55 protein-coding genes (1 of these 55 only partly in view) are annotated in these 57671 nt (G+C 51.9%); 22 read left to right on the top strand and 33 right to left on the bottom strand.

The genetic code is table 11. The features are described from left to right. Positions 1-29: 29 nt before the first annotated feature. From HV346_RS16260 to xapA, 3 genes are read right to left on the bottom strand one after another with little or no spacing between them, the layout of a single operon-like run. A complete protein-coding gene (locus HV346_RS16260; RefSeq protein WP_181620305.1) occupies positions 30-188 on the bottom strand; it encodes a DUF1427 family protein in 159 nt (52 codons plus the stop codon). 42 nt (positions 189-230) lie between these two features. Further along, a complete protein-coding gene (locus tag HV346_RS16265) occupies positions 231-1487 on the bottom strand; it encodes a nucleoside permease (RefSeq protein ID WP_181620306.1) in 1257 nt (418 codons plus the stop codon). A gap of 60 nt (positions 1488-1547) precedes the next feature. Then, positions 1548-2372, bottom strand: a complete 825-nt coding sequence (gene xapA / locus HV346_RS16270) for a xanthosine phosphorylase (RefSeq protein ID WP_181620307.1) — start codon at positions 2370-2372, stop codon at positions 1548-1550. Between the two features lie 292 nt (positions 2373-2664). Between xapA and HV346_RS16275 the strand changes: the two genes are divergently transcribed. Both HV346_RS16275 and HV346_RS16280 read left to right on the top strand, forming a co-directional pair. Continuing rightward, positions 2665-3429, top strand: a complete 765-nt coding sequence (locus HV346_RS16275; RefSeq protein ID WP_181620308.1) for an outer membrane protein OmpK — start codon at positions 2665-2667, stop codon at positions 3427-3429. Positions 3430-3513: 84 nt separating this feature from the next. Beyond that, the gene (locus HV346_RS16280) at positions 3514-3855 is read left to right on the top strand and encodes a FlxA-like family protein (protein WP_181620309.1); all 342 of its coding nucleotides are present in this window, start codon (positions 3514-3516) and stop codon (positions 3853-3855) included. Here HV346_RS16280 and HV346_RS16285 read toward each other — a convergent pair. After that, positions 3846-4787: a LysR family transcriptional regulator gene (locus HV346_RS16285; RefSeq protein WP_181620310.1), complete on the bottom strand. Its 942-nt coding sequence runs from the start codon at positions 4785-4787 to the stop codon at positions 3846-3848. The genes HV346_RS16280 and HV346_RS16285 overlap by 10 nt on opposite strands. Before the next feature lie 89 nt (positions 4788-4876). On the opposite strand from HV346_RS16285, the gene HV346_RS16290 reads away from it, so the two are divergent. Beyond that, positions 4877-5872 carry a bile acid:sodium symporter family protein gene (locus HV346_RS16290; protein ID WP_181620311.1) on the top strand — a complete coding sequence of 332 codons (996 nt, stop codon included), beginning with the start codon at positions 4877-4879 and terminating at the stop codon, positions 5870-5872. On the opposite strand, the gene HV346_RS16295 is transcribed toward HV346_RS16290, so the two are convergent. From HV346_RS16295 to zipA, 3 genes are all read right to left on the bottom strand, one after another. Continuing rightward, positions 5869-6084 (bottom strand): DUF3820 family protein, encoded by a 216-nt coding sequence (locus HV346_RS16295; RefSeq protein ID WP_181620312.1) that lies wholly within the window; start codon positions 6082-6084, stop codon positions 5869-5871. The genes HV346_RS16290 and HV346_RS16295 overlap by 4 nt on opposite strands. 1 nt (position 6085) lies before the next feature. Next, on the bottom strand, positions 6086-8101 hold the full coding sequence (gene ligA, locus HV346_RS16300; RefSeq protein WP_181620313.1) for an NAD-dependent DNA ligase LigA: 2016 nt from the start codon (positions 8099-8101) through the stop codon (positions 6086-6088). Between the two features lie 69 nt (positions 8102-8170). Next, on the bottom strand, positions 8171-9142 hold the full coding sequence (zipA, locus tag HV346_RS16305) for a cell division protein ZipA (protein WP_181620314.1): 972 nt from the start codon (positions 9140-9142) through the stop codon (positions 8171-8173). A gap of 230 nt (positions 9143-9372) precedes the next feature. Between zipA and cysZ the strand changes: the two genes are divergently transcribed. The 5 genes from cysZ (at position 9373) to crr (ending at position 14166) form a co-directional block, all read left to right on the top strand. Beyond that, positions 9373-10134, top strand: a complete 762-nt coding sequence (cysZ, locus tag HV346_RS16310; protein ID WP_181620315.1) for a sulfate transporter CysZ — start codon at positions 9373-9375, stop codon at positions 10132-10134. 163 nt (positions 10135-10297) lie between these two features. Further along, entirely contained in the window at positions 10298-11269 is a 972-nt protein-coding gene (gene cysK, locus HV346_RS16315; protein WP_181620316.1) for a cysteine synthase A, read from the top strand. A gap of 317 nt (positions 11270-11586) precedes the next feature. Then, entirely contained in the window at positions 11587-11844 is a 258-nt protein-coding gene (ptsH, locus tag HV346_RS16320; protein WP_000487600.1) for a phosphocarrier protein Hpr, read from the top strand. A gap of 44 nt (positions 11845-11888) precedes the next feature. Next, a complete protein-coding gene (gene ptsI, locus HV346_RS16325; protein ID WP_181620317.1) occupies positions 11889-13616 on the top strand; it encodes a phosphoenolpyruvate-protein phosphotransferase PtsI in 1728 nt (575 codons plus the stop codon). Between the two features lie 40 nt (positions 13617-13656). Next, a complete protein-coding gene (crr, locus tag HV346_RS16330) occupies positions 13657-14166 on the top strand; it encodes a PTS glucose transporter subunit IIA (RefSeq protein ID WP_003861316.1) in 510 nt (169 codons plus the stop codon). 44 nt (positions 14167-14210) lie between these two features. Here crr and pdxK read toward each other — a convergent pair whose 3' ends face one another. The 10 genes from pdxK to HV346_RS16380 form a co-directional block, all read right to left on the bottom strand. Further along, positions 14211-15047, bottom strand: a complete 837-nt coding sequence (gene pdxK, locus HV346_RS16335; RefSeq protein WP_181620318.1) for a pyridoxine/pyridoxal/pyridoxamine kinase — start codon at positions 15045-15047, stop codon at positions 14211-14213. A 5-nt stretch (positions 15048-15052) separates the two neighbouring features. Further along, the gene (gene cysM, locus HV346_RS16340; protein WP_181620319.1) at positions 15053-15964 is read right to left on the bottom strand and encodes a cysteine synthase CysM; all 912 of its coding nucleotides are present in this window, start codon (positions 15962-15964) and stop codon (positions 15053-15055) included. Between the two features lie 115 nt (positions 15965-16079). Continuing rightward, positions 16080-17174 (bottom strand): sulfate/thiosulfate ABC transporter ATP-binding protein CysA, encoded by a 1095-nt coding sequence (gene cysA / locus HV346_RS16345; RefSeq protein ID WP_181620320.1) that lies wholly within the window; start codon positions 17172-17174, stop codon positions 16080-16082. Further along, positions 17164-18039 carry a sulfate/thiosulfate ABC transporter permease CysW gene (gene cysW, locus HV346_RS16350; RefSeq protein WP_181620321.1) on the bottom strand — a complete coding sequence of 292 codons (876 nt, stop codon included), beginning with the start codon at positions 18037-18039 and terminating at the stop codon, positions 17164-17166. The genes cysA and cysW overlap by 11 nt, the downstream gene beginning before the upstream one ends. Continuing rightward, complete coding sequence (gene cysT / locus HV346_RS16355; RefSeq protein WP_181620322.1) at positions 18039-18872, bottom strand: sulfate/thiosulfate ABC transporter permease CysT; 834 nt, start codon at positions 18870-18872, stop codon at positions 18039-18041. The genes cysW and cysT overlap by 1 nt, the downstream gene beginning before the upstream one ends. Continuing rightward, positions 18872-19888, bottom strand: a complete 1017-nt coding sequence (locus tag HV346_RS16360) for a sulfate ABC transporter substrate-binding protein (protein ID WP_181620323.1) — start codon at positions 19886-19888, stop codon at positions 18872-18874. The genes cysT and HV346_RS16360 overlap by 1 nt, the downstream gene beginning before the upstream one ends. Before the next feature lie 172 nt (positions 19889-20060). Continuing rightward, a complete protein-coding gene (locus tag HV346_RS16365; protein ID WP_181620324.1) occupies positions 20061-20960 on the bottom strand; it encodes a Dyp-type peroxidase in 900 nt (299 codons plus the stop codon). Positions 20961-21051: 91 nt separating this feature from the next. Further along, positions 21052-21627: an RpoE-regulated lipoprotein gene (locus HV346_RS16370; protein ID WP_181620325.1), complete on the bottom strand. Its 576-nt coding sequence runs from the start codon at positions 21625-21627 to the stop codon at positions 21052-21054. Positions 21628-21689: 62 nt separating this feature from the next. After that, entirely contained in the window at positions 21690-22139 is a 450-nt protein-coding gene (locus tag HV346_RS16375; protein ID WP_181620326.1) for a DUF2919 domain-containing protein, read from the bottom strand. After that, the gene (locus HV346_RS16380) at positions 22126-22551 is read right to left on the bottom strand and encodes a GNAT family acetyltransferase (protein WP_181620327.1); all 426 of its coding nucleotides are present in this window, start codon (positions 22549-22551) and stop codon (positions 22126-22128) included. The genes HV346_RS16375 and HV346_RS16380 overlap by 14 nt, the downstream gene beginning before the upstream one ends. A gap of 212 nt (positions 22552-22763) precedes the next feature. Between HV346_RS16380 and amiA the strand changes: the two genes are divergently transcribed. Then, on the top strand, positions 22764-23639 hold the full coding sequence (gene amiA / locus HV346_RS16385; RefSeq protein ID WP_181620328.1) for an N-acetylmuramoyl-L-alanine amidase AmiA: 876 nt from the start codon (positions 22764-22766) through the stop codon (positions 23637-23639). Then, positions 23640-24539, top strand: a complete 900-nt coding sequence (gene hemF, locus HV346_RS16390) for an oxygen-dependent coproporphyrinogen oxidase (RefSeq protein ID WP_181620329.1) — start codon at positions 23640-23642, stop codon at positions 24537-24539. Positions 24540-24606: 67 nt separating this feature from the next. Here hemF and maeB read toward each other — a convergent pair whose 3' ends face one another. Then, positions 24607-26886, bottom strand: a complete 2280-nt coding sequence (maeB, locus tag HV346_RS16395) for an NADP-dependent oxaloacetate-decarboxylating malate dehydrogenase (RefSeq protein WP_181620330.1) — start codon at positions 26884-26886, stop codon at positions 24607-24609. A gap of 293 nt (positions 26887-27179) precedes the next feature. Here maeB and tal point away from each other — a divergent pair, with 293 nt between their 5' ends. Both tal and tkt read left to right on the top strand, forming a co-directional pair. Continuing rightward, positions 27180-28130: a transaldolase gene (gene tal / locus HV346_RS16400; protein WP_181620331.1), complete on the top strand. Its 951-nt coding sequence runs from the start codon at positions 27180-27182 to the stop codon at positions 28128-28130. 19 nt (positions 28131-28149) lie between these two features. Continuing rightward, positions 28150-30138: a transketolase gene (gene tkt / locus HV346_RS16405; RefSeq protein ID WP_181620332.1), complete on the top strand. Its 1989-nt coding sequence runs from the start codon at positions 28150-28152 to the stop codon at positions 30136-30138. Here the strand turns inward: tkt and HV346_RS16410 are convergent. The 3 genes from HV346_RS16410 to aegA form a co-directional block, all read right to left on the bottom strand. Continuing rightward, on the bottom strand, positions 30135-31178 hold the full coding sequence (locus HV346_RS16410) for a DUF1176 domain-containing protein (RefSeq protein WP_181620333.1): 1044 nt from the start codon (positions 31176-31178) through the stop codon (positions 30135-30137). The two genes, tkt and HV346_RS16410, sit on opposite strands and share 4 nt — an antisense overlap. A gap of 111 nt (positions 31179-31289) precedes the next feature. After that, positions 31290-31880, bottom strand: a complete 591-nt coding sequence (gene nudK, locus HV346_RS16415) for a GDP-mannose pyrophosphatase NudK (RefSeq protein WP_181620334.1) — start codon at positions 31878-31880, stop codon at positions 31290-31292. A gap of 67 nt (positions 31881-31947) precedes the next feature. Continuing rightward, entirely contained in the window at positions 31948-33924 is a 1977-nt protein-coding gene (gene aegA / locus HV346_RS16420) for a formate-dependent uric acid utilization protein AegA (RefSeq protein WP_181620335.1), read from the bottom strand. Positions 33925-34144: 220 nt separating this feature from the next. Between aegA and narQ the strand changes: the two genes are divergently transcribed. Both narQ and acrD read left to right on the top strand, forming a co-directional pair. Continuing rightward, positions 34145-35839: a nitrate/nitrite two-component system sensor histidine kinase NarQ gene (gene narQ / locus HV346_RS16425; RefSeq protein ID WP_181620336.1), complete on the top strand. Its 1695-nt coding sequence runs from the start codon at positions 34145-34147 to the stop codon at positions 35837-35839. A gap of 199 nt (positions 35840-36038) precedes the next feature. Then, a complete protein-coding gene (gene acrD, locus HV346_RS16430; RefSeq protein ID WP_181620337.1) occupies positions 36039-39152 on the top strand; it encodes a multidrug efflux RND transporter permease AcrD in 3114 nt (1037 codons plus the stop codon). A gap of 108 nt (positions 39153-39260) precedes the next feature. Here the strand turns inward: acrD and ypfM are convergent, their stop codons facing one another. Next, positions 39261-39320, bottom strand: a complete 60-nt coding sequence (gene ypfM, locus HV346_RS16435; RefSeq protein ID WP_001386977.1) for a protein YpfM — start codon at positions 39318-39320, stop codon at positions 39261-39263. Positions 39321-39706: 386 nt separating this feature from the next. Between ypfM and HV346_RS16440 the strand changes: the two genes are divergently transcribed. The 3 genes from HV346_RS16440 to HV346_RS16450 are packed head-to-tail and all read left to right on the top strand — an operon-like array spanning position 39707 to position 41417. Next, positions 39707-40063, top strand: coding sequence for an ArsC family reductase (locus tag HV346_RS16440; RefSeq protein WP_181620338.1), 357 nt, complete (start codon positions 39707-39709; stop codon positions 40061-40063). Between the two features lie 3 nt (positions 40064-40066). After that, positions 40067-41194 (top strand): succinyl-diaminopimelate desuccinylase, encoded by a 1128-nt coding sequence (dapE, locus tag HV346_RS16445; protein ID WP_181620339.1) that lies wholly within the window; start codon positions 40067-40069, stop codon positions 41192-41194. Positions 41195-41219: 25 nt separating this feature from the next. Continuing rightward, a complete protein-coding gene (locus HV346_RS16450; RefSeq protein WP_181620340.1) occupies positions 41220-41417 on the top strand; it encodes a YpfN family protein in 198 nt (65 codons plus the stop codon). A 56-nt stretch (positions 41418-41473) separates the two neighbouring features. Here the strand turns inward: HV346_RS16450 and ypfH are convergent, their stop codons facing one another. From ypfH to dapA, 6 genes are all read right to left on the bottom strand, one after another. Next, positions 41474-42169 (bottom strand): esterase, encoded by a 696-nt coding sequence (ypfH, locus tag HV346_RS16455; protein ID WP_181620341.1) that lies wholly within the window; start codon positions 42167-42169, stop codon positions 41474-41476. A gap of 73 nt (positions 42170-42242) precedes the next feature. Then, complete coding sequence (locus tag HV346_RS16460) at positions 42243-44243, bottom strand: GNAT family N-acetyltransferase (RefSeq protein ID WP_181620342.1); 2001 nt, start codon at positions 44241-44243, stop codon at positions 42243-42245. Between the two features lie 26 nt (positions 44244-44269). After that, on the bottom strand, positions 44270-45139 hold the full coding sequence (locus HV346_RS16465) for a neutral zinc metallopeptidase (protein ID WP_181620343.1): 870 nt from the start codon (positions 45137-45139) through the stop codon (positions 44270-44272). 121 nt (positions 45140-45260) lie between these two features. After that, a complete protein-coding gene (gene purC / locus HV346_RS16470; RefSeq protein WP_181620344.1) occupies positions 45261-45974 on the bottom strand; it encodes a phosphoribosylaminoimidazolesuccinocarboxamide synthase in 714 nt (237 codons plus the stop codon). A gap of 109 nt (positions 45975-46083) precedes the next feature. Further along, positions 46084-47118: an outer membrane protein assembly factor BamC gene (gene bamC / locus HV346_RS16475; RefSeq protein WP_181620345.1), complete on the bottom strand. Its 1035-nt coding sequence runs from the start codon at positions 47116-47118 to the stop codon at positions 46084-46086. Between the two features lie 16 nt (positions 47119-47134). Next, the gene (dapA, locus tag HV346_RS16480) at positions 47135-48013 is read right to left on the bottom strand and encodes a 4-hydroxy-tetrahydrodipicolinate synthase (RefSeq protein WP_181620346.1); all 879 of its coding nucleotides are present in this window, start codon (positions 48011-48013) and stop codon (positions 47135-47137) included. A 145-nt stretch (positions 48014-48158) separates the two neighbouring features. On the opposite strand from dapA, the gene HV346_RS16485 reads away from it, so the two are divergent. Together HV346_RS16485 and bcp are read left to right on the top strand one after the other, a co-directional pair. Further along, a complete protein-coding gene (locus HV346_RS16485; protein ID WP_181620347.1) occupies positions 48159-48728 on the top strand; it encodes a glycine cleavage system transcriptional repressor in 570 nt (189 codons plus the stop codon). Then, on the top strand, positions 48728-49198 hold the full coding sequence (bcp, locus tag HV346_RS16490) for a thioredoxin-dependent thiol peroxidase (RefSeq protein WP_181620348.1): 471 nt from the start codon (positions 48728-48730) through the stop codon (positions 49196-49198). The genes HV346_RS16485 and bcp overlap by 1 nt, the downstream gene beginning before the upstream one ends. 84 nt (positions 49199-49282) lie before the next feature. Here the strand turns inward: bcp and HV346_RS16495 are convergent, their stop codons facing one another. Beyond that, on the bottom strand, positions 49283-50353 hold the full coding sequence (locus HV346_RS16495; protein WP_181620349.1) for an AI-2E family transporter: 1071 nt from the start codon (positions 50351-50353) through the stop codon (positions 49283-49285). A gap of 222 nt (positions 50354-50575) precedes the next feature. On the opposite strand from HV346_RS16495, the gene bepA reads away from it, so the two are divergent. Together bepA and arsC are read left to right on the top strand one after the other, a co-directional pair. Continuing rightward, on the top strand, positions 50576-52039 hold the full coding sequence (bepA, locus tag HV346_RS16500) for a beta-barrel assembly-enhancing protease (protein ID WP_181620350.1): 1464 nt from the start codon (positions 50576-50578) through the stop codon (positions 52037-52039). 11 nt (positions 52040-52050) lie between these two features. Beyond that, the gene (gene arsC, locus HV346_RS16505) at positions 52051-52410 is read left to right on the top strand and encodes an arsenate reductase (glutaredoxin) (protein ID WP_181620351.1); all 360 of its coding nucleotides are present in this window, start codon (positions 52051-52053) and stop codon (positions 52408-52410) included. Between the two features lie 46 nt (positions 52411-52456). On the opposite strand, the gene HV346_RS16510 is transcribed toward arsC, so the two are convergent. From HV346_RS16510 to HV346_RS16525, 4 genes are all read right to left on the bottom strand, one after another. Further along, a complete protein-coding gene (locus HV346_RS16510) occupies positions 52457-53158 on the bottom strand; it encodes a DnaA inactivator Hda (protein WP_203451556.1) in 702 nt (233 codons plus the stop codon). A gap of 95 nt (positions 53159-53253) precedes the next feature. Then, positions 53254-54543, bottom strand: a complete 1290-nt coding sequence (uraA, locus tag HV346_RS16515) for a uracil permease (RefSeq protein WP_181620352.1) — start codon at positions 54541-54543, stop codon at positions 53254-53256. An 87-nt stretch (positions 54544-54630) separates the two neighbouring features. Beyond that, on the bottom strand, positions 54631-55257 hold the full coding sequence (upp, locus tag HV346_RS16520; protein ID WP_014071296.1) for a uracil phosphoribosyltransferase: 627 nt from the start codon (positions 55255-55257) through the stop codon (positions 54631-54633). 219 nt (positions 55258-55476) lie between these two features. Continuing rightward, positions 55477-56907 carry a 6-phospho-beta-glucosidase gene (locus tag HV346_RS16525; protein ID WP_181620353.1) on the bottom strand — a complete coding sequence of 477 codons (1431 nt, stop codon included), beginning with the start codon at positions 56905-56907 and terminating at the stop codon, positions 55477-55479. A 278-nt stretch (positions 56908-57185) separates the two neighbouring features. On the opposite strand from HV346_RS16525, the gene purM reads away from it, so the two are divergent. Further along, positions 57186-57671 carry the beginning of a phosphoribosylformylglycinamidine cyclo-ligase gene (gene purM, locus HV346_RS16530; RefSeq protein ID WP_181620354.1) on the top strand. The gene runs 552 nt beyond the window's last position, so 486 of the gene's 1038 nt are visible here — the first part of the coding sequence; the start codon lies at positions 57186-57188; its stop codon lies beyond the right edge, outside the window.

The following is a 57671-nucleotide window of genomic DNA, read 5'->3' on the forward strand; positions in this document are numbered from 1 at the left end:
ATTTGCGCTACGGAACGTAGCATACATCATCAGGAAAGGAAAAATTTGACGGTAAGATATCCCACATACATAAACACAATAGATAACACACCCGGCAAAACATTTGGCGCAGGAATAGGTAAGCGACAGAATGTAAATAATGCACCGATGCCAAAGCCAATACCCGATGACAATAATATATCTTTCATATAACCCCCAAAAATGCAGGCCCACAATGAGCCCGCAATAAATTAATGAGCAACAACGCCAGAAGAAACATTTGTCCGCTGGTGTTTATATTTAAAACAAAGTAAAAACACTACCGCGAGCCCCAGAGCATAAGCGGCAAATAATAACCAGATAGTCTGCCAATCCTTAACACCGTCGACAGAGAAATAGTCCACTGCCATTCCGCTAAGAATCGAACCGACATACGCCCCTACGCCATTAACCATCGTCATAAATAATCCCTGCGCACTGGCTCGAATATCTGCACTGACTTCCTGCTCGACGAACACAGAACCAGAGATATTAAAGAAGTCAAATGCGCAGCCATAGACGATCATCGACAATAAAAGCAGGACAAAACCTGATGCAGAAGGATCCCCAAAGGCAAAAAGACCAAAACGTAGCATCCATGCAATCATGCTCATCAACATTACAGTTTTTATGCCAAATCGCTTCAGGAAGAAGGGTATTGTCAGAATAAAGAACACCTCTGACATCTGCGAGACGGACAGTAAAATCGATGGATATTTAACGATAAAGCTTTCTGCATACAGCGGGTTACGTGCAAAATCATGCAGGAATGGACTACCAAATGTATTCGTTATTTGCAACACCGCCCCCAGGAGCATCGCAAACAGAAAGAAAATAGCCATGCGAGGTTGCTTAAACAGAACAAAAGCATCCAGCCCAAGTTTGCTGGTCAGCGTTTGTGCACATTTATTTTTAGCAACCGGAATAGAAGGTAATGTCAGCGCATAGATCGCCAGTACAAGCGAAGAACCCGAGGCAATGTAGAGTTGCATATTACTGAGTTCAACGCCCAACAGACTGATGGCCCACATTGCCACAATAAAGCCAACCGTCCCGTAAACACGGACTGGTGGAAAATTTGTAACCGTGTCCATCTTCGCCTGCTCAAGACAGGAGTATGAGATGGTATTAGACAAGGCAATGGTCGGCATAAATGCCATTGCATTAACCAGCATAACCCAGAACATCAGATCAGGTTCATTGACCTGAGCGGCGTAAAATAATGCTCCTGCACACACGAGATGGCAGATCATGTAAGCACGATCGGCCCTCAGCCATTTATCTGCAATGATACCCACCAGAGACGGCATAATAATCGCAGCCAGACCCTTTGAGCTATAGACCATGCCAACATTCGCCCCGGTAAAATGAAGCGTATTGATCATGTAAGAACCCAGGGTAACCAGCCAACTTCCCCAGATAAAATATTGCATAAAGGACATAATTTTTAATCGGGTCGTGATGCCCATACTTCATCCCTCATCGGATATTGTGGCCCCTACAGAAGCCACCTTATTGTTGTTTTTTAATCAGGCAATTTTGCGTAAGAAACCACAAATCAGGTTGATGAAGTTCTGCCGTGACAGTTCCGCTGCAGCCAGGGTCTGTTCATGCGAGAGTTTCACGTCACCTAAACCTTCAGCCAGGTTAGTGATCGCCGAAACAGCCACCACTTTCAAACCGCAATGACGAGCAGAGATAACTTCCGGCACAACAGACATGCCGACGACATCACCTCCAATAATCTGCATCATGCGGATCTCGGCCGCGGTTTCGAAATTAGGACCCGGGTAGGAAACGAATACACCTTCACTTAACGGGAATCCCTCTTCCGTAGCAACGACCTGTAAAACATCTCGATAATCAACGTCATAAGCATTAGCAAGCGTGAAAAAGCGCTCACCAAACCGTTCATCATTCAGACCGACCATCGGCGTGCCCGGCATCGTATTAATATGATCTTTCAGTGCCACAAGGTTCCCTGGGCCTACCTCCGGGCGCAGAGATCCCGCAGCATTTGTGCAAAACAACAGTTCACAGCCCAGCAGTTTGAAGGTGCGAATAGTATCGGTCATGATGGTCATGCCACGCCCTTCATAAAAATGACCGCGACCTTTCATGCACGCGACAGGAACACCAGCCAGATGACCCAAAACCAACTCACCAGCATGTCCGTGTACCGTGCTAACAGGGAAGCCCGGTAATTTTTCGTAAGAGATGGCAACCGCATCTTCAATCTGGCTGGCTAATGCGCCGAGGCCAGAGCCGAGGATAAAAGCGACTCGTGGAGTAAAATCAGGTTTATGGGCACGAATAATATCGACGCAATATGATGGATTATTAGAGTAAGTCATAAGGGTTCCTTTCAGGTGTAACACGCGATCATTCGATCGTAATGTTACTGATTTATACCGACATAGCCCCCTGCGTGACCAATACACTTTGCTCTTTTAATCCATATCATTTAAGTATCAATCCCATTGTCTTAAATAACTACCATTTGATATTTTTACAATATCAATCCGTTAAAAATAAATATTGGTGAAAATCATTTATCAGTCATTTAATAAAAAAGAACATGAATTTTATTACACCCTAACAAATCAATTACCTCTTATTGTAAAAAAATCAATATGGATATTTATAATGAATAAAACATTAAAAGCCTTAGGTATCGTTTCCCTTGTTACGTTTCCTGGCATGAGCCAGGCAGAGTTTATTAGAGGTTTTGCTGACATTGGGATTCATTATCTTGACTGGTCCAACCGAACAACAGAAAGCACATCAACAAAATCACATAAAGATGATTTCGGTTATCTCGAACTGGAAGGTGGGGCAAACTTTAGCTGGGGCGAAACTTACGGTTTTTTCGACTGGGAAAACTTTTATAACGGCCGTCACGATAAACCAGGAAGTGAGCAGCGATACACCTTTAAAAATACAAATCGTATTTATCTTGGTGATACCGGGCTTAATCTCTACCTTCATGCATACGGTACGTATGGCTCACCCAATCGTTCAAATTTCCATGATGATATGTTTCTTTATGGCATAGGCTATAACTTCACGGGTAACGGATACTGGTTCAAGCCATTCTTTGCAAAACGTTATACTGATCAAACCTATTACACCGGGAATAATGGCTACGTTCTGGGCTGGGTTTCAGGTTACACCTTCTCGCTCGGCAGCGAGAAATTTACGCTAACTAACTGGAACGAATATGAATTTGATCGTGATGCACACTATGGTGCAGGAAATGGTGGCAAAGAAGGTCTTAATGGTGCTGTGGCCTTCTGGTGGAACGCCACCCCACATCTGACCGCGGGGATTCAGTATCGCTATGCCGATGACAAATTAGGAGAAGCATTGTACCAGGATGGTCTGATCTACTCGGTTAAATTTAATTTTTGATGTTTCACCTGCCAGAAATAGCAGTATTACTCAAGCTAATCATTGATATGCCGATACCTCTATTTTATGGCGAGAGGAAACAACATGACGACAATTCAGGCATCAACTCCCTCAATTCAGACCAACAGCAGTGGGAGCAGTAGTTCAAGTGGCAACAGCATTTCATCGCAAATCAGCCGTATCACCTCACAGATCACCAAGCTGACTCAGCAGTTGAAAGATGTTGCAAACGGTAGCGGTAGCGCGGAAGACAAGAAAAAGCAGCAGGATCTGATTCAGGCGCAAATAAAAATGCTCCAGGCGCAACTGGCGCAGTTACAGCGCCAGCAGGCCGAAGAAGCACAAAAGAAACAAGAACAGAACCACACTAAAGCCGAAGGGGTTAACAAACCCACTGATGGCAATCAAATTGATATCTATATCTGATAGTCAGTTGGATTAAAGAGTGGGTCGCGTATGCGGGCCTCAGTTAATTTCTGGGCCTGTATACGCACCACTTCCCAGATCGCCTGAGCCGCACCAGACAGAGAGCGGTTTTTCCGTCTCGCCAGCATCAATTTACGTTCGATAGTGGGCACAAAACGTTTTACTGCTAAGCGACTCCCCTGAGGCAGGGGAAGCGCGAGCGCAGGTAAAACACTTATCCCGATCCCCGCTTCAACCATCGGGAAAAGCGTTGCCGGATGGCCAATCTCCTGAACAATTGTGGCATCCACTTTCTGGCTAACCAATGCAGCATCGATCAGCGGGCGGCTACCGGAGGCATAATCCTGAAGCACCAGGTTCGCACCTTGCAGCGCCTGCCAGGACACTTGCGATAACTTCGCGAGTGGATCGTCGTCCCTGCAAAGCAGCAGGAAAGGTTCCGATAGCACAACCTCTGTTTCGAGATCGCTTACCCTTCCCGGATCAATAACGATCCCAAAATCCACATCCCCCTGACGGATACTTTCCAGAACCCATTGCTGAGGTCTGTCATGCAGCACAAACTCAATATCAGGATAAAGATGACCACCTACCGCAATACATTGCGGGATGAGATGTGCCGATATCGTTTGGCTCGCCGCCACTCGCACAGTTCCCGACAGTTGTTGTCCGAGCCGCCCCACATCCCGCAGCGTACTGTTAAGCTCATCAAGAAGTCTTTCCAGACGTATAGCCAACTGCTGCCCGGCATCGGTGAGCACGACTTCGCGTGTTGTTCTGTCCAGCAATCGCACACCGGTTTGGCTCTCCAGCTCTTTAACGCTGTGGCTGACGGCTGACTGACTTAATCCGATCATCTCCCCTGCCCGGCTAAAACTGCGGGCATGAGCAACGGTGACAAAAACACGAAGCTGACGGAGTGAATAATTCATCTGTTTTATTCATGAATGGATGCAATAAATCTATTTTATTTCTCAAATGGAAAAAAGCACAATAGCGATCTCTGCTTTCAGGAGTCACTATGAAACTCTTTCGCATCCTTGATCCTTTTACGCTTACCCTGGTTATCACCGTTTTATTGGCTTCCTTCTTCCCGGCTCGTGGCAGTTTTGTGCCTTTTTTTGAAGGCCTGACGACCGCGGCAATTGCCCTGTTGTTCTTTATGCACGGAGCCAAGCTCTCCCGCGAAGCCATTATCGCTGGCGGCGGCCACTGGCGGTTGCACCTGTGGGTAATGTGCAGCACCTTCATTTTATTCCCAATACTGGGTGTGCTCTTTGCCTGGTGGGCGCCCGTCAACGTTGATCCTGCTCTCTATACTGGTTTCCTCTATTTATGCATTCTGCCGGCCACCGTTCAGTCTGCAATTGCATTCACATCACTGGCTGGTGGGAATGTGGCTGCTGCGGTCTGTTCGGCATCAGCCTCCAGTCTGTTGGGCATTTTCGTCTCACCGCTGCTGGTAGGCCTGTTGATGAATATGCACGGTGCAGAAGGCAATCTGGAGCAGGTGGGTAAAATTTGTCTACAGTTGCTGCTGCCATTCGTGCTTGGACACCTTTCTCGTCCCTGGACCGGGGCATTCGTGGCAAAACACAAGAAGTGGATCTCAAAAACGGACCAGACATCGATTCTGCTGGTGGTTTACTCCGCGTTTAGTGAAGCTGTGGTGAATGGGATCTGGCATAAGGTCGGCGCAGGCTCACTGCTGTTTATTGTCGTGGTCAGTCTCATCCTGCTGGCAATTGTAATTGCGGTGAACATCTTTGTGGCACGCAGATGCGGCTTTAACAAAGCCGATGAAATCACCATCGTCTTCTGCGGGTCGAAAAAGAGCCTGGCAAACGGCATCCCGATGGCCAACATTCTGTTTCCGACCTCGGTAATTGGGATGATGGTATTGCCGCTGATGATTTTCCATCAGATCCAGCTCATGGTGTGCGCGGTGCTGGCTCGTCGCTATAAACGCCAGACAGAAAAGCAGGCGCAGGAAGAGACCCGCGCCGCCAAAGCTTAAGGTCGTTTCAGGGGCTGAACCAGTTGCGTCAGCCCCTCAGTTTTAATCAGTAACGTTAACGCCATCAGTTCACCAAGATGCCCGGCCGGAAATCCATCCTTACGGGCAAACCACAGCAGATACTCTTCTGGTACGTCAATCAGCCTGCGACCTTTGTATTTACCGAAAGGCATTTCCGTATTGGCGATTTCGATGAGCTGTTCTTTCTCCACGTTACTCTCCTAACAGACGCAGCATTTCTGCTTCGTCTATCACCGCGATGCCCAGTTCCTGCGCTTTGGCAAGTTTGGAGCCCGCGGCCTCGCCAGCAATCACCAGATCGGTTTTCTTCGATACACTGCCCGCAACTTTTGCCCCTAGCGCAACCAGACGCGCTTTAGCGTCATCACGGGAAAGCTGGCTAAGGCTGCCTGTCAGCACAACGGTTTTACCCGCAAACGGGCTGTCGATCTCTTCTGCATTCACCACCACAGGCGCAGGCCAGTGGATCCCCTCTTCCAGCAGCTTACCAATCACCTCACGATTACTCTCTTCCGCAAAGAAGTTGAAGACATGTGTAGCAACAACAATGCCGACATCTGGAACACGCTGTAATTCGTCAAGGCTCGCCTTTTCCAGCGCATCAAGCGTACCGAAATGGGCTGCCAGTCCTGCCGCCGTCGCCTCGCCTACTTCGCGAATTCCCAGTGCATAGAGGAAACGGGCGAATGTGGTTTCCTTCGCTTTATCCAACGCATTGACAACATTCTGCGCTGACTTTGGTCCCATGCGGTCGAGCCCGGTGAGTTTACCTGCCGTGAGTTTGAACAGATCGGCTGGGGTATGGACGTACTCCTTCTCGACCAGTTGATCGATAATTTTGTCCCCCATGCCATCAACATCCATCGCCCGACGCGAGACAAAGTGCTTCAGCGACTCCTTACGCTGCGCACCGCAGATTAATCCCCCCGTACAGCGCGCAACGGCTTCGCCTTCAACGCGCTCAACGTCCGAGCCGCAAACCGGGCAATGGGTTGGAAACTCAATGGCGCGCGTATCGTCCGGGCGTTCTGATTCGACGACATTCACTACCTGTGGAATCACATCACCCGCGCGGCGAATCACCACTTTATCGCCAATCCGCAGGCCCAGACGTTCAATCTCATCGGCATTGTGCAGTGTGGCATTACTCACCAGCACACCCGCAACCTGCACAGGCTCCAGACGAGCAACTGGAGTAATGGCCCCGGTGCGGCCAACCTGGAACTCCACGTCACGCACAAACGTCATTTGCTCCTGCGCCGGGAATTTGAAGGCAACAGCCCAGCGCGGTGCGCGTGCCACAAACCCTAGCTGCTCCTGCAATTCAAGCGAATTCACCTTGATGACGACACCATCAATATCAAAACCCAATATCGGACGGTCTTCTTCAACTTTGTGGTAAAACGCCAGGACGGCTTCCGGAGAGTCGCAAAGCTGTACACGGTTACTTACCGGCAAGCCCCACGCCTTAAACTGCAACAAACGCCCCAGGTGGGTGTCCGGAAGCTCGCCACCGTCCAAAATACCCACGCCGTAGCAAAAGAAAGTAAGCGGTCGCTTCGCTGTAATACGTGGGTCCAGTTGACGTAAAGAGCCTGCCGCCGCGTTACGCGGATTAGCAAACACTTTCCCACCGGTACGTCGCGCCTCTTCGTTGATTTTCTCGAATCCCGCTTGCGGCAGGAACACTTCTCCACGAACTTCCAGACGCGCAGGGATGTTCTCACCTTGCAGCTTCAGCGGAATAGCACGGATAGTCCTGACGTTGGTCGTGATGTCTTCACCTGTCGTGCCATCGCCACGTGTGGCGGCACGCACCAGGACACCATTTTCATAGAGAATACTGACGGCCAGGCCATCAAGTTTTAGCTCACAACACCAGCTCAGCGTCTCACTGCTTTTCAGCCGGTCTTGTACGCGTTTGTTAAACGCCAGAAAGCTCTCTTCATCAAATACGTTGTCCAGCGAGAGCATTGGAACTTCGTGGCGTACCTGGCTGAATGCTCCAAGCGGTTCTGCGCCAACACGCTGAGTAGGTGAATCAGGAGTTATCAAATCTGGATGTCGGGTTTCCAGCTCGCGTAGCTCGCGCATCAGGCGATCGTACTCGGCATCCGGGATCTCCGGTGCATCCATAACATGATACAGATATTCATGATGGCGAAGCGTGGTTCGCAGTTGAGTCAGTTGTTGTTCGATTGAGTCCATATCGCACCATCAATGAGCAAAAACCCCCGACATGCGGGGGTTGAGAGGGAGTCGAAGAAAACGCAACAGTTACGCGTTGGCTTCCTTAACTTCGCGGATGCGGTCCTGATACTCGCGCAGTTTCTGCGGCGTCATCATACGACGCTGATCGTCAAGTACCACGCCACCGACTTCATCAGCGATGTGCTGAGCAGACTGCAGCATCAGCTTAAAGTTCTGCAGTTCGTCACCATAGGACGGCACTTGCATAAAGATAGTGATGCCAGGTGTGACAAAATCACCGGTCATTTCCGGATCAAACGTCCCTGGGTTGACCATATTTGCCAGGCTAAACAACGCAGGACCGCTACCGTCCGGGCTCAAGTGACGATGGAAAATATTCATATCGCCAAACTTAAAGCCTGCCTGTTGAATGCTGTTAAGAAGCACATCACCATTGAGGTGGCTGCCATGGTGTGCGGCCACGTTCATGATAATAACCGCTTCTTTACGCTGCGGCTTTTCAACAACAGGCGCTTCTTCAACGATGACCGGTTCCGGCTCAATATGCGGAGCTGGTGTTGGCTGTTGTACAGGTTGTACCTGCGCAGGTTGCGGCTGTGGTTGTTGCACTGCGGGTTGTTGTGCAGGCTGCTGTTGCACAGGTTGCTGCACGACAGGCTGATGGTGCACGGGTTGCGGCGGCGGTTGGCGTACCGGTTCTTCCACAGGCTGCGACGCCGGATGGCGAGGCTGTGCAGAAGCATACGGCGGTTGATACTGGTGCTGCGGAGGCTGACGAGGTGCTTCATGCTCCCCATGACCTGCGCCGGGCGCAGTATTGACCCGATGAACACGCACTTCACCCACGCCGTCGTCTTCGCTATCGTCGATGTCGTCGTCACCGTCATCATCGTCACGACTAGACTTCATGCGCTTCAGTGGGCGATCGCGAAACATAGAGGAACGCTCTTTACGGCTGGTCCAGAAACCATGTACCAGTAAAGCGATTATGGCGATCGCGCCAACAATGATTAATATCAGACGCAAATCCTGCATCATTATATTCTCTGTTGTTCTAACACCTTGCCACCACGGCAAACATTTACTCCCTAAGAGTATTTGTCGATTACGTCAAGCGCAAGTGCAGGCGGAGCATTCACAGCATAAAGATGAACTAAATCGTGCTTTTTGCTGTTTTTTCGAACATTTCCGAACTGGTGATTGGTCCATAACTGGATAATATAGTCGGGCAATTCCACTGGTTGTGAAAAAAGGAGTACAGCCTGGTTATGGTTTCAACATCAACATCGGCCCCTCGTAGCGGGTTCCATTATTTCTCTCAGGGCTGGAAACTCGTTTCCCTGCCAGGCATCCGACGCTTCGTCATTTTGCCTCTGCTGATCAATATTCTCCTCATGGGTGGCGCTTTCTGGTGGCTTTTCACAAAACTGGAAAGTTGGGTTCCTTCCTTAATGAGCCATGTGCCTGACTGGTTGCAATGGTTGAGCTACGTGTTGTGGCCCATTATGGTGCTCTCTGTTTTACTGGTGTTCGGGTATTTCTTCTCGACGATTGCCAACTGGATCGCCGCCCCGTTTAACGGCCTGCTGGCAGAACAATTAGAAGCGCGCCTGACCGGTGCTACACCGCCTGATACCGGTGTTCTCGGGCTAATGAAAGATATTCCTCGCATCATGAAACGCGAGTGGCAGAAATTCGCATGGTATTTGCCCCGCGCCGTTGTCCTGCTGATTCTTTATTTTGTCCCAGGCATCGGTCAGACGGTCGCCCCCGTTTTGTGGTTCCTGTTCAGCGCCTGGATGCTGGCTATCCAGTATTGCGACTACCCGTTTGACAACCACAAAGTACCGTTTAAAGAGATGCGCACAGCCCTGCGCACGCAGAAAGTAGCCAATATGCAGTTCGGTGCACTGACAAGTCTGTTCACTATGATTCCCGTGCTCAACCTGTTCATCATGCCAGTCGCTGTTTGTGGTGCTACCGCCATGTGGGTGGACTGCTACCGTGCTAAGCACGCGTTATGGAAGTAATGCAAAAATGTGTAAAACAGGGGTGGCTTATGCCGCCCCTTATTCCATACTGATCCCCATTATTTCCTTGCAGCATATAGATATGCGAATTCCTTACTTCCCCATACTTATTCAACAGGTATGCTGGGTCGGTATCCCAATTTCATACAGTTAAGGACAGGCCATGAGTAAGATTTATGAAGACAACTCGCTGACTATCGGTCATACGCCCCTGGTTCGACTGAACCGTATCGGTAATGGACGCATTCTGGCGAAGGTCGAATCACGTAACCCAAGCTTCAGCGTGAAATGCCGCATCGGTGCAAACATGATTTGGGATGCCGAAAAACGTGGCGTTCTGAAGCCTGGTGTTGAACTGGTCGAGCCAACCAGTGGTAACACCGGTATTGCGCTGGCTTATGTTGCTGCTGCACGGGGTTATAAGCTGACACTTACCATGCCTGAAACCATGAGCATCGAGCGTCGTAAGCTGCTGAAAGCGCTGGGTGCAAACCTGGTACTGACCGAAGGCGCAAAAGGGATGAAAGGCGCGATCCAGAAAGCAGAGGAGATTGTTGCCAGCGATCCGGCTAAATACCTGCTGCTTCAACAATTCAGCAACCCTGCCAACCCGGAAATCCACGAAAAAACCACCGGCCCTGAAATCTGGGAAGATACTGACGGTCAGGTTGACGTGTTTATCGCGGGTGTTGGTACTGGCGGCACGCTGACGGGTGTTACCCGCTATATTAAAGGCACAAAAGGTAAAAAAGACCTCATTACGGTCGCCGTTGAGCCAACAGATTCACCAGTTATTGCCCAGGCACTGGCGGGTGAAGAGATCAAACCAGGTCCACACAAAATTCAGGGGATCGGCGCAGGCTTCATCCCTGGTAACCTGGATCTAAAACTGATTGATAAAGTGGTAGCAATCACCAACGAAGAAGCCATCTCGACCGCGCGTCGTCTGATGGATGAAGAGGGTATTCTGGCAGGTATCTCTTCTGGTGCTGCCGTTGCCGCAGCACTCAAACTTCAGGAAGATGAAACCTTTACCAATAAGAATATAGTGGTTATCCTACCTTCCTCGGGTGAGCGTTACTTAAGCACTGCACTGTTTGCCGATCTGTTTACTGAAAAAGAGCTGCAACAGTAGTGCCAGCATGTTAAAAACGCGTAAAAAAGCACCCTTTTGGGTGCTTTTTTGTGGCCTGCTTCAAACTTTTACCCCTCCTGGCATTGATTCACCCCGTTGGGTCTGGTATTTAAACCAGCAATTATTTTGATGCGCGAAATTAATCAGTGAATGAAATACGATTGCTGAATCGATTTTATGATTTGGTTCAAGTCTTGCTTTCACTGCATAATGTTTAATGACGATTGAAACGTCAGCGCTAACAATACAGGCTAAAGTTAAGTCGCCAGGCTAGACTTTAGTTCCACAACACTAAACCTATAAGTTGGGGAAATACAATGTTCCAGCAAGAAGTTACCATTACCGCTCCGAACGGTCTGCACACTCGCCCTGCTGCTCAGTTTGTTAAAGAAGCGAAAGGCTTCACTTCTGAAATCACTGTGACTTCCAACGGCAAAAGCGCTAGCGCAAAAAGCCTGTTCAAACTGCAGACTCTGGGCCTGACTCAGGGCACTGTTGTCACCATCTCTGCAGAAGGTGAAGACGAACAAAAAGCAGTTGAGCATCTGGTTAAACTGATGGCTGAGCTCGAGTAAGTTTACGGGTTCTTTTTAATATCAGTCACAAGTAAGGTAGGGTTATGATTTCAGGCATTTTAGCATCCCCGGGTATCGCTTTCGGCAAAGCACTGCTGCTGAAAGAAGACGAAATCGTCATTGACCGGAAAAAAATTTCTGCCGACAAGGTTGATCAGGAAGTTGAACGTTTTCTGAGCGGTCGTGCCAAGGCATCAGCGCAACTGGAAACAATCAAAACTAAAGCTGGCGAAACTTTCGGTGAAGAAAAAGAAGCCATCTTCGAAGGGCACATCATGCTGCTCGAAGATGAGGAGCTGGAGCAGGAAATCATAGCCCTGATTAAAGATAAAGGCATGACGGCCGATGCGGCTGCACATGAAGTTATCGAAGGTCAGGCAACTGCCCTGGAAGAACTGGATGACGAATACCTGAAGGAACGTGCGGCTGACGTACGTGATATCGGTAAGCGCCTGCTGCGCAACATCCTGGGTCTGGCCATCATTGATTTAAGTGCTATTCAGGATGAAGTTATCCTGGTGGCTGCTGACCTGACCCCGTCAGAAACCGCACAGCTGAACCTGAACAAGGTGCTGGGCTTCATCACTGATGCTGGCGGCCGTACTTCCCATACTTCAATCATGGCGCGTTCTCTTGAACTGCCAGCCATCGTGGGAACCGGTAGCGTCACTGCTCAGGTGAAAAATGACGACTATCTGATTCTGGATGCCGTAAACAACCTGGTTTACGTCAACCCGACCAACGAAGAGATCGAGCAGCTGCGTGCCGTTCAGGAACAAGTTGCCTCCGAGAAAGCCGAACTCGCTAAGCTGAAAGACCTGCCTGCTATTACGCTGGACGGCCATCAGGTAGAAGTTTGTGCGAACATCGGTACTGTGCGTGACGTTGATGGTGCTGAGCGCAACGGCGCGGAAGGTGTAGGTCTGTATCGTACTGAATTCCTGTTCATGGACCGTGACGCGCTGCCAACTGAAGAAGAACAGTTTGCTGCGTACAAAGCTGTTGCTGAAGCCTGTGGCTCTCAGGCGGTGATCGTCCGTACCATGGATATCGGTGGCGACAAAGAGCTGCCGTACATGAACTTCCCGAAAGAAGAGAACCCATTCCTGGGCTGGCGTGCCGTGCGTATCGCGATGGATCGTAAAGAGATCCTGCGTGACCAGGTTCGTGCAATCCTGCGTGCTTCTGCTTTCGGTAAACTGCGCATCATGTTCCCAATGATCATCTCTGTTGAAGAAGTGCGTGCACTGAAGAAAGAGATTGAAATCTACAAACAGGAACTGCGCGACGAAGGTAAAGCCTTTGACGAGACAATCGAAGTTGGCGTGATGGTGGAAACACCTGCTGCAGCAACAATTGCGCGTCATTTAGCCAAGGAAGTTGATTTCTTTAGTATCGGTACCAATGATTTAACGCAGTACACCCTGGCAGTTGACCGTGGTAATGATATGATTTCACATCTCTACCAACCAATGTCACCGTCCGTACTGACGCTTATTAAGCAAGTTATTGATGCTTCTCATGCAGAAGGTAAATGGACTGGCATGTGTGGTGAGCTTGCAGGCGACGAACGTGCTACACTTCTGTTGCTGGGTATGGGTCTGGACGAATTCTCTATGAGCGCCATTTCCATCCCGCGCATTAAGAAGATTATCCGTAACACGAACTTCGAAGATGCGAAGGTGTTAGCAGAGCAGGCTCTTGCTCAACCGACGACGGACGAGTTAATGACGCTGGTTAACAAGTTCATTGAAGAAAAAACAATCTGCTAATCCACGAGATGCGGCCCAAATTACTGCTTAGGAGAAGATCATGGGTTTGTTCGATAAACTGAAATCTCTGGTTTCTGATGATAAGAAAGACTCCGGAACTATTGAGATTGTTGCTCCGCTCTCTGGTGAGATCGTCAACATTGAAGACGTGCCGGATGTAGTGTTTGCAGAGAAAATCGTTGGTGATGGTATTGCTATCAAACCAACTGGCAACAAAATGGTTGCTCCAGTTGATGGCACTATCGGTAAAATCTTTGAAACCAACCATGCGTTCTCTATCGAATCTGATAGCGGTATCGAACTGTTCGTTCACTTCGGTATCGACACTGTTGAACTGAAAGGCGAAGGCTTCAAACGTATCGCGGAAGAAGGTCAGCGCGTTAAAGTTGGCGACCCGGTCATTGAATTCGATCTGCCACTGCTGGAAGAGAAAGCCAAGTCTACCCTGACTCCGGTTGTTATCTCCAACATGGATGAAATCAAAGAACTGATCAAACTGTCTGGCAGCGTGACTGTGGGTGAAACCCCAGTTATCCGCATCAAGAAGTAATTCTTGCCGCACAGAAAAATGGCGCCTTCGGGCGCCATTTTTGTTTATGCCGGTAAGATAAGTTCGTCATAACCTCTGGCTTGCGTATACGTCATCACTTCCGCAACACGATCGCCCGCACGGCAAATAGCATCCGCCACCGTTTTACCTTTAATAATGCCGCTAACCAGCTCCGAACAAAACAGGTCGCCCGTCCCTTTCAGGTCAGTCGCTACACGAGGATGTGCGCTGATCGTCACTCCCTCTGCAGTAACAAGCACCACATGAATGTTTTCAGGGTCGTCCACAACGGGTGCACTGGTAATTGCAACCCATTTTAGCGTATCCGATAGCAATCCTTGCGCCGCCGCAATGGCGCGCTCTGGTGAACGACACGGTTTACCACTTAACACTTCAAGCTCGAACACGTTTGGTGTGATCCCCTGCGCCAGCGGCAGTAAATGTTGTCGGTATGCATCAGGTATCTCAGGCTTAACGTAGATCCCGCTGTCGGTATCGCCAATCACCGGATCAACCAGCACCAGCAAATCAGGATGCTTTTCCTTGATGGATTTAAGCCACTGCGCAAGAAGGGTAATCTGGCTGGCGCTGCCCATATACCCGGTTGTGACAGCTTTTAACTCGCGCAGAATATCACGCTCTTCCAGGGCCTGTAGATAGCCGCTGAACCACTCATCGGGGATCACGCCGCCATAGAACGTATCGTAGTGAGGCGTGTTACTGAACAATACCGTTGGAATGGCCGTTACGTTCAACTGGTGTGTTCTGATGTTGGGTACAGCAATACTGTTACCCACGCTGCCATACACCACCTGGGACTGCACTGCGACGATATCGGTTTGCTGCGCTCGGGAGGTATCCCGAAATAAAATCATCTCCATGACGCTTAAATCCCCGCCCCCTGCGAATAACTCTCTTCACCAAAGACACCGGTAGAAAGATAACGATCGCCACGATCGCAGATAATCGCCACCACGATGGCTCCCGGTGTTGACTGTGCAACCCTGATCGCTCCCGCTACCGCACCACCCGAACTCACGCCGCAGAATATACCTTCGCGTACCGCCAGTTCGCGCATCGTATTCTCCGCTTCACGCTGGTGAATATCCAGTACCTGATCCACAAGTTGCACATTGAAAATGCCCGGCATGTATTCGGCAGGCCAGCGACGAATGCCCGGAATACTGCTGCCCTCTTCCGGTTGCAGGCCCACGATGGTCACGGCTTGCTCCTGCTCACGCAGGAAGCGGGAAACACCGGTAATTGTGCCAGTGGTTCCCATACTGGAAACAAAATGGGTAATTCGCCCTTCTGTTTGTTGCCAGATTTCCGGGCCGGTGGTGGTGTAGTGTGCATAAGGATTATCAGGATTGTTGAACTGATCGAGTAGCTTGCCTTCTCCACGCTCGGCCATCTCAAGAGCCAGGTCGCGCGCGCCTTCCATCCCCTGCTCTTTGGTCACCAGAATAAGCTCTGCACCATAGGCACGCATCGCGGCACGGCGCTCCTGGCTCATGTTGTCCGGCATGAGCAGTTTCATGCGGTAGCCTTTCAACGCAGCAATCATTGCCAGTGCAATGCCGGTGTTGCCACTGGTGGCTTCGATCAGCACATCGCCAGGTTTAATTTCACCGCGTATTTCGGCCTGGACAATCATCGACAACGCCGCGCGATCTTTAACCGAGCCTGCCGGGTTATTGCCTTCAAGTTTGACCCAAATTTCGCTGCCGTTGTCTGGCCCCATGCGCTGAAGCTTAACCAGAGGCGTGTTGCCGATGGTTTGTTCTAATGTGTTCATACTCGCTGCCCAATAAAAAGCCCGGCAACGCATTCGCTTACCGGGCCTACAGAGATCGCTATTGTAAGCCGGGTAAGCGCAGCGCCACCCGGCAAAACTACGTAACCTTAACCTATCAGGCTGACTCCGCCAGAGCAATATCCTCGCGTGTCTCAATGCGCTCATTACCGTGATAAATACGAGCATGCTGTAAGCCCACAAACAGGCGTTCACCGCGATACGGCGGCTCTTCATCACGCATGACGACGGTGAGAGGATCGGTATACCAGCCCAATGGCTGTACCACTAATTGGGTGTAGTGACCTTTAGGGCTAGCCTCCAGAACCTGAACCGGAAGCGGTGAATCAAGGCTGGTGCGACGGCTCACATCCACTTCCCATGGACGCAAGAACAGATCCACAGGCCCCTGATGTGCAGACGTATACCCAAGTGGCCAGCGGTGCGCACCAACGTGGAACTGTCCACCGCGAATGGTCCCCTGCAAACGGTTAACTTCGCCCATAAACTCCAGCACGAAGCGGGTTGCAGGCTCGCGCCACAATTGCTCCGGCTCGTCAACCTGTTCAATGTTCCCCTGGCTCATGACCACCACGCGATCGGCCACTTCCATCGCCTCTTCCTGATCGTGGGTCACAAAGACGCTGGTGAATTTAAGCTCTTCATGGAGCTGACGCAGCCAACGGCGCAGCTCTTTACGCACCTGCGCATCCAGCGCACCGAACGGCTCATCGAGCAACAAAATCTGCGGTTCAACTGCCAGCGCGCGGGCCAGGGCCACACGTTGCTTTTGCCCACCAGAAAGCTGAGCAGGGAAGCGTTCGGCCAGATGGGACAACTGCACCATTTCCAGCAATTTGGTCACTTTCGCTTTGATTGTCGCAGCATCAGGGCGCTCGCGACGTGGCAATACGGTCAGGCCAAAGGCGATGTTATCGAACACCGTCATATGGCGGAACAACGCATAATGCTGGAATACAAAACCAACCTTACGATCGCGAGCGTGCAGACGGCTCACGTCCGTCCCGTGAAAGCGAATATGCCCGCTGGTCTGGTGTTCAAGCCCCGCGATAATACGCAGCAACGTAGTCTTGCCTGAACCCGAAGGGCCCAGCAACGCCACCATTTGTCCGGAAGGGATATCCAGCGAGATATCATTCAGCACCTGGGTGCGACCAAAAGACTTCTTAATATTGGCAATCTCAATGCTCATGATTTCCCTCCTGGTGCAGACGTTTTTCCTGATTCTCTAAACGCCATTGCACCACACTCTTCAAAAACAGGGTCAAAATAGCCATCAGCGTCAGTAACGCAGCGGCGGTAAAGGAACCGACGGTGTTGTAGTCCTGTTCCAGTAATTCAATCTGTAACGGCAGCGATAAGGTTTCGCCGCGAATGGAGCCGGATACCACTGACACAGCGCCAAATTCGCCAATCGCACGGGCATTGGTCAGCACCACGCCGTAGAGCAACGCCCAACGAATGTTCGGCAGCGTCACGCGTCTGAACATCTGCCAGCCGGAAGCCCCCAGCAAAACAGCCGCTTCATCTTCATGACTCCCCTGGCTCAACATCACCGGAACCAGTTCACGCACAACAAACGGACACGTCACGAAAATCGTCACCAGCACCATGCCCGGCCATGCGAACATGATTTGCAGGTTGTGTTCATCCAGCCAACCGCCCAATGGACCATTCGAACCGTAAAACAACAGATAAACCAGACCTGCCACAACCGGGGAAACCGCAAACGGAATATCCAGCAGCGTCAGCAATAACTGGCGACCCGGGAAGTTAAAACGCGTCACCAGCCAGGCCAGCAACGTCCCAAACACCAGGTTCACCGGTACGGTGATCAACGCAATCAGCACGGTCAGCCAGATAGCGTGCAACATATCCGGGTTCGCCAGGTTTTCCAGGGCCGGCATTAGCCCCTTACTGAAGGCCTGAACAAAGATGTAGACCATCGGTACAACGAGAATAAAGGCTGAAACCAGTACGCCTGTGCCAATCAGAAACCATTTTCCCCAGTTAATGCGGGGCGCGTCGTAACGCTTCAATTGAGTAACTTCCGCCATTAGTGACCTACCACTCGTCGACCAAAGCGACTTTGCAGCGTATTGATGGAGAACAACAGCAGCAGCGATGCGGCCAGAATCACCGAAGCAATTGCACTGGCTGCCGGATAATCAAACTCCTGCAAGCGAACAAAAATCATCAGCGAGGTCACTTCCGTCTTCCACGCGATATTCCCCGCGATAAAAATCACCGCGCCAAACTCACCGAGGCTACGGGTGAACGACAGCGCAACCCCTGCCAGCAAGGCCGGAGAAAGCTCAGGCAGCACCACTTTGCGAAAACTCTGCCAGCGCGTCGCCCCCAGCGTTTCCGCCGCTTCTTCGTATTCCGGGCCTAATTCTTCCAGTACCGGCTGCACCGTACGCACCACAAACGGGATGCTGGTAAAGGCCATCGCCACCGCAATACCCAGCCAGGTATAGGTTACTTTGATATCAAACTTCGCCAGCCACTCACCGTAAAAACCGTTCACGGAAAACAGCGAGGCCAGCGTCAGGCCAGCAACCGCCGTTGGCAACGCAAATGGCAAGTCCATCAACGCATCCAGCAGCGTGCGTCCCGGGAAACGGTAACGGGTTAAGATCCAGGCCATCAGCAGGCCGAACACACCGTTGAAAATCGAGGCCACAAACGCCGACAGCAATGTAACTTTATACGCGGCGACAACCTGAGGGTTGGTAACAACGTCCCAGTACTGCGACCAGCTCATCTGAGCGAGCTGCATTACCAGCGCGCTCAGAGGTAACAGCAAAATCAGACAGACGAACAACAGGCTGGTCCCGAGGCTTAAGGTGAAGCCCGGCAGCACACGTCTGGAGGAAACAGCAAACATTACTTACGCCCCGCCGCCAGCAATTTGTCTAACTCACCGCCGCTGACAAAATGCGCTTTCATCACATCAGGCCAGGAGCCGAAATGGTCTTCCACACGGAACAGGTCTGTCTGCGGGAATTTGTCTTTCAGTTTGTTCATCACGTCTGGGTTATTCACGCGGTAGTAATAATCGGTGATGATGGTTTGCGCCTGCGGGCTGTACAGGTAGTTGAGATAAGCCTTCGCCGCTTTCTCTGTCCCGTTTGCCTGGACGTTTTTATCGACCCACGCCACCGGGAATTCCGCCAGAATATTGGTTTTCGGGATGACGACTTCAAAGCCCTGCGCTTCATACTGCTTACGGATGTTATTCACTTCCGATTCGAAGCTGATCAGCACATCACCCAGACCACGCTCCGCAAAGGTCGTGGTTGCTCCGCGACCACCGGTATCGAACACTTCGACATTTTTCAGGAACTGAGTCATGAACTGCTCAGTTTTCGCTTTATCGTTACCGTCAGCTTTGTCCGCCGCTCCCCACGCCGCCAGATAGGTATAACGCGCGTTACCGGAGGTTTTCGGGTTCGGGAAAATCAGCTTCACATCGCTACGAACCAGATCGTTCCAGTCGTGGATGTTTTTCGGATTCCCTTTGCGCACCAGGAAGGCCATCGTGGAGTAAAAGGGTGAACTGTTATTTGGCAATCGGCTCTGCCAGTCAGCCGGGAGCAGCTTGCCTTTGTCATGCAGGATCTGCACATCCGTGACCTGGTTGTACGTCACCACATCCGCTTTCAATCCTTGCAGAATCGCTAACGCCTGCTTGGAAGAACCTGCGTGAGATTGCTTGATGGTCAGCTTGTCGCCACCATTTTCTTGCGCCCACTGCTGTTCAAAAGGCGGGTTCAGGGCGGCGAATAACTCGCGGGAGACATCATAGGAGCTGTTAAGCAGCTCTGTTGCCTGCGCCTGCGCGACCAACAGCATCGACGCAGCCAGCGCCAGATATCCTTTTTTCAGTACAGTTACGGTCATTGCGCACCCTTATAAATGTGATGACTATCTTATGGTCATAATATTTATAACGAGTACGAAAGGAGTAACGGTTTTATATACCGTTTAGTGATTTGGAAGCAGAAAAGAGAATAAGGGTGCGGACTGATGCCCTCACCCCAACCCTCCCCCGCAGGGAGAGGGCGAAAAACCATTACAGCGCCAGCAGACGCTCAACAGACGGCGCGAAGTAGTAGCCACCCGTCACCGGTTTGGTGAAGCGTAACATAGCATCACGTTTACCGTCGGTATCACCAAACATACTCAGTAACTGTTGTTCGATGTTGTACAGGCGCGCGCAGTAGGCACAGAAGTAAAGACCATGCGTACCGCTTGCTGTGCCATACGGCAGGCTTTGGCGAACAATCTTCAGGCCTTTGCCCTCTTCCTTGAGGTCGACGCGGGTCAGGTGAGACGTCACCGGGCGATCATCACCGTCGATCTCTTCGTTGGCGTCTTTGGTACGGCCAATCATCATCTCCTGGTCATGCACGCTCATGCGGTTTAGTTGCTTAAGGTTGTGCTCCCAGCGCTGAACGAAGACATAGCTCCCCCCCGCATCCACACCGTCTTTAATCACGGCAACGTCGCGACGAGTCTCTTCCCCGGCCGGGTTTTCAGTGCCATCCACAAACCCGCTCAGATCGCGCTCTTCTACCCAACGGAAACCGTGGACCTCTTCCTGCACGTCGATGTTGTCACCAAAGGCTTCCATCGCCGCCTGCGCGACAGAGAAGTTCACATCGTGACGCAGAGAGAGAATATGAATCAGCACATCGTACTGGGTCGCAGGGGCCAGACCTTTACCGTAAGGGATAAAGTCTTTCAGCTCTTCGGCTCCCATACCACCACTGAGTTGACGCCAGACGTTGTTGCCAAAAGCGACAACTGCACCAAGATGGGCGTCAGGGAATTTGGCCTGGAAGGAGGCCAGTTTATCGACGAAAACCTTGCTGGCCGCACGCAGGGCATCCACATCCCCTTTAACATTGGCTTCAATCCAAATCGCCGCGCGGCAATGTTCTGGCAAAATGCCACTCTGAACCTGAGACATCGCTCCTCCTGAAAAAAAACGCCACGACACCGTGGCATTGTTGGCGAGCATTATACCCGTTTTTCAGGAAGACAGATTGTCCGGACGCAATTTACTGCTTCCAGATAATTTGACTGATTTTCCAGTTTTTCAGCGTATCGTCTGAAGGCATTAACCCTTCCGGACCACTCCAGGTTCCGGTAAAAAGATAGCTAATATGCTGGCTTCCCTCGGCTTTACATTCCACCGCGACATGCTCATCAGCCGTCGCGCTGGTGCAGTGACCAAACGCCTGTTTGTAGAGATCGCTAAATGGCGTTCCCACCTTTACGCCGCTCGCCGTCGGGATCTCACTGTCCAGCACCTCAACACGATTGACGGTCCCTTTATCTCCGTTAATCACCAGCGCCAGGGTTTCGCCTTTCAGCGCTTCGAAATAATGCACGATAGTGCCATTTTCCGTTTTCATACCGCTACGCAGGCGATAATCACTGCTCAATGCCGACTGAATGGCGTCCTGATTCAGCGCCGTCGCGGCGGTAATGTTACCAACCCCCTGCTCGGTGACCTCCGTTGAAGATCCAAACCAGTTCCACGGATAGGCGGCTGACCAGTTTATTGAGGAGAGCGTTGAACAGCCTGTTAACGCCAGCGGGAGAGCGCATAAAAGTAAACGCAGCGATTTCATTGAAACGTCCTTACGTATTAAATCAACGCATGTTGGAGTGCGACATCGGCAAAAAGTGCCGATTAATCTTTCTCAGGTGTAAAACAGACACGTAAACGGGGATTGGTGAACAGCCATATTAATGCCACGATATCGGCGACAACCAGCCCAATCCCCACGCCTGTAAGCGGCTCACCGAACAGCCATAACAGCGGTTGCCAGCACAGCAGTACCATCTGCGCGGCAATAAGCAGCCAGCGTATTGCCGACCACAGGCGCGGAATAAAATGTCGTCGTCCGCTGCACAAAAACGCCATTACCGCAGGAACACCCGGCAGTAATCCCAGCCAAAAAGCATCGTGGTCAGGATAAAAGAGCGTGAGCAGTGTATCTCCCTGACCGCGAGACGCACCCGCCATCACAAACAACACCCAGGTTCTCGCCTGGAGCAACAACACACACCAGAATAAAAAGGGTAAGCGCAGGCGACCATGACTATCGTAATCGCCTGGGTGAAATTCAGTACTCTTCATCTTCTATCAGACGCTTACCCAGACTCAGCACGTCAGAGTGCTCATAACCCAGACGTTCATACATTCCCAGCACCACGTCGTTATCTTCCCGAACCATGATCTGAATTTTGGGGCAGCCACGGGCGATCAGTTTCTTTTCCAGACGATTAAGCAGTGCATTGGCAATGCCCCGACCACGGTATTCGGGGTGTACGCCCAGATAGTAAGCAGAGCCACGATGACCGTCATAACCGCCCATCACCGTCCCCACAACTTCACCGTTAACTTCGGCAACCAGAAACAGACTGACGTCGTGATGCACTTTACGCTCAATATCCATTTCCGGATCGTTCCACGGGCGAAGTAAATCGCAGCGCTCCCAAAGGGTGATCACCTCTTCGAAATCTGCCTGGCGAAAAACGCGTATCTCCATGGTATTACCGCCTTTTCGGGTTTAAAAACAGTGATTATGGCCTTAACGCAGTGTTAAGCCAATAACCGGGGAAAATCTCGCCAAAATTTGGCATAATGTCACTTTGTCACGTATTGAAATGAAAAGTAAAACAATTCCCAATAAGGACTGTCGTAACGCTAATCACGATACGATATAACACCAGGACTCCAATTTTTTACAATTCAGGCCGCATGAGCACATTCAAACCATTAAAAGCACTCACATCGCGTCGTCAGGTTCTTAAAGCGGGGCTGGCGGCCTTAACGTTAACAGGCATCGCAAAGCAGGCTCAGGCAAAAGAAGAGAGCACGCTCAAAACCAGTAACGGACACAGCAAACCGAAAGCCAAAAAACCAGGGGCGAAACGCGTGGTGATGCTCGACCCCGGTCACGGTGGCATCGACACCGGCGCTATTGGTAAAAACGGTTCGAAAGAAAAACATGTCGTGCTGGCGATTGCAAAAAATGTCCGGTCGATTTTACGCAGCAACGGGATTGACGCCCGCCTGACACGCAGCGGTGACACGTTTATTCCGCTCTACGACCGCGTGGAAATTGCCCATCAGCACGGCGCTGATCTGTTTATGTCGATTCACGCTGACGGTTTCACTAACCCCAGTGCGGCGGGCGCATCCGTTTTTGCGCTCTCTAACCGTGGGGCAAGTAGCGCCATGGCGAAGTACCTCTCCGATCGCGAAAACCGAGCGGATGAAGTTGCAGGTAAAAAAGCGACGGACAAAGACCACTTGCTGCAGCAGGTTCTGTTTGATCTTGTCCAGACGGACACCATCAAAAACAGCCTGACGCTTGGCTCACATATTCTGAAGAAGATTAAGCCCGTACATCGACTGCACAGCAGAGGCACAGAACAGGCGGCGTTCGTGGTGCTGAAATCACCGTCGATCCCCTCCGTGCTGGTTGAAACCTCATTTATTACTAACCCGGAAGAAGAGCGTCTGCTTGGCACAACCGCGTTCCGCCAAAAAATTGCAAATGCCATCGCCTCCGGGATAATCAGTTACTTTAACTGGTTTGATAACCAGAAAGCGCACTCCAGGAAACGCTAGATGAAACCCAATGCACAACTGGTAAAAACATTCCTGCTGCAGTTACAGGATGAGATTTGCCAGAAACTGGCCGCGGCCGATGGCGGCGAATTCCAGGAAGATAACTGGCAGCGCGAAGCCGGCGGCGGCGGTCGCAGCCGTGTGTTACGTAACGGCGGTATCTTTGAGCAGGCCGGGGTTAACTTCTCCCATGTTCATGGTGATGCAATGCCCGCCTCAGCCACAGCGCACCGCCCGGAACTGGCAGGACGGAGTTTTGAGGCCATGGGGGTCTCTCTGGTCGTGCATCCGCATAACCCCTTTGTCCCTACCAGCCATGCCAATGTGCGCTTTTTTATTGCTGAAAAACCGGGTGCTGAACCGGTATGGTGGTTTGGCGGCGGTTTCGATTTAACCCCCTACTACGGGTTTGAAGAGGACGCCGTACACTGGCACACCACCGCGCGTGACCTCTGTTTGCCCTTTGGCGAAGAGGTGTACCCGAAATACAAGAAATGGTGTGACGATTACTTTTACCTCAAGCACCGTGACGAACAGCGCGGTATTGGCGGCCTGTTCTTCGATGATTTGAACACGCCTGATTTTGATACCGCCTTCAGCTTTATGCAGGCGGTGGGTAACGGTTATACCGACGCTTATCTGCCAATAATCGAACGGCGTAAACACACCGATTACGGCGTTCGTGAGCGTGAGTTCCAGCTCTACCGTCGCGGGCGTTATGTAGAGTTCAATCTGGTGTGGGATCGCGGCACGCTGTTCGGTCTACAGACGGGTGGACGAACAGAATCTATTCTGATGTCGATGCCGCCACTGGTGCGCTGGGAGTACGGCTACGATCCAAAAGAAGGCAGCCCGGAGGCTGCCTTGAGTGAGTTTATTAAGGTCCGGAACTGGGTTTAAGCAAACTGTTTTCCCCTCCCCCTAACGCTCTCCCTTTTGGCGTGAGGCCAAGGTGAGGGGAATTCGCTTATAGCGGCTGTGTCTGTGCTTCAACTACCGCCAGTGCCACCATGTTCACAATACGGCGTACGGATGCAATCGGCGTTAATACATGTACCGGCTTCGCCACGCCCATCAGAACCGGCCCCACGGTTACCCCTTCAGAGCTGGAAACGCGCAACAGGTTGTAGCTGATACGTGCCGCTTCTACATTTGGCATAATCAGCACATTCGCAGACCCTTTCAGCGGGCTGTCCGGCATACGTTCATTACGAATGCTTTCTACCAGGGCGGCATCTCCGTGCATCTCACCGTCAATCATCAACTCCGGGGCACGCTCGCGCACCAGCTCCAGGGTCTGACGCATCTTGCAGGCCGCAGGTGATTTAGACGAACCAAAGTTGGAATGCGACAACAGGGCCACTTTTGGCTCAATACCAAAGCGGCGCACCGTTTCCGCCGCCATGACGGTAATCTCTGCGAGTTGCTCAGGAGTTGGATCGTCATTGACGTAAGTATCAGCAATAAAGGTGTTCCCGCTTGGTAACAGCAACGCATTCATCGCCCCGGCAGTATGGACACCCTCACGGTAGCCAAAGATCTCCTGCACCACGCTGAAATGCTCGTGATAATCACCAATGGTTCCGCAGATCAACGCATCGGCTTCACCGCGATGCACCATGATTGCCCCAATCACTGTGGTATTGCTGATCACCGCTCTCTGAGCCTGCTCCTGGGTGATCCCACGGCGTTTCATGATCGCGTAGTATTCGTTCCAGTACTCCTTAAAACGCGGATCGGATTCGTTGTTCACAATCTCGAAATCGACACCCGGTTTGATTTGCAGGCCCAGCTTCTGAATGCGCATCTCAATCACGCTCGGACGCCCGATCAGGATCGGTTTCGCCAGCCCTAACGTGATCAGCTCCTGTGTTGCATGCAGCACACGGGCCTCTTCCCCCTCCGCCAGCACCACGCGTTTTGCGTCTGCGCGAGCCTGAGAGAAAATAGGCTTCATGAACAAATTGGTTTTGTAGACAAACTCGGTGAGTTTATCCACATAAGCATCAAAATCATTAATCGGACGCGTCGCCACACCGGAATCCATCGCCGCTTTCGCGACCGCCGGGGCAATTTTGACAATCAAGCGCGGATCGAACGGCTTAGGAATAATGTAATCCGGGCCAAAACTCAGATCCTGATCGCCATAGGCAGAAGCCACTACTTCGCTTTGTTCAGCATGCGCCAGTTCGGCAATGGCATGAACCGCGGCCAGTTTCATCTCTTCATTGATGGCCGTTGCGCCAACGTCCAGCGCACCACGGAAGATGAACGGGAAACACAGCACGTTGTTCACCTGGTTTGGATAGTCTGAACGGCCTGTACAAATAATTGCGTCTTCACGCACCGCTTTTGCCAGCGGCGGCAGGATTTCCGGCTCAGGGTTTGCCAGCGCCAGAATCATCGGTGCACGCGCCATTTTCTGCACCATTTCCGGAGTCAGCACTTTCGGCCCCGAGCACCCGAGGAAAATATCAGCCCCGTCGATCACATCGTCCAGCGTACGCTTGCCGTCGTCTTCCACCGCATAAGCCGCTTTGGTTGCAGCCATGTTTGGCTCACGATCTTTGTAGATCACGCCTTTGGAGTCGCAAACCACAATATTGCGCTTCTGCATTCCCAGCGCCACCAGCAGGTTCATACAGGCGATGGCCGCTGCACCCGCACCGGACACCACCATGCGCACGTCAGAAAGATTTTTCTCCACTACGCGTAAACCGTTCAGGATCGCCGCAGTACTGATAATTGCTGTGCCGTGCTGGTCATCATGAAACACGGGAATGTTCATACGCTCACGCAATTTCTGCTCGATGTAGAAACATTCCGGCGCTTTGATATCTTCAAGGTTAATGCCGCCAAATGTCGGTTCCAGCGCGGCCACTACGTTGATGAATTTATCGGGATCAAGCTCATCGACTTCGATATCAAATACGTCAATCCCGGCAAATTTCTTGAACAGTACGCCCTTCCCTTCCATTACCGGTTTACCTGCCAGCGCACCGATATTGCCTAAGCCCAGTACGGCTGTACCGTTAGAGATAACGGCTACAAGGTTGCCACGCGCAGTATATTTGTACGCCGCCAGCGGATCTTTCTCGATCTCAAGGCAAGGTGCGGCTACACCTGGCGAGTAGGCCAGGGCGAGATCGCGTTGTGTGGCCAACGGTTTAGTCGGGGAAACCTGGATTTTGCCCGGAACAGGAAATTCATGAAAATCGAGGGCACTCTGCTTCAACTGATCATCCATCTTATCGTTCCTTTCACGTATCGTTCAAAAAGGGTGGCGTACTCACTCTCCTGATGCTCACCCAGGAATGCCGGATAGTATCGCCCCAGCCCACAGTACAAACTTTGAAGGCTGCCAAACTCTCACTATCACAACGCAAAAATTGTTATCAATTTATAACAGCCATGTTACCTGCCGCAGAAAGCAATGCCTCCCCCGTCTGCTATGCTTTTTTGTTAAGTACGTCATGTATTTCGCAGAAGTGTGAACCAACGCACTCACCTAACTCTTTTATTCCAAAGGAGTAATCGTTAATGAACCAATTAGACGGCATCAAACAATTCACCACCGTGGTTGCCGACAGTGGTGATATCGAATCCATCCGCCACTATCAGCCTGAAGATGCAACCACCAACCCCTCACTGCTGCTAAAAGCGGCAGAGCTTGAGCACTACGCGCACTTGATTGACGACGCCATCGCCTACGGTAAACAACGGGGGAAAAACCAGGAGCAGCAGGTTGTCGAAGCCTGCGACAAGCTGGCGGTTAACTTTGGGGTGGAAATTCTGAAAAGCATTCCGGGCCGTGTTTCAACCGAAGTCGATGCGCGACTCTCTTTTGACAAAGAAAAGAGTATCGCCAAAGCCCGTAAACTGGTTGAGCTCTACCAGGAGCAAGGCATTGATACGTCACGCATTCTGATTAAACTCGCGTCAACCTGGGAAGGCATTCGCGCCGCCGAGGTGCTGGAAAAAGAGGGAATCAACTGTAACCTGACATTGCTGTTTTCGTTTGCACAGGCGCGCGCCTGCGCCGAAGCAGGCGTCTTTTTGGTGTCGCCCTTTGTAGGACGTATCTACGACTGGTATCAGGCTAAACAGCCAATGGACCCGTACGTGGTGGATGAAGACCCCGGCGTGAAGTCCGTTCGCAATATCTACGACTATTTCAAACAGCACCGCTACGAAACCATTGTCATGGGAGCCAGTTTTCGCCGAACAGAACAGATCCTCGCCCTGGCGGGCTGCGATCGACTCACCATTTCCCCCAATCTACTGAAAGCGCTTCAGGAAAAAGAAGAACCCGTCATTCGCAAACTGATCCCTTCATCCACTGTGCTACCTGCACCAAAACCCATGACGGAAGCCGAACTCCGCTGGGAGCACAATCAGGATGCCATGGCTGTCGATAAGCTGGCAGAAGGCATCCGGCTGTTCGCCATTGACCAGCGCAAACTCGAAGATCTTCTCGCCGCCAAACGTTAACCTTGCCATGGAGTGAATTATGTCCCGTAAAGAGCTCGCCAATGCCATTCGCGCCCTCAGCATGGATGCCGTACAAAAAGCCAACTCCGGCCATCCTGGCGCACCAATGGGCATGGCTGATATTGCCGAAGTGTTGTGGAATGATTTCCTGAAACACAATCCGAACGATCCGACCTGGTCTGACCGTGACCGCTTTATTCTCTCCAACGGCCACGCTTCTATGCTGCTCTACAGCCTGCTGCATTTATCCGGCTACAACCTGCCGCTGGAGGAGCTTAAAAACTTCCGCCAGCTCCATTCCAAAACACCTGGACACCCGGAAATTGGCTACACGCCTGGCGTTGAAACCACCACCGGTCCACTCGGCCAGGGTTTAGCAAATGCCGTGGGCATGGCGGTAGCCGAACGCACGCTGGGGGCGCAGTTTAATCAGCCGGACCATGAGATTGTCGACCACTTTACCTATGTCTTTATGGGGGATGGTTGCCTGATGGAAGGCATCTCTCACGAAGCCTGTTCTCTGGCGGGTACGCTAGGCTTAGGCAAGTTAATTGGCTTTTATGATCACAACGGCATCTCGATTGACGGTGAAACGAAAGGCTGGTTTACCGACGATACGGCAAAACGGTTCGAGGCCTACCACTGGCACGTGGTACATGACATTGATGGTCACGATCCGCAAGCCGTGAAAAAAGCCATTCAGGAAGCCCAGAGCGTGAAAGACAAACCATCCCTGATTATCTGCCGGACAGTGATCGGTTTTGGCTCCCCCAACAAAGCGGGCAAAGAAGAGGCTCACGGGGCAGCGTTGGGTGAAGAAGAGGTCGCCCTGACTCGCCAGAAACTGGGCTGGAAATACCCGGCATTTGAGATCCCGAAAGAGATCTACAAAGCCTGGGATGCCCGGGAATCAGGCGAAAAAGCACAACACGCGTGGAACGAGAAGTTTGCTGCGTACAAAAAAGCCTATCCCGAACTGGCCGACGAGTTTACCCGTCGAATGAGTGGCGGGCTGCCAAAAGAGTGGGAGGCGAAAACACAGGCTCTTATCGACAATCTGCAATCCAACCCGGCCAAAATCGCCACCCGTAAGGCATCACAAAATACCCTCAACGCAATCGGCCCTGTTCTGCCTGAGCTTCTGGGGGGATCAGCGGATCTGGCTCCCAGCAACCTCACTATATGGTCTGGCTCCAAATCGCTGAAGGAAGATATCGCCGGAAACTACATCCACTACGGCGTGCGTGAATTCGGGATGACCGCAATCGCCAATGGCATTGCCCATCATGGCGGCTTTGTACCTTACACCGCCACCTTCCTGATGTTTGTCGAATACGCGCGTAACGCCGCGCGCATGGCAGCCCTGATGAAAGCCCGGCAGATTATGGTCTATACCCATGACTCTATCGGGCTTGGCGAAGATGGGCCGACACACCAGGCCGTCGAACAGCTGGCCAGCCTGCGTCTGACACCAAATTTCAGCACCTGGCGTCCCTGCGATCAGGTTGAGGCTGCGGTAGGCTGGAAGCTGGCCGTTGAACGCCACAACGGCCCGACGGCACTGATCCTGTCGCGTCAGAACCTTGCGCAAATGGAGCGGACCCCGGATCAGGTCAAAAATATCGCGCGTGGAGGCTATATCTTAAAAGACAGCGGGGGCAAGCCAGATGTCATTTTGATTGCGACAGGGTCAGAGATTGAGATCACAGTGAAAGCCGCGGAAAAACTGACCGCCGAAGGGCATGCGGTGCGTGTGGTCTCTCTGCCCTCGACCGATATCTTTGATGCCCAGGACGAGGCGTACCGCGAGTCGGTCTTGCCTTCCAGCGTGAACGCACGCGTGGCGGTGGAAGCCGGGATTGCCGACTACTGGTACAAATACGTGGGGCTAAAAGGCGCTATTGTCGGCATGACGGGCTACGGTGAATCTGCCCCTGCCGACAAGCTGTTCCCGTATTTCGGCTTTACCGTTGAGAATGTCGTAGAGAAGGCACTGAGTGTGCTTTAGCGCGTGATCCACAGCGTGGGCCAGGCATCTGGCCCATGCCAGTTATCGCAGCTTGGTTCTTCGGCGTAACGTACCAGACGAAAACGCTGACCATCAAAACGCCAGCGTGTCTGAATACCGCAGTCAGCAATTCCACGCCCTAATGCCAGTGTGCTCAGCTCACGGGTTTTCTCATCAAAACGGGCATTCATCAGCTCCATTTCGCTGCTGTCACTGGACGGCGTAAACGGCAAGCGTAACCGCACGCTTCTGGCCGCAAACGGCTTTTTGCGCGACACCAGCCACGCCAGGTCGACCGTGTTGTAAGCTCCCGCTTCACAACTGATCATCAGTAATGCTTTATCATCGGTTAATGCGGTGACACGAACTTCCCGGCGATTAGGGTCAAGTGAACACTGGCTGCTGTTCATTCGCCACGTACCGTAATCCAGCAGATCGTTTAGCTCTTCATGCGACAACGGCACTGGAGGGGAATCTTTTTGGGTGACCTCTTTTAACGCAGGTGCGGGCGGTACACTCAAAGGTGGTTCATCCCCTTTTTTAATCCATGCTGTTTCGCTACCCACACGTTTTTGTTGGGCATCAATGAACAGTAAAGCGGCTTTCAGACCATCCAGGGAAATCACCTGCTGGCCGTTACGCAGGACGAGCGCTTTCCCTTCCTGAATGGTCTTCAAAAACGCAGTAATGGTGGTCGCATCGTTAGTGATCAAATGCCAGGGTGTTAAGTGCCAGTGCGGTGGATTCAGTTTTAATGGCACGTTATCAAGCAACAATCGGGGGGCGATATCAGGCTCTTTGACAGGCGGGGACGATAATCCGCCTAAATCGATACGCAGTGTGGCATCTGCTTTTGCCCCGGCGCTGCGGCTGAGTGTCATGACCAGACCGTGGTGTTCGCCGGTATTACGTGCAACGCAAAAATTCTGGTTGTTACAGGTCACCTGCCAGTCAGAGAAAGACTGTTGTGCAGGTGCGGCCCATACCAGAGGTACAGGCAACGCGCAAAATATGACAATAATAAAAACGCAGTAGCGCATGGAAGGCACAATCCCGGAAACGAAAACGCAAAAAACTGGGCAGTATCTTCGTGTCCCAACCGGGCTTGCTCAATCGGATTTATCGGATAGATTTATCCGAAACAGAGCCGACTACCGTTCGAAATCGGCATACATAAGCCCGGTTGTTTGTAAATACTGCAACAATATCACTGCCTTACCGTCCCTTATTTCCCCTGACTTCACCATCGCCAGAGCCTGGGTAAAGGGTATTTCCAGCACATCAATATCTTCATCGCCCACGCCACCGCCACGGTGGGTACGCTGGGCATCGCTGTATTCAGCAATAAAGAAGTGCACAATTTCGGTCACCCCACCCGGCGACATATAGAGTTCGAAAACTTTTTGCACCTCGCCCACTTCAAAGCCGGTTTCTTCAACCGCTTCCTTACGGATGCACACTTCCGGTTCATCGTCGTCCAGTAGGCCGGCACAGGTTTCGATCAAGCGTCCGTCAGGATTGCCATTCACCCATGTCGCGACCCGGAACTGGCGAATCAGAACCACACTTTGCTTCTCACGGTTGTACAACAGGATGGTTGCCCCGTTACCGCGGTCGTAGACCTCGCGTTTGTGACGGATCACTTCACCGTTTTTACGCGTCAAATCATAAGTGATGTTACGCAGGACAAAGTAATTTTCAGACAGGATTTTATCTTTTATCACGTCTATTTTCAGGGTCATACGGGCTCCACGACACAATGAGTTTTCATATACTACGCCGTGAAACCCGCTTTGTCGCCCGTCGGATCTAGTGTGTTTTGGGTAATGCAACCTGCAACCAGTCCATCATTCCCTGCGCGGCATGACGTCCTTCTGCCATTGCAGTCACCACCAGATCGGCCCCGCGCACCGCATCGCCACCCGCGAAAATTTTTGGGTTGCTGGTTTGGTAGCGATAACGGCTGTCAACGGAGGCGATGATGCGTCCCCAGTCGTCGGTGTTGACACCCTGTACCTGTAACCAGGGCATTGCATGCGGATTAAAACCAAACGCCATGATCACTGCATCAGCTGGCATGACGAATTCACTTCCCTCAACAGGCACAGGCCGACGACGTCCTTGCGCATCCGGCTCACCCAAAATGGTGCGTAGCATCCGGATACCTTTTACCTGCCCATCTGCCGCCAGCACCAGCTCTACCGGCTGGACGTTAAACTCAAATTCGGCCCCTTCGTCCTTCGCGTTCTTCACCTCTTTTTTCGAACCGGGCATGTTGGCTTCATCCCGGCGATAGGCGCAGGTGACTTTCGCCGCACCATGACGTAATGCTGTGCGCACGCAATCCATCGCCGTATCACCGCCCCCCAGCACCACCACGTTCAACCCCTGCGTATCGATAAACGGCTCTTTCGTCGTCGGTTCGAGGCCCATCACATGACGCGTATTGGCGACTAAAAACGGTAACGCATCATAAACACCAGGCGCATCTTCATGCGGAATGCCCGCTTTCATGGAGCGATATGTCCCTACGCCAATAAACAGGGCGTCATAATTGCTGAGCAACTGCGACATCGGCACGTCTTTGCCAACTTCGCAGCTCAGCTTAAAGTGGACCCCCATCGCAGTAAAAATTTCCCGGCGGCGGGCGAGCAGCGATTTATCCAGCTTGAAGGCCGGGATACCAAAGGTCAGTAACCCGCCGATCTCCGGATGTCGGTCATACACCGTCACGCTGATGCCGTGACGCACCAGCACATCGGCACAGGCTAATCCGGCAGGGCCAGCACCAATAATGGCAACGCGTTTATCCACCGGAGAAACTCCGCTCATATCGGGTTGCCAGCCCATGGCCAGCGCCTGATCGGAAATGTAGCGCTCAATGTTGCCAATAGTCACCGCACCGGATGCATCCCGTACGGTACACGCCCCTTCACATAAGCGATCCTGTGGGCAGACACGCCCGGTGATCTCAGGTAAACAGTTCGTCTGGTGAGACAGCTCGACTGCACCCGCAATATCCCCTTCCTTAATGCGTTCAATCCACTGGGGGATGTGGTTGTGCAGCGGGCAAGTCCATTCACAAATGCTGTGTTCACCGCATTTCAGGCAACGCGAGGCCTCCCGATGAGCCTGGCCTGCAGTAAATGGCAGATAGATTTCGTTAAAGTGACGGGCTCTTTCTTGTGGACTGAGCTTATCCGGTTCACCGCGCTTCACCAGCGACTGCATCTGCTGGCGTTTTGTTTGCGGTAATTCACGGCGAACGACTTCCCCGTGCCACGGCTGCGCCTCCTGTTGGGCGGTATGCAGACGACGCGATTTCGCCAGATTGCCTAAAACTGCTGGTGTGGCAAGGGCAAGAACATCCGCGGGACAGTTTTCAATACAAGCCGGTCCTTGTGACCGTTGCGCGCAGAGATCGCATTTATGTGCCGCCGCTTTGATGCTGCCGTTATCCAGCGGCGTGACGATAATTTCCATGGTCCCAAACGGGCAGGCCACCACGCAGGCTTTGCAACCAATGCATTTTTGTTGATTCACCTGTACGCTGTCGTTGTTCTTGCTGATCGCGCCGTTAGGGCAGCTTCGGGCACACGGCGCATTTTCACAATGGTGGCAGGTCACCGGGCTGCACGTCGCTCCAGACTTAATAACCGTAATTCGGGGATGAAAATGGCGCTCGCTCAGGACATGCTGTTCGTCATTGTGCGCCATGACACAGGCGACTTCACACGCGCGACATCCGATACATTGCTGGCTGTTGGCCATAATAAAACGATTCATAACGACACCTGCTTTTGGTTTCAATAACCTTATTCTTTATATGAATATTGTATTTACCCACGACAACGTAATCAGGCAATGTTCAAATGCCCAGGAAGCCAAACTATTTACAGTGAACCTGTGGCAGATCAATTTATTTCATGGCAAATGAAATCGTGTTTCATCTGGCTGGGTTAGACCGCCCCGCCCTTCGTTACGTTTATATTCAGGAAGCTGTTTTGTGACCGTCAAACGACCTGTTTCTGCAAGCCTTGCACGGGCTTTCTTTTCGATTATTGCCTTGTCCGTACTGACAGGCGCGATTGCATTACTCACGCTCGCCAGTAGCCAGCGTGATGCTGAAGCCATTAATATTGCCGGCTCGCTGCGCATGCAAAGTTACCGTCTGGGTTATCAAATGCAGCGCGACAGCGCCAGTCTTGAGGAGCACCGTCTGGACTGGCGACACACCCTCAGCGCCCCCGCACTGCAAACGCTGGATCGCTGGTATGTACCGAAGGATGTAAAGCAGAAATATCAACAACTGCATATTGCGTGGCAGGAGATGGACCAGCAGATCGCCCAGGGTAATATGCTGTGGTATCAGGATCATATCGAAGGGTTTGTCGGGCGCATTGATGCCTTTGTGCTGGCTCTCCAGCACTATACCGAGCATAAAATAAAGCTGGTGATCCTGATTTCACTGGCAGGCGGGCTGGGTATTCTGCTACTGGCAATGCTGACTCTGCGCCGGATCCGCCGTCAGGTCGTTGCCCCACTTATTCATCTGGTGGCGGCAAGTGAGCGTATTGAACAGGGACAATTTGACTCCCCGGCACTGGACACCGAACTCCCGAATGAGCTGGGTCAACTGTCCCGCGCGTTCAACCATATGTCGGCCCAGTTAGATACGCTTTACCGTTCACTGGAACACTCTGTTGCCGAAAAAACGCGCCATCTGAATGAAGCCCATCAGCAACTCGAAATGCTGTTCAAATGCTCTCAGGCACTGAATACCGGCCAGATAGACAGCCACTGCTTCCGTCATATATTGCAGATTGTGCATGAATATACACAGATGAATTATCTGGAACTGCGTACCAGTGACGACTGGACGCTCTTCGAAGGTAGCGTCGATAGCGCACTCGCCATGCAAACCCTGCCGGTGTTGATGCAGGATACCCGATACGGAGAACTGCGCTGGCAAAGCGTTGCGGCAACCGTACCACCCCCCCTCATGAAAAGTGTCGCCACCATGCTGGGCCGTGGGCTCTATTTCAACCAGGCACAAAAACATTACCAGCAACTGTTATTGATGGAAGAGCGCGCCACTATTGCCAGAGAGCTGCATGATTCACTGGCTCAGGTACTCTCTTACCTGCGTATCCAGCTCACACTGCTCAAGCGTGCCGTCCCCGAAGAGAATGCGCCGGCGCAAACCATCATCACTGACTTTTCCCGCGAACTGAACAATGCCTGGCAGCAGTTACGCGAGCTATTGACCACCTTCCGTCTGACCCTCAACCACGCCAATCTTCCCGCCGCCATGCAGGAATCACTTGATGGTTTACAAAACCAGACGCAGGCAAAACTGATCCTCGATTGCCGTCTGTCATCCCTGGCTCTGGATGCACAAAAGCAGGTACACCTCCTGCAAATTGTTCGCGAGGCGGTACTGAATGCCATTAAACACGCTCAGGCAAGCGAGATAACCGTCAGTTGTATTACCTCTCCTGACGGGGCACATACGGTGACGATCCGCGACAATGGCATCGGTATTGGGGAGGCGAGCGAGCCGCCGGGGCACTACGGGTTAAATATCATGCGCGAGCGCGCAGAGCGTCTGGGCGGTACGTTGCACTTTTCTCAACCGCAAAATGGCGGAACGCAGGTGAGTATCACATTTCGTTCGCCCATCAGCCTTACGGGTAAATAACGATAAATTAACGAGAATTATCACCTTCACGCCTTTTGCCTGCGCGATACTTTCTTTTCGCTCGCGCGGGGAGCGCTGTAAAAGGGCATGATAATTTACACTATCTCCTTTATTTCTCCACGTTTGACCCTTGCCTTACCGCTAGAGTGATGCGGGCAATATACAATAATGACGTGCAGCAAAACGAGGTCACATTTTCATGGCGAATTTTTTTATCGATCGCCCCATTTTTGCCTGGGTGCTTGCAATCCTGTTGTGTCTGACAGGCACTCTGGCCATTACTTCACTTCCTGTTGAGCAATATCCCGATCTCGCGCCACCTAACGTGCGCATCACCGCGAACTATCCCGGCGCATCAGCGCAAACGCTGGAAAATACCGTCACACAGGTCATCGAGCAGAACATGACGGGGCTGGATAACCTCATGTATATGTCCTCACAAAGTAGCGCCACGGGTCAGGCCACGGTGACATTAAGTTTTATCGCCGGAACCAACCCGGATGAAGCAGTGCAGCAGGTACAAAACCAACTGCAGTCGGCGATGCGTAAACTGCCGCAAGCGGTACAAAACCAGGGGGTCACCGTACGTAAAACCGGGGATACCAACATTTTGACCATCGCCTTTGTCTCAACCGATGGCTCAATGGATAAACAAGATATTGCTGACTATGTCGCCAGTAACATTCAGGATCCGATTAGCCGTATTAACGGTGTTGGCGATATTGATGCCTACGGCTCGCAGTATTCCATGCGTATCTGGCTGGACCCAAACAAGCTGAACAGCGTCCAGATGACGGCAACCGATGTCACCAACGCCATCAAATCACAGAATGCGCAAATTGCTGTAGGCCAGTTGGGGGGAACTCCCTCGGTGGATAAGCAGGCACTCAACGCCACCATTAACTCCCAATCGTTGCTCCAGACCCCCGAACAGTTCAGAAATATTACGTTGAGGGTTAACCAGGACGGCTCTGACGTGCGGCTGGGCGATGTTGCCACCGTGGAAATGGGCGCTGAAAAATATGATTATCTGAGCCGTTTTAATGGCAATCAGGCCTCCGGACTCGGGGTTAAACTGGCCTCTGGTGCTAATGAAATGGCGACAGCGAAGTTAGTGCTGGACCGGCTGGATGAGCTGTCACAATATTTCCCCCACGGGCTCGAATACAAAGTCGCCTACGAAACCACCTCGTTCGTGAAAGCGTCCATTGAGGACGTGGTGAAAACCCTGCTTGAAGCAATCGCGCTGGTGTTCCTGGTGATGTATCTGTTCTTACAGAACTTCCGCGCAACGTTAATTCCGACCATAGCCGTCCCCGTGGTACTGCTGGGGACATTCGCAGTCCTCTATTCGTTTGGTTACAGCATCAACACCTTAACCATGTTTGCCATGGTTCTTGCGATAGGCCTGCTGGTGGATGACGCCATTGTGGTCGTCGAGAACGTCGAACGAATAATGAGTGAAGAAGGACTTTCACCCCGCGAGGCAACACGCAAATCTATGGGGCAAATTCAGGGGGCGCTGGTCGGTATTGCGATGGTTCTCTCCGCAGTCTTTATCCCTATGGCCTTTTTCGGCGGAACAACCGGGGCAATTTACCGCCAGTTCTCGATAACCATTGTGTCCGCAATGGTGCTTTCCGTACTGGTGGCGATGATCCTGACACCAGCCCTGTGTTCCACCATCCTTAAACCTCTGCATAAGGGTGAACAGCACGGTCAAAAAGGGTTCTTCGGCTGGTTCAACCGCATGTTTAACCGTAATGCAGCGCGTTATGAAGCTGGCGTTGGCAAGGTACTTCATCGCAGCCTGCGCTGGATGCTGATCTACGTATTGCTGTTGGGCGGGATGGTTTTCCTGTTCCTGCGTTTGCCGACGTCATTCCTGCCAATGGAAGATCGTGGCATGTTCACTACCTCTATTCAGCTCCCGAGTGGCGCAACGCAGCAGCAGACGCTGAAAGTTGTCGAAAAAGTTGAACAGTACTTCTTCACCAAAGAGAAAGATAACGTCGTCTCTGTATTCTCCACCGTCGGCTCCGGGCCTGGCGGTAACGGGCAGAACGTCGCACGCATGTTTGTACGTTTAAAAGACTGGGATGAACGAGACAGTAAAACCGGCTCCTCATTTGCCATTATCGAACGTGCAACCAAAGCCTTTAACCGCATCAAAGAGGCGCGCGTTTTTGCCAGCAGCCCACCCGCTATCAGCGGCCTTGGCAGTTCAGCAGGCTTTGATATGGAACTTCAGGACCACGCTGGCGCAGGTCATACGGCGCTGATGGCGGCCCGCGACCAGTTGCTGGAACTGGCAAGCAAAGATCCGACGTTAACCCGCGTTCGCCATAATGGTCTTGATGATAGCCCGCAGTTACAGGTTGATATCGACCAGCGAAAAGCACAGGCGCTCGGCGTTTCCATTGACGACATCAACGACACGCTGCAAACCGCGTGGGGGTCAAGCTACGTCAATGACTTCATGGATCGGGGTCGCGTGAAGAAGGTCTATGTGCAGTCCGGTGCTGAATACCGGATGCTGCCCGATGATATTAATCGCTGGTATGTGCGCAATAAAGACGGCGGGATGGTCCCCTTCTCGGCATTTTCCTCTTCGCACTGGGAAAGTGGCTCACCCCGTCTTGAACGTTACAACGGCTATTCCGCCCTTGAGATCGTTGGTGAGGCAGCTCCCGGCGTGAGTACCGGTACGGCGATGGACACCATGGAAAAACTGGTGCAACAACTGCCGTCAGGGTTTGGCCTGGAGTGGACGGCAATGTCATATCAGGAACGTCTCTCCGGCGCGCAGGCTCCGGCACTGTACGCCTTGTCTCTGCTGGTGGTCTTCCTTTGCCTGGCGGCGCTTTATGAAAGCTGGTCAGTGCCGTTCTCGGTCATGCTGGTGGTTCCACTTGGGGTGATTGGCGCTCTGCTTGCCACCTGGATGCGCGGTCTGGAGAACGATGTTTACTTCCAGGTTGGCCTGCTGACCGTCATCGGGCTATCCGCCAAGAACGCCATTCTGATCGTCGAATTTGCGAACGAGATGAATGCAAAAGGACACGATCTGATGTCCGCGACGTTACATGCATGCCGTCAGCGTTTACGTCCAATCCTGATGACCTCCCTGGCGTTTGTCTTTGGTGTTTTACCCATGGCGACCAGTTCAGGTGCAGGCTCAAGTAGCCAGCATGCCGTCGGCACAGGCGTCATGGGCGGCATGATCTCCGCAACGCTCTTAGCCATCTACTTTGTTCCGTTGTTCTTTGTTCTGGTACGCCGGCGGTTCCCGTTAAAAGAACGTCCTGAATAACTGATAATAATAAAAAAGGCGGCCCATCTGGCCGCCTTTTTACTGTGTGATCTATTCACACTATGGTTATTTTACTTATTTTAGTGCTCTTGCAATTCTTACTGAATGTCATTTACGAAGCATGACTTCGATAAAATCTTTCCAGTTCCCCAGTTCACGTTCAATCATAATATCCTCTCTTATTATTATGCGCATTCTACGGAAACCTATCATCATTGTGAAGACAAATTAACCAATTACTGTGATTACCCTCGCTACGAGTCTGGATTTACGCTAAATATGGGCGCAACACTTTAATTTTTATGTGACCAATAGCAATATTTTGAAATAACCACCCAGGTGGGTGAGTTTTAAATTACTGGCTGACTTTATTAGACATTTTCCACTACTGGACATCTATGCTTAAAAGATGAAAGAATATTCAGCTTACAGATGTAAGTTTAAATTCCCTGTAGATTAAATTAAGTGGCATATCGAATGTGTTATATTTTCCCTAACAATATAACGTCGAAATAACTGAACATTCGACATCCATAAGAACAAAAGGATTCACTATGATTGTGATGTACGGCATTAAAAATTGTGACACCATCAAAAAAGCGCGCCGTTGGCTGGAAGCTCATAACCTGGAGTATCGCTTTCATGACTACCGTGCCGATGGTCTTGATGCTGAATTTCTGCATACCGCCATCGCCGAGCTGGGCTGGGAGGCATTGCTGAATACCCGAGGGACGACCTGGCGCAAGCTGGATGAGTCACATCGAAACAGCATCAATGACGCCACCAGCGCGGCAACACTGATGCTTGAAATGCCCGCCATCATCAAACGCCCATTGCTCTGCGCGCCTGGTCAGCCTATGCTGCTGGGTTTCAGTGAAACCCTTTATCAGACTTTTTTCGTTGAGGTGTAGTCTATGTCATGCCCGGTCATTGAGCTGACTCAGCAGCTTATTCGCCGTCCTTCCCTTAGCCCGGACGACGCAGGTTGTCAGGCATTAATGATTGAGCGCCTGCGGGCGATCGGTTTTACCGTCGAACGTATGGATTTTGGTGATACGCAGAATTTTTGGGCATGGCGCGGTCAGGGGGAAACGCTGGCGTTTGCTGGCCATACCGACGTCGTTCCTGCGGGTGATGCCGATCGCTGGATCAACCCGCCGTTTGAACCGACTATTCGCGACGGTATGTTGTTTGGCCGCGGAGCAGCAGATATGAAAGGTTCTCTGGCGGCCATGGTTGTGGCAGCTGAACGCTTTGTTGCCCAGCACCCAAACCATAAAAACCGCCTCGCGTTCTTGATCACCTCTGATGAAGAAGCCAGCGCCCACAATGGTACAGTGAAAGTGGTTGAAGCCTTGATGGCCCGAAGCGAACGTCTGGACTACTGTCTGGTGGGCGAACCCTCCAGTACTGAAGTGGTGGGCGATGTCGTAAAAAATGGTCGTCGTGGTTCACTGACCTGCAACCTGACCATTCACGGTGTTCAGGGCCACGTTGCATACCCGCATCTGGCCGATAACCCGGTTCACCGTGCTGCACCGATGCTCAATGAGCTGGTCAACATCGAGTGGGACAAAGGTAATGAATTCTTCCCACCTACCAGCATGCAGATTGCCAACGTGCAGGCCGGTACAGGCAGCAATAACGTCATTCCCGGCGATTTTCACGTGCAGTTCAACTTCCGTTTTAGCACTGAACTGACCGATGAGATGATCAAAGCCCGCGTAGTGGCGCTGCTGGAAAAATACGAATTGCGCTATACCCTGGACTGGTGGCTTTCCGGTCAGCCCTTCCTGACACAACGTGGAAAACTGGTGGATGCGGTCGTTAACGCCATCGCACACTATAATGAAATTAAGCCACAACTGTTAACGACTGGCGGAACGTCAGACGGACGCTTTATTGCTTGCATGGGAGCGCAGGTTGTCGAACTGGGTCCAGTGAATGCCACCATTCATAAAATCAATGAGTGTGTAAATGCGGCAGACTTGCAACTGCTGGCCCGTATGTATCAACGTATCATGGAGCAGCTCGTCGCCTGACGGTTGCTCTGAAAAGGAATAGCGAATGGATTGGCTGACGAAGTACTGGTGGATTCTGGTGTTGGTGTTTTTGGTCGGTGTCATACTGAACGTGATTAAAGATCTTAAGCGTGTTGATCACAAAAAGTTTCTCGCCAACAAGCCCGAACTCCCGCCACACCGTGATTTTAACGACAAATGGGACGATGACGACAACTGGCCGAAGAAAGACCAGAAAAAGTGATCCCTGCATCCCCTCACCTTTTCCCCCTGTGGGGAGAGGGTGAGGGGTGTCTTATCTCAGAGAAACTCTACGATATCATCGTCATTTGGCTTACCGCCGCTGAGCGCTTCATCAAAGTAGTGTTTTGGTACGGTAAAACGCAAATGATCAAGTGCAAACTGCATACTGCGGTCGTCAATCGCATGACCCAGCTCATCGACAATATCCAGCGTCACATCTCCACCTTCCCGGATCAACGCTTCCTGCGCGGCAACCGCATGAGAAAGCTCAATCACCCGATCCTCACCACCGTGGATCAGATGGATCGTGGTCTGTGTCGTTGCACTTTGCGGCAGGGTCGCAAAGCGGCCATTAAACGCGATCACCCGCGACACAAGACCTGGCTGCGCTTTCACGCTTTCCAGTGCCATGATTGATCCCTGAGAGAAACCAATCAATGCGGTCGCATCAGCTCCAACGCCACTCTGCTGTTGCCAGTAGCGAACAGTTTCGATAAAGGTCGGCATAATTGCATCAATGCGCGCCTGACGATTTTCTTCCGTCACGCCCTGCACAGAGAACCACTGACGCCCATTGGGTCCACAGGGTTCCACGCCGCCAACACTGACGATCAACGCCTCGGGGAAAAGAGGTGCAAACCAGCTACCAATCGTGCCCATATTGACGGCGTTATCACCCACACCATGAAACAGAAGCAGTAACTGTTTAGCCGGTTTATCAGGGCTTTGAACAACAAAATGGTCGTGTTTCATGGCAGTCTCCTTAATTGATGACCTGGATTCTACGCCTCTGAAGGGTAATGACCATGCCACTTTACTGAAGAAGTCATTGAAAAAATTGCCATTGCAAAATATCGCGTTTCAACTGCTGAGCACGTGACTTATCAAGCCCTTCCAGGGTATGTGCCGTTTCACTGCGAAACAGTGCCAGTAACGCTTTTCGCCCGGAAAGCGCCAGTTCAGCGCAAAGCTGTGCATCGTCTTTATGACCTTCTGCTTTTCCGCGCAGTGCCGCAAGTGGCGCATCAACTACCAGCAGTAAACGGGTCAATGCCGCTACTGACGAAGAAAACGGTCGGTGAGCAAAGGCAAATCCCGCCAGTTCCAGCCAGTCGTCATCATTAAGGGTAGCGTCCCAGCTATCTTTTACAGGGATCTTTTCACGATTCCAGGCTTCCAGAACACGAGCATCCCGGCACAAACGCCGATGCTCCTGCTCACAAAGGGCCTGACCCGCATCGCTCAGAGGCAATAGCGCCATTGCCGTATAACAACCACTGCTGGCCTCACGATGACTCCCCATCCGGACCAGCACAAAGCCACATCGCTGCCAGAAGCGCCACAGCTCCTCGGTATAGCCGAAACTTACTGACACGTAATCCTGCTGCGCAACCTGACTCACACTGCGGATAAGCTGCTGCCCGATCCCCTCGCGCTGGCGCTGTGGATGGACCGCTACGCGCGTTACGCGTCGCCCTTTTAGCACCGCTGCCAGTGGGTTTCCCCCGTGCGCTGCCAGAGACTGGGCGACAAGATTACCTCTGGGCCGACGAAAACCCGCCCACACTGCGCGGCTGAGTTCTGCACTCAATCCACCTTCATCAACCAGCCACAAAGCCCCCGCTATGGCGCTATTCGTTTTCGCCACAGAAAAATGCTGACCCGGTGCATCCATCATGCGACGCAAATCGAGTGGAGAAGTCCGGTAATGTGCCGCGCACAGCAGTTCATACACATTCGCCGCTAACGCGGAATGGCTTTCCCATGACTGTGGCTCAAGCGCGGTAAAATGCACCTCACCTTGCGGGGTCGAATCAATCAGCTCATCGTTAAATAACAATGCTTGTGCCACCACACGTTCAAGTGGACATCCCGCAGCCCAGCGGATCGGGGTCAACAGCGTATAACGCTGTAATCCGGTGAAACGGGCGCAGAATTTGAGCAAAAATCCCCTTCCCGTCCCTTCGTAGCCCTGCACGGTAGTGGTCAACAACACGCGCGGAAAACGCCTTACCAGCTTTTCAAGAAGCGGCCCCGGCATTGCGGCCGCTTCATCAACGATCAGCCAGTCGGCCTGAATGTCAGATGCCGCCAGTGCATCTGGCGCAACAAAGTAGTAACGATCTCCGGCAAAGTGGGCGATGACCTCTGTAGCGGCTTTCGCCGGAGCCGTGACCACCGCACGGCCCTGAATCCGGTTGAGCAACATGCCTGCCAGCGCAGATTTTCCACGTCCGCGCGGCGCAGTTACGGCTGCTAGCCCATGAGACATGGTAAGGAGTGATGTCAGAATGTCAGACTGCTCACGCTGCGGCTCGCCGTTTGCGGGCCGCCAGTCAGGCGCGGGCGGAAAAGCATGGAGATGTGGGGCCTGGTGCTGCTGCCATAAAATCACATCAGGATCGGCGGACATAACCTGGCAAAAATGGCGGACAAAATGAGGCGTGGCAATCGGTTCAGGGCTGTCACTCCAGCGCAGGGAGTCGCTATCAGGTTTTTCTGCCCAGGACAGCAGAGGCGGTACGAGTAATACCAGCAGGCTTCCCGCCTGCAATGTACCGCTCAGGGCTGCGAATGCCGCAACATCAAATCCACTACGCGCATCGAAAAAGGCATGGCGAAACTCACGCCCCAGCAATCCACTGAGCGCTCGCGGCGCACTACATGGCTCAATCGACGCATCATCCCCAACCCACAGCCAGTCTCCCGGAAGCGTATTTCGGAGGGATAGTGCCTGTGCCAGAGACCAGTGCGCTTCACCACTCAGCACCACCAACCGACGATGGCCTGTACGACGTAATTCCGTTATCAGATGTTCAAAGGACATGCCGGTATCATCCCTGATGTGCAGCGTTACATAGCTTTGCCAAAGGTATTACACTGCGCCGGATCGCCACTGGCAAAGCCGCGTTTAAACCAGCTATAGCGCTGCTCAGATGTGCCGTGAGTGAAACTGTCCGGCACGACGCGGCCCTGACTTTGCTGTTGCAGACGATCGTCACCAATGGCCTGAGCCGCATTTAACGCTTCTTCGAGATCGCCGGCTTCCAGTACGCCCTGCTGCTGCATACTATGACCCCAGACACCGGCAAAGCAGTCCGCTTGTAACTCCATCCGAACAGACAGGCGATTCACCTCCGCCTGCGAAGCATTTTGCTGAAGCTGACGTACTTTTGGCTCAATACCCAGCAATTTTTGCACATGGTGACCCACTTCATGAGCGATCACATAGCCCTGTGCAAAATCGCCATCCGCGCCAAGCTTGCGTTTCATATCGTCGTAGAAGGAAAGATCAATGTAGACCGTGCTGTCAGCAGGACAATAAAACGGCCCCATCACCGATTGCCCAGTGCCGCATCCGGTGCGGGTCGCACCGCGGTACATCACCAGTTTCGGCTGTTGGTAAGTGCGTCCCATTTTATCGAACAGCTGACCCCAGGTGTCTTCTGTGGTCGCAAGGATAACGGAGGTAAATTTGGCCGCTTCATCTTCATGAGGGCTGATGGAGCGCTGAGATTGTTGCTGCTGTTGTTGAAGCGGTTCTCCGGTCATGAGACCGGTCAAATCGACACCGTAGTAGCCTGCCACCAGAACAATGAGCAGCAAAATAATGCCCCCCTTTCCGCCGGGCAACCGGAAACCAGGGCCGCCCATCATCGGGCCACCGCCACCACTGCGCCTGTCTTCTACATTGTCACTTTCACGACGCCCTTGCCAGCGCATAACCACCTCGAATATATCCCATTAGCAATAGCTATGATCGTAGGCGGTTAATGACAAGATTACCATAGGAAACAAAGGTAAGACGCCAAAGGATGCGCACATCCTTTGGCTACTGAGGGAGTTAGTCGAGCTTAACGCCTAAACGGTGAGCAACCGCTTCATAGGCTTCAATCAGGCCACCCAGGCTCTGGCGGAAACGGTCTTTGTCCATTTTATCCAGCGTTTCTTTATCCCACAGACGGCTACCATCCGGAGAAAACTCATCGCCCAATACCACTTCACCTTTGTACAAACCAAATTCCAGTTTGAAATCGACCAGGATCAAGCCCGCATCATCAAACAATTTTTTCAGTACATCGTTAGCTTTGTAGGTCAGTTCCTGCATGCGTGCCAGGTTCTCTTTGCTCACCCAGCCAAAGGTTTCACAGTAAGATTCATTGACCATAGGATCGTGCATTGCATCGTTTTTCAGGAACAGATCAAACAGTGGCGGGTTCAGCTCAATGCCTTCTTCAATGCCAAGACGCTTCACCAGGGAGCCCGCGGCACGGTTACGGACGACACATTCAACCGGAACCATATCCAGTTTTTTCACCAGACATTCCGTATCGGACAGCAACGCTTCCATCTGAGTCGGGATACCCGCTTCGGCCAGCTTAGTCATAATGAAGTGGTTGAACTTGTTGTTCACCATGCCTTTACGATCGAACTGCTCAATGCGTGCGCCATCCCCTGCTGACGTATCATTGCGGAACTCGAGCACCAACAGATCCGGGTTTTCCGTGCTGTATACGGTCTTCGCTTTGCCACGATACAACTCAGCTTGCTTCTGCATCTTCATTACTCCTGGTGTGATGATTTGTATTCAAAACTGGGGATATTATGCCACGCACACGTTTGCGTAGCACTAAAATAAAAAGGGCTGGATTAACCAGCCCTCTTATTTATTTGCTAAATGCTGCCTGGAAGACGGCAACCAGCGCATCGTTTTGCGACTGGGTCAGCGTGTGACCTTTCGGATCGATAAACTGCAAGCTACTGCGGTTATCGAGATCACCTACCTGAATTTTGTAGTCGCCAGAGGCCAGATTTGGATCATGTGCCCCCAGTTCTTGCCATGCGCTATCAGACAGCGGTTTGTACGTTGCCGTGATGCTACCGGTTGAACGCGTGCTGTCAGACACTTTCATGCCCACTTTTTCAAGCGTTGCCGGCAGTCGCTGCCAGGTCTGGTTAAACGGTGCACGTACCACCAGCATCGGCAAACCGGTGTCATCCGCAGCACTCTGTACGTCGAAAGTTGCACCATTACGGCTCTGAGCAGCATTGGCGGAATCCGTCGCGTTCTTGTCCAGACCTGCCGCAATGACGTTCAGCATTTCAGTGCTGTAACGTTGCATCGACGATGGATCAGCAACAGGTTTACCTGCTTGTTCCAGGTTCACCAGTTTAACCATAACGGCTTGCTGGTAACCCTGCGGTTTCACGGAGACTTGATAACGACCACGATACTGTTGATCTTCATCCAGACGGTTCCAGTCAACCCAGTCGGTTGTCAGCGTCTGGCTGGCATCATCACGCTTCGCGATGGTGTAATTCTTCGCCTGAAGAATGCTCACAACCTGCGGCCACAACGTGCTATTACGGCTGTTTTCGACCATCAGTGACGCCGTATCTCCCGTAAACTGGGTACGAGCTCCACTCACGAGCGCCAGAGCCTGAGCTGGCGGACGAATATCGAGCGCTTTACCGACCTGACCGCTGCCATTGGTCACAGGAATGTTGTAATCGCCGTTTTGAATCGGCAGGATCATCCCGGCAGGTGCGTGAAGTTCAGCAAGCGGTGTTGCATCCAGATAGGATTCATCACCGCTCACCTGGCGCTTGTAGCGCGAGTCTGAACTACAGGCAGCGAGCAGCATAACAAGCGAAACACTCGCAACCTTCGCCAGGCGCGACTTCTGTACTGAATAAGCCATCAAATCTCCCTAAACTTTACAGCAAACCGGCATGCTTCAGCGCTGAGGTGACCACTTCACGACCGTTGTCGGTAATTGGGGTCATCGGCAGACGCAGCGTATCGGTTGCTACAAGTCCCAATTCCTTACAAGCCCATTTCACTGGGATCGGATTGGGTTCGACAAATAATTTATTGTGCAACGGCATCAGACGCTGATTAATCACGCGAGCTTCATCGAAGTGACCGGCCGCCGCCAGTTTGCACATTTCAGCCATATCGCGTGCCGCAACGTTCGCCGTTACGGAAATCACGCCATGACCACCGAGCTGCATAAAGTCCAGCGCAGTCGCATCATCACCACTCAACAAGATAAAGTCGTCTGAAACCAGCTCTTTGATCTGATGAACGCGGCTTAAGTTCCCGGTTGCCTCTTTAATCCCGATAATATTTTTTACTTTCGAGAGGCGACCAACGGTTTCCGGCAGCATATCGCAGCCAGTACGGGACGGCACATTATACAGAATTTGTGGCAAGTCAGTATGTTCAGCGATGGCTTTGAAATGCTGGAACAAGCCTTCCTGCGTTGGGCGATTGTAATAAGGCGTCACCGTCAGGCAACCCACAATACCACTATCGTTAAAACGCTTCGTCAGACTGATGGCCTCTGCAGTTGCATTAGCGCCCGTACCTGCAATGACCGGAATACGTCCGTCAGCCAGTTCAAGGGTCAGCATGACCACAGCACCGTGCTCTTCATGGCTCAGCGTTGCAGATTCACCGGTAGTCCCTACCGAAACGATCGCCGAGGTTCCATTGGCGACATGATAATCAATCAGCTTCTTCAGGCTTGACCGGCAGACATTACCTTTCTCATCCATCGGTGTAACAAGCGCGACAATACTTCCCGTGAACATGGGCCATCCTCTGTGCGAACAAGAGTCCCAATGTTACGTTTGGAACTGTAATAAAAGCAAGCGACCTGAGGCCTTCAGGCGGTTGTATGCATGTTTTTTTTATGCTTTCCTTAGGAAGACTTAACCAAGCAAAGGAAGAACAGGTTTGACAACCTCATCACAACATTACCTGGTTATCACTGCGCTGGGTGCTGACAGGCCGGGGATAGTGAACACCATCACCCGCCACGTAAGCAGTTGCGGCTGTAATATTGAAGACAGCCGCCTTGCCATGCTGGGCGAAGAGTTCACGTTTATTATGCTACTGTCCGGGACATGGAATGCCATTACACTTATCGAATCGACCCTGCCGCTAAAAGGCGCAGAGCTGGATTTGCTGATTGTCATGAAACGCACCACTGCACGCCCGCGCCCTGCGATGCCCGCAACCGTTTGGGTTCAGGTTGAAGTTCCTGATTCTCCTCATCTCATTGAGCGGTTTACGGCGTTGTTTGACAGTCATCAGATGAATATTGCTGAACTGGTTTCCCGCACTCAACCCGGCAATGACGATACAATTCCTACATTATTTATTCAGATTACCGCACACAGCCCGGCATCCCAGGATGCATCAAATATCGAGCAAGCGTTCAAAGCCCTCTGTACAGAGTTAAACGCGCAAGGCAGTATAAGCATCGTCAATTATTCGCAGCATGAACAAGATGGAGTTGATTAATGAATCCACTGAAAGCCGGTGACATCGCACCGAAATTTAGCTTACCGGATCAAGACGGCGAGCAAGTAAATTTGACCGACTTCCAGGGACAGCGCGTTCTGGTCTATTTCTACCCGAAAGCCATGACGCCAGGCTGTACCGTACAAGCTTGCGGTTTACGCGATAACATGGATGAGTTGAAAAAAGCGGGCGTAGAAGTGCTGGGAATCAGCACCGACAAATCAGAAAAACTGTCACGCTTTGCTGAGAAAGAGCTGCTGAACTTTACGCTGCTTTCCGACGAAGACCACCAGGTATGCGAGCAATTCGGCGTCTGGGGTGAAAAATCCTTTATGGGTAAAACCTACGACGGTATTCATCGCATCAGCTTCCTGGTGGACGCTGACGGTAAAGTCGAACATGTGTTTGATGATTTCAAAACCAGCAATCACCACGATGTGGTATTGAACTGGCTGAAAGAGAGCGCCTGAAAGTGAGTGTCGGGTGGCGGCTTTGCCTTACCCGACCAACCAAGACTACCTACGCCGGGTAAATGTCGCGTCACCCGGCTAATTCTACTTTTCTTCTATTTCTATTGCGGGTACATCAGGCCACGCATGCACCACCGCTTTTATCAGCGTCGCCAGTGGAATCGCAAAGAACACTCCCCAGAATCCCCATAATCCGCCAAAGATGACCACCGACAAGATGATCACCAGCGGATGCAGATTCACCGCCTCGGAGAACAGAACGGGCACAAGCAGGTTCCCGTCCAGCCCCTGGATAATCAGATAAACCGCAAAACAGCTCCAGAACTCAGTCCCCAAACCAAACTGGAACAACGCCACACCAATGACAGGAAGGGTGACAACGAATGCGCCAATATACGGAATGAGAACAGAGAACCCCACCAGCACCGCTAACAGTAAAGAATAGTTCAGGCCAAAAATCAGGAATCCAATCCAGGTTGCGACGCCGACCACAATCATCTCAAGCACTTTGCCACGGATGTAATTGGTGATCTGTTGATTCATCTCTTCCCATACCTGCCCTGCCAGACCACGATTACGTGGCAAGATACGACGCACCGCGTTCAGCATCTGCTCTTTGTCTTTAACCAGGAAGAAGACCATCAGCGGAACCAGAACCAGATACACCGCCAGCGTCAGTAGCCCAACCAACGATGCCAGGGAATATTTCACGACTGAATCACCCATTGTCATTATGCGGGCGCGCATATTTTCCGCCATCGCGTCAATGATCCCGGCATCCATGAGGGCAGGATAACGACGAGGCAGTGTGGCGGCAAAATCAGAGAGTTTATTGAGCATTCCGGGCATATCGCGAATCAGGTAGATCCCCTGCTGCCAGGCAACAGGCATCACCACAAACGCCATGAGGAGTAGTATCCCGACAAATAGCACCAGCACAATACTGGTCGCCCAACGTCGGGAACAGCCGATGTGCTCCAGGCGCACCGTTGGCCACTCCAGCAAATACGCCAGAACAATCGCGACCAGCAGAGGCGCAAGCAGGCCGCTAAAGAAGAACAAAATACCGAACCCGGCAACCAGAATAACCAGCAAAGCAATGGCTTCTGGGTCGCTAAAACGACGCCGATACCACTGCATTAACATTTCAAGCATGCAACCCTTCCCTGAATCTGATGGCAGGACGATGAGAGGGAATTGTATCTAACTGTCACAAAAAAGACTTTCGCTTTTTGTATGTATGCAACGTTTAGCAAAAGGCCGGTGAATAAGATTTTCTTCAGGGCGTAACACGGCTACACTCGCAAAGCAGTCTAAGGTGAACGATACATGGGTTCGCTGGTCAAATTAGCACATCCACACTACAGGGCAGAGGTTATGTTCAGGCAGTTGAAAAAAACTCTGGTTGCCACGCTTATCGCTGCGATGAGCATGGGTCAGGTGATGCCCGCTTTCGCTGACTCGGCCGATACATTGCCGGATATGGGTACATCAGCAGGAAGCACGCTCTCCATCGGGCAAGAGATGCAGATGGGCGATTATTATGTCCGTCAGTTGCGCGGTAGTGCGCCGCTGATCAATGACCCACTGCTGGTGCAATACATTAACGGCCTCGGAATGCGCCTTGTCGCTCACGCTGACTCGGTCAAAACCCCTTTCCATTTCTATTTAATTAATAATGACGAAATCAACGCCTTTGCCTTCTTTGGCGGCAATGTGGTGTTGCATTCGGCGTTATTCCGTTACTCCGATAACGAAAGCCAGTTGGCTTCGGTCATGGCTCACGAAATTTCACACGTCACACAACGTCACCTGGCTCGTGCCATGGAAGACCAGAAACGAAATGCTCCGCTGACCTGGGTTGGTGCTCTGGGGTCCATTCTGCTGGCTATGGCAAGCCCCCAGGCGGGAATGGCGGCCCTGACCGGAACGCTGGCGGGGACACGCCAGGGTATGATCAGTTTTACCCAGCAAAACGAACAGGAAGCGGACCGAATCGGGATTCAGGTCTTACAACGCTCAGGTTTTGATCCACAAGCCATGCCAAGCTTCCTTGAGAAATTACTCGATCAGGCGCGTTACTCAACGCGGCCACCTGAAATTTTGCTGACGCACCCCCTGCCAGAAAGCCGCTTGTCTGATGCACGTAACCGCGCCAACCAGATGCGCCCGATAGTGGTGCAGTCATCGCAAGACTTCTATATGGCAAAAGTGAGAACGCTCGGCATGTATAAGTCCGGGCGTAACCAGCTCACCAGCGATATCCTGGATTCGCTGTCGAAAGGCAACGTGCGTGAAAAAAACGCGGCACAATACGGTCAGGCTTTGCAGGCTATGGAAGCCAGTAAATACGATGATGCACGTAAGGCGCTTCAGCCGCTGCTGACTGCCGATGCGAACAACCCGTGGTATCTCGATCTCTCAACGGATATCGATCTGGGGCAGAAAAAAACCACTGACGCGATCAACCGCCTGAAGGCGGCTAAAGATCTGCGCACTAATCCAGTTTTGCAACTGAACCTGGCAAATGCTTACTTACAAGGTGGTCAGGCAGCAGAAGCCGCAACCCTTCTCAATCGCTACACCTTCAACAATAAAGACGATCCGAACGGCTGGGATCTGCTGGCACAAGCTGAATCGCAGCTCGGTCATCGCGATCAGGAACTGGCCGCTCGCGCAGAAGGCTTTGCCCTGACAGGTCGTCTTGACCAGGCGATTTCCTTGTTAAGCAGCGCCAGTGCACAAGTTAAACTGGGCAGCCTGCAACAGGCCCGTTACGATGCGCGTATCGATCAGTTACGCTCGCTACAGCAACGCTTTAAACCGTATGAAAGGATGTAAAAGGAGAGTTCATGTCTGAGGCGGTAAAAATCTATCACAACCCTCGTTGCTCCAAGAGTCGCGACACGTTGAGTCTGCTGAAATCTAACGGCATCGATCCAGATGTGGTTCTGTATCTTGAAACACCGCCAGATGCCGCGACGCTTCGCCAGCTTGTGAGTATGCTGGGTATGCCGAGTGCCAGAGACTTGATGCGCCAGAAAGATGAGTTGTATAAGTCGCTCAGTCTGGATGATATGCATCTTACGGAAGATGAGCTGATTCAGGCGATGGTTAAACATCCGAAGCTGATCGAACGCCCTATTGTGGTGGCTAACGGTCAGGCTCGTATTGGACGCCCACCGGAAAGTGTTCTGGAGATTGTTAGCTAATTCAGGGTATCGCTGGCCGGGAAAAGTATAGTCACTACCCGGCAAGCTACAGTTTCAGTGTATCTTTAACAAACGGGATCGTGAGCTTGCGCTGCGCGGTAATCGATGCACGATCGAGTTGATCAAGCGTATCGAAGAGCGTACGCATCTCGCGATCCAGACGTTTTAGCAAAAAACGCCCCACATCTTCCGGAAGCTCAAAACCACGTAACCGCGCCCGCAGTTGCAAGGCCTGAAGTTTATCTTCATCAGACAATGGCTGCAGTTTGTAGATTTGTCCCCAGTCGAGACGAGAGGCCAGGTCTGGTAAACCCAGGTTAAGCTGGCGCGGCGGGCGATCGCCGGTAATCAGTAAGCGGGTTTTACCCGACTCCAGAATACGGTTATAGAGATTAAACATCGCCATTTCCCACGGCTCATCTCCGGCAATACATTCGATATTATCGATGCAGACCAGCGAGAGATATTCCATGCCATCCAGAACTTCCGGTACGAACCAGGTACGTTTATCCAGCGGCACATAACCAACAGCATCGCCACGGGCAGAGAGTTCAGCACAAGCGGCATGCAAAAGATGACTCCGCCCAGCGCCTTCGCGTGACCAGATATAGATGTATCCGCTGTGTTCCTGGCGCAGCACATTTTGCAGCGCAGCCAGTAAAGAGGGGTTATCACCCGGCCAGAAACTCGCAAAAGTTTCGTCGTCAGGTAGATAAAGTGGCAGAGAGAGCTGTGCCGGTCCGTTCAGAAATACCTCAACCAGATCTTACATAAAATCGGCAAAGAGTTTATCACGGAACCTGCGAGGAGAGAACCGGGCGGATCGCCCGCCCGGTTTTACGATCAATGCGACGTGTTTTCGCTGTCTTCAGCATCCAGAACATCTTCTTCAGGGCGCAGAACAGAGATCAGTTTGAAGATCAGGCTCAAGCCAACGCCGACAATGGTCGCCAGCGCCATACCTTTCAGCTCAGCTGCACCAATGTGCACCTTCGCGCCACTCACCCCAATAATCAGGATAACGGAGGTCAGGATCAGGTTCTGCGCTTTGCTGTAATCCACTTTGGATTCGATCAGCACACGAATACCGGATGCGCCGATGACGCCGTACAGCAGCAAGGAAACGCCGCCCATCACCGGAACAGGGATTATCTGGATAGCCGCCGCCAGTTTACCCACGCAGGAGAGCAGAATCGCGAAAATTGCCGCCCCACCGATCACCCAGGTACTGTACACGCGGGTGATCGCCATAACACCGATGTTTTCACCATAGGTCGTGTTTGGTGTGGACCCAAAGAAACCGGAGATGATGGTTGAAAGGCCGTTCGCAAACATAGAACGGTGCAGACCCGGATCGCGAATCAGATCACGCTTCACAATGTTTGCCGTGACTACCAGGTGGCCTACGTGCTCAGCAATGACCACCAGCGCGGCAGGCAGAATGGTGAAAATGGCAAACCACTCGAAGCGTGGCGTATAGAACGTTGGCAGCGCAAACCAGTGAGCCTGCGCAATTGGCGTAGTATCGACAACCCCCATCGCGAAGGAGAGCGCATAACCTGCCAGCACACCAATCAGGATAGGAATAATGGCCATAAAACCACGGAACAGCACTGAACCAAATACCGTCACACCCAGCGTGACCAGCGAGATGATAATGGTTTTAGAATCCGGGGACTGACCATCGGCAGGCAGCAGGCCAGCCATATTCGCCGCGACGCCGGCCAACTCCAGACCAATGACGGCAACGATTGCGCCCATCGCCGCAGGCGGGAACATCACATCCAGCCAGCCCGTACCAGCTTTCTTCACAATGAAGGAGACCAGGCAGAACAGCACACCACACATAATAAAGCCACCCAGCGCCACTTCATAACCCAGCGGCAACAACAGCAGAACGGGCGAGATAAAGGCAAAGCTGGAACCCAGATAAGCAGGAATTTTCCCCTTACAGATAAAGAGGTAAAGCAGCGTCCCGACGCCATTAAACAGCAGTACGGTGGCCGGGTTAATGTGAAACAGGATTGGCACCAGCACGGTTGCACCAAACATGGCGAACAGGTGCTGCAAACTAAGCGGGATTGTCTGTAAAAGCGGCGGTCTTTCACTCACCCCGATAGTACGGCGCGTCATAGTGTTTTCCTTAAGTATTGTGGGTTGGTTGTGTTTTTATTCAAAAAAAAGCCGACTATCAAAGTCGGCTTTTTATTCGTTATTCGATTATTTAGTACCAAAAATCTTATCGCCGGCATCGCCAAGCCCCGGGATAATGTACCCGTGCTCGTTCAGCCCCTGGTCGATAGAAGCAGTGTACAACTCAACGTCCGGGTGTGCTTTTTCCAGCGCAGCAATACCCTCAGGTGCGGCAACCAGAACCAGAACTTTAATGCTGCTACAACCTGCTTTTTTCAGCAGATCGATGGTGGCAATCATTGAGCCACCCGTTGCCAGCATGGGATCAACCACCAGCGCCATGCGCTCGTCGATGTTGGACACCAATTTCTGGAAGTACGGGACGGGTTCGAGAGTTTCTTCGTTACGGTAGATACCCACCACGCTGATACGCGCGCTTGGTACGTGCTCAAGCACACCTTCCATCATACCCAGACCTGCTCGCAGGATTGGCACAACGGTAATTTTCTTACCTTTAATCTGCTCAACCTGTACCGGGCCGTTCCAGCCTTCGATGGTCACTTTTTCAGTTGCCAGGTCAGAGGTTGCTTCGTAAGTCAGCAAGCTACCCACTTCCGATGCCAGTTCGCGAAAACGCTTCGTGCTGATGTCATGCTCACGCATCAGGCCCAGCTTGTGTTTAACGAGTGGGTGTTTCACTTCCACAATCTTCATTCTCTTTCTCCTCTGAGGTGGCAACCGCAAAAAAATCGCCGGATTATACCGCTTTTTTCGGATTACGCCATACCCGTCTTGCTTGACGTCGATCAAGCAAAGTGGTTAATGCACCGTTACAGATTATAAAACAGACAAAAAAGCCGGAGAGGATCCCGGCTTTTGTTTTTACAGTCTCTCTTTGCGCAAGAGAGCTATGAAGAGGACATCGGGCTGTGGTCAAAGATTCTCGCCGTTGCTGGCAATCACTTTCTGATACCAATCAAAAGATTTTTTCTTGCTGCGGTTGAGCGTCCCGTTCCCTTCGTTGTCTTTATCCACAAAGATAAAGCCATAACGCTTTTTCATCTCCCCTGTTCCCGCCGAAACCAGGTCAATACAGCCCCACGGGGTATAGCCCATCAGGTCGACGCCGTCTTCCACCACCGCTTTTTTCATTTCGCTGATATGCGCTGCCAGGTAATCAATACGGTACTGGTCGTTCACCGAACCGTCGCTCTCCTGAACATCGATAGCACCAAAACCGTTTTCGACAATAAACAGCGGCAACTGATAGTGATCCCAGAACCAGTTCAGGGAGTAACGCAGCCCAACAGGATCAATCTGCCAGCCCCAGTCAGATTTCTGTACATACGGGTTGGATACCAGGCTCTTGCTTTCGTCATAATCCAGCTCCGGGTTGTCCGCCGTCGCTTTCGTTGCGAAGGACATGTAATAACTAAAACCAATATAATCGACACAGCCCTGCTTCAGTGCGGCCCTATCTTCGTCGGTGATATCCAGCGCAAAGCCACGACGGTTAAAATAGTTCAGCAGATGCTGCGGATACTTTCCGCGAACATGCACATCGGTAAACCAGTAACGTCGATGCATCGCGTTCATCGCCATCATCATATCGTCCGGCGCACAGGTTAGCGGATAAATGGGACACATGGCAATCATGCAGCCTATCTGCAGTGACGGGTTGATTTCGCGCCCTGCTTTCACAGCCAGAGCACTGGCCACCAGCTCATAGTGGGCTGCCTGGAACATCACCGGCTCACGATCTTCACCTGGTTCGTATTTCAACCCGGAGTTCGTAAACGGCGCAAAATCTTCGTGGAAGTTAGCCTGGTTGTTGATCTCGTTAAAAGTCATCCAGTACTTCACTTTATGCTGATAGCGCTGGAACGCGACTTTTGCAAAACGGACAAAGAAGTCAATAAGCTTACGATTACGCCAGCCACCGTACTCAGTGACCAGATGGAAAGGCATCTCGAAGTGGGACAAAGTAATTACCGGTTCGATACCGTATTTCAGGCACTCGTCGAACAGGTCATCGTAAAACTGCAAACCGGCTTCATTGGGTTCCAGCTCATCACCTTTTGGGAAAAGGCGCGTCCAGGCGATGGAGGTACGAAAACATTTAAACCCCATCTCGGCAAAGAGTCTGATGTCTTCTTTATAGCGATGGTAGAAGTCAATGGCTTCGTGGTTAGGGTAATTTTTCCCCTGCAGAACACCGTTAGTGATTTCACGCGGCACACCGTGCGCCCCCGCAGTCATCACGTCCGCCACGCTGATGCCTTTTCCCCCTTCCTTCCAGCCGCCTTCAAGCTGATGCGCCGCCACAGCACCACCCCACAGAAAACCTTCTTTAAATCCTGACATTCTCTTTCCCTCATTCTGCGTTATTTTCTGCAAAAACAGTTACAGAAACCGGTTTCAGTTCGATGATGTGCAAAGGCTAAGAGGGTTGCAAGCAGATTACCGAAACCGGTTTCATTTTCGTGAACAGAGTCAAGTTTGAAGGCGTTAGATGGGTGTAGCCGTAAAAAAATCCCCAGGGATATTTCTCTTGCAGAATAGGCTCGCAAACGTTTGCCTGGACTGTTAGAATTGCGCCGATTTTTCTTACTATGCAATGCAATCGCGTGGGGACTTGAGCCGTGACCAACAAAACTTCTCTCAGCTACAAAGATGCCGGTGTTGATATTGACGCAGGTAATGCGCTGGTTGACCGAATCAAAGGTGTGGTGAAAAAAACCCGCCGCCCGGAAGTAATGGGTGGTCTGGGTGGATTCGGCGCACTGTGCGCTCTGCCGCAAAAATATCGTGAACCTGTTCTGGTCTCGGGAACTGACGGTGTAGGAACAAAACTGCGCCTGGCAATGGATCTTAAACGTCACGACACCATCGGTATCGATCTGGTCGCGATGTGCGTTAACGACCTGGTGGTCCAGGGCGCGGAACCGCTGTTCTTCCTCGACTACTACGCTACCGGCAAGCTGGATGTAGATACCGCCGCGAGCGTGATTACCGGTATTGCCGAAGGGTGTCTGCAGTCAGGATGCTCGCTGGTCGGCGGTGAAACCGCTGAAATGCCTGGCATGTATCACGGTGAAGATTATGACGTTGCAGGTTTCTGCGTCGGT

Source organism: Enterobacter sp. RHBSTW-00994 (assembly GCF_013782625.1).
Classification (GTDB): domain Bacteria; phylum Pseudomonadota; class Gammaproteobacteria; order Enterobacterales; family Enterobacteriaceae; genus Enterobacter.

Excerpts from the sequence above, each read along its gene's own strand:
- cysM (WP_181620319.1), bottom strand. The coding sequence starts at position 15,964 with ATGAACACATTAGAACAAACCATCGGCAACACGCCTCTGGTTAAGCTT.
- acrD (WP_181620337.1), top strand. The coding sequence starts at position 36,039 with ATGGCGAATTTTTTTATCGATCGCCCCATTTTTGCCTGGGTGCTTGCA.
- nudK (WP_181620334.1), bottom strand. The coding sequence starts at position 31,880 with ATGACCCTGAAAATAGACGTGATAAAAGATAAAATCCTGTCTGAAAAT.
- cysK (WP_181620316.1), top strand. The coding sequence starts at position 10,298 with ATGAGTAAGATTTATGAAGACAACTCGCTGACTATCGGTCATACGCCC.
- purC (WP_181620344.1), bottom strand. The coding sequence starts at position 45,974 with ATGCAGAAGCAAGCTGAGTTGTATCGTGGCAAAGCGAAGACCGTATAC.
- HV346_RS16365 (WP_181620324.1), bottom strand. The coding sequence starts at position 20,960 with ATGTCTCAGGTTCAGAGTGGCATTTTGCCAGAACATTGCCGCGCGGCG.
- HV346_RS16495 (WP_181620349.1), bottom strand. The coding sequence starts at position 50,353 with ATGCTTGAAATGTTAATGCAGTGGTATCGGCGTCGTTTTAGCGACCCA.
- hemF (WP_181620329.1), top strand. The coding sequence starts at position 23,640 with ATGAAACCCAATGCACAACTGGTAAAAACATTCCTGCTGCAGTTACAG.
- HV346_RS16440 (WP_181620338.1), top strand. The coding sequence starts at position 39,707 with ATGATTGTGATGTACGGCATTAAAAATTGTGACACCATCAAAAAAGCG.
- ptsH (WP_000487600.1), top strand. The coding sequence starts at position 11,587 with ATGTTCCAGCAAGAAGTTACCATTACCGCTCCGAACGGTCTGCACACT.
- cysW (WP_181620321.1), bottom strand. The coding sequence starts at position 18,039 with ATGGCGGAAGTTACTCAATTGAAGCGTTACGACGCGCCCCGCATTAAC.
- HV346_RS16290 (WP_181620311.1), top strand. The coding sequence starts at position 4,877 with ATGAAACTCTTTCGCATCCTTGATCCTTTTACGCTTACCCTGGTTATC.
- bamC (WP_181620345.1), bottom strand. The coding sequence starts at position 47,118 with ATGGCTTATTCAGTACAGAAGTCGCGCCTGGCGAAGGTTGCGAGTGTT.
- HV346_RS16410 (WP_181620333.1), bottom strand. The coding sequence starts at position 31,178 with ATGCGCTACTGCGTTTTTATTATTGTCATATTTTGCGCGTTGCCTGTA.
- HV346_RS16460 (WP_181620342.1), bottom strand. The coding sequence starts at position 44,243 with ATGTCCTTTGAACATCTGATAACGGAATTACGTCGTACAGGCCATCGT.
- HV346_RS16285 (WP_181620310.1), bottom strand. The coding sequence starts at position 4,787 with ATGAATTATTCACTCCGTCAGCTTCGTGTTTTTGTCACCGTTGCTCAT.
- xapA (WP_181620307.1), bottom strand. The coding sequence starts at position 2,372 with ATGACTTACTCTAATAATCCATCATATTGCGTCGATATTATTCGTGCC.
- HV346_RS16275 (WP_181620308.1), top strand. The coding sequence starts at position 2,665 with ATGAATAAAACATTAAAAGCCTTAGGTATCGTTTCCCTTGTTACGTTT.
- HV346_RS16450 (WP_181620340.1), top strand. The coding sequence starts at position 41,220 with ATGGATTGGCTGACGAAGTACTGGTGGATTCTGGTGTTGGTGTTTTTG.
- bepA (WP_181620350.1), top strand. The coding sequence starts at position 50,576 with ATGTTCAGGCAGTTGAAAAAAACTCTGGTTGCCACGCTTATCGCTGCG.
- cysA (WP_181620320.1), bottom strand. The coding sequence starts at position 17,174 with ATGAGCATTGAGATTGCCAATATTAAGAAGTCTTTTGGTCGCACCCAG.
- HV346_RS16465 (WP_181620343.1), bottom strand. The coding sequence starts at position 45,139 with ATGCGCTGGCAAGGGCGTCGTGAAAGTGACAATGTAGAAGACAGGCGC.
- maeB (WP_181620330.1), bottom strand. The coding sequence starts at position 26,886 with ATGGATGATCAGTTGAAGCAGAGTGCCCTCGATTTTCATGAATTTCCT.
- HV346_RS16525 (WP_181620353.1), bottom strand. The coding sequence starts at position 56,907 with ATGTCAGGATTTAAAGAAGGTTTTCTGTGGGGTGGTGCTGTGGCGGCG.
- HV346_RS16380 (WP_181620327.1), bottom strand. The coding sequence starts at position 22,551 with ATGGAGATACGCGTTTTTCGCCAGGCAGATTTCGAAGAGGTGATCACC.
- tkt (WP_181620332.1), top strand. The coding sequence starts at position 28,150 with ATGTCCCGTAAAGAGCTCGCCAATGCCATTCGCGCCCTCAGCATGGAT.
- HV346_RS16280 (WP_181620309.1), top strand. The coding sequence starts at position 3,514 with ATGACGACAATTCAGGCATCAACTCCCTCAATTCAGACCAACAGCAGT.
- amiA (WP_181620328.1), top strand. The coding sequence starts at position 22,764 with ATGAGCACATTCAAACCATTAAAAGCACTCACATCGCGTCGTCAGGTT.
- HV346_RS16375 (WP_181620326.1), bottom strand. The coding sequence starts at position 22,139 with ATGAAGAGTACTGAATTTCACCCAGGCGATTACGATAGTCATGGTCGC.
- HV346_RS16265 (WP_181620306.1), bottom strand. The coding sequence starts at position 1,487 with ATGGGCATCACGACCCGATTAAAAATTATGTCCTTTATGCAATATTTT.
- HV346_RS16360 (WP_181620323.1), bottom strand. The coding sequence starts at position 19,888 with ATGACCGTAACTGTACTGAAAAAAGGATATCTGGCGCTGGCTGCGTCG.
- zipA (WP_181620314.1), bottom strand. The coding sequence starts at position 9,142 with ATGATGCAGGATTTGCGTCTGATATTAATCATTGTTGGCGCGATCGCC.
- ligA (WP_181620313.1), bottom strand. The coding sequence starts at position 8,101 with ATGGACTCAATCGAACAACAACTGACTCAACTGCGAACCACGCTTCGC.
- pdxK (WP_181620318.1), bottom strand. The coding sequence starts at position 15,047 with ATGGAGATGATTTTATTTCGGGATACCTCCCGAGCGCAGCAAACCGAT.
- aegA (WP_181620335.1), bottom strand. The coding sequence starts at position 33,924 with ATGAATCGTTTTATTATGGCCAACAGCCAGCAATGTATCGGATGTCGC.
- dapA (WP_181620346.1), bottom strand. The coding sequence starts at position 48,013 with ATGTTCACGGGAAGTATTGTCGCGCTTGTTACACCGATGGATGAGAAA.
- bcp (WP_181620348.1), top strand. The coding sequence starts at position 48,728 with ATGAATCCACTGAAAGCCGGTGACATCGCACCGAAATTTAGCTTACCG.
- cysT (WP_181620322.1), bottom strand. The coding sequence starts at position 18,872 with ATGTTTGCTGTTTCCTCCAGACGTGTGCTGCCGGGCTTCACCTTAAGC.
- ypfH (WP_181620341.1), bottom strand. The coding sequence starts at position 42,169 with ATGAAACACGACCATTTTGTTGTTCAAAGCCCTGATAAACCGGCTAAA.
- HV346_RS16260 (WP_181620305.1), bottom strand. The coding sequence starts at position 188 with ATGAAAGATATATTATTGTCATCGGGTATTGGCTTTGGCATCGGTGCA.
- HV346_RS16370 (WP_181620325.1), bottom strand. The coding sequence starts at position 21,627 with ATGAAATCGCTGCGTTTACTTTTATGCGCTCTCCCGCTGGCGTTAACA.
- uraA (WP_181620352.1), bottom strand. The coding sequence starts at position 54,543 with ATGACGCGCCGTACTATCGGGGTGAGTGAAAGACCGCCGCTTTTACAG.
- tal (WP_181620331.1), top strand. The coding sequence starts at position 27,180 with ATGAACCAATTAGACGGCATCAAACAATTCACCACCGTGGTTGCCGAC.
- crr (WP_003861316.1), top strand. The coding sequence starts at position 13,657 with ATGGGTTTGTTCGATAAACTGAAATCTCTGGTTTCTGATGATAAGAAA.
- dapE (WP_181620339.1), top strand. The coding sequence starts at position 40,067 with ATGTCATGCCCGGTCATTGAGCTGACTCAGCAGCTTATTCGCCGTCCT.
- arsC (WP_181620351.1), top strand. The coding sequence starts at position 52,051 with ATGTCTGAGGCGGTAAAAATCTATCACAACCCTCGTTGCTCCAAGAGT.
- ptsI (WP_181620317.1), top strand. The coding sequence starts at position 11,889 with ATGATTTCAGGCATTTTAGCATCCCCGGGTATCGCTTTCGGCAAAGCA.
- upp (WP_014071296.1), bottom strand. The coding sequence starts at position 55,257 with ATGAAGATTGTGGAAGTGAAACACCCACTCGTTAAACACAAGCTGGGC.
- cysZ (WP_181620315.1), top strand. The coding sequence starts at position 9,373 with ATGGTTTCAACATCAACATCGGCCCCTCGTAGCGGGTTCCATTATTTC.